Consider the following 56,181-nt stretch of genomic DNA (forward strand, 5'->3'; position numbering starts at 1 on the left):
AGGTCCGAAATCGGCATCATCGCCGAGCCAATGATCCCAAACGCATGCTCAATTCCATGCATCTGCAAAACCTTAACAAAGGCCTCTTCCGTCGTCATCTTCATAGGGGTGCTCTCCAAGCAAGAGTGAGGAAACCGGGCACCGGGGCCCGGGGGTTGATATGGTTTTGGCGTAAGGGTGCGACCTGCGTTAGGGCCAGACGCGTCTGCGGAATATGTCCAGTGCGATCTCAGGCAGACCGGATGGCTTCCGCGATAAGTTCAACGCCGGGGCCTATGCGGTTGGTCGAAATAGAAGAGTACCCGAGGCGGTAGAAATTCTGTGGCCTGTCGGACCCCGAGAAAAACGGAGCACCTGGTTCGATATGAACACTCTGGTTCTGTAGCTTTAGCGCAAGCTGCGTTGTGTTGACGTGCTCAGGGGCCGACATCCACATTGAAGAGCCGCCCATTACACCCCGCCCGGCCACTGTCAGCCCGCTTTCCTCGATGGCTTTGTCCATCGCATCGCGCCGCTCTTGCAGGGCTTTCGACATACGTCGGATCTGCGCGTCGTAATGGCCCAATGACAGAAAATACGCTGCCGTGCGCTGAATATGACCCGGTGGGTGGCGCAGAACCAACGAGCGAAGCGCACGTGCTTCGCGGATGAACGGCTCGGATCCGACCATATATCCAAGTCGCAATCCCGGGAACAGCGACTTGGAAAAACTGCCCACGTAAATCACGCGCCCATCCCGATCCATGGACTTGAGTGCAGGCGAAGGTGCGCTGCGAAAGGCCATCTCGAATTCGTAGTCGTCCTCGACAACCATTGCATCCAGATCGCGTGCCCGATCCAGTAGCTTGTTGCGGCGGTCGACCGGCATCGTCGCGGTTGTCGGGCTTTGATGGCTGGGGGTGGTAAAGATGACATCCGCTTCGTCGGGGATCGCCTCCGGTGGCAAGCCGTCGCGATCGACGCTCAGGGGCGTCACAGCGCAGTCCCAGTGGTTCAAAAGGCTTCGCAGCGCGTAGTAGCAGGGATCTTCGATTACGGCCGTGCGATTGTGGGTCAGCAAAATGCGAGAGGCCAGCCAAAGCGCGTTCTGCGCGCCCAGGGTGATCAAGATCTCTTCGGGGCGGGCAACGATACCACGGCGCGGCAGGGTGTGGCGCGCGATGAACTCGATCAACAACGGATCATCCTGATCCACGTAATCCCCTGTCAGCGAATCGAAGTCCTTATGCCCCAATGCGCGAACCGCACACAATCTCCAGTTGGCGTGATCAAACAGGGTCCGGTCGGCCTGACCGTAGATGAACGGATAGCGGTATTCGCGCCAGTTGCTGGGTTTCGGCAGGACGTCGCTGTCCAGAAAGCGGCGCGCCAGTGCCCTGTCCCAGTCGACAGATTCCGTGCCGCGCTGCACGGGCGAGTATTTGGGCGGAACCGGCGCGTTTTGCGAGACATAATATCCTGACCGGCCCTTTGCCGTCAGATAATCATTGGCCAGCAACTCGGTATAAGCCAGCGTCACCGTGATGCGGCTGACACCCAGATGTGCGGCCAGCTTTCGCGAGGATGGCAGTTTTTCCCCGACATGAAAGCGACCGGACAGAATGCCCTCTGCAATCATCTGCTGGATTTGGGCCTGCAACGTACCCTGACCGTTGAGCTCAAGAAAGAATGTTTCGACCGATATCCCCATGCCTGCTTATAGGTTGGACTTAAGGCGGGGGCAATCTGGACTTACAGTGCCATGGAAAATTTTCCCAAGGTGGGTTGACCAGGATCTTTTATAAAACTAAAAAACTAGAAATCTAGTTTAATGGAGGCGACTCATGTGGGAAACCGCTGCTGCCGGATTTTCCGCCATGGGCTCGGAAGCCCGGCTGAAAGTTCTCAAGACACTGGTGCGGGCTGGTGAGGCCGGTCTGACTGTTGGCGAAATCCAGAACCGGACGGGGATTGCCCCGTCGACTTTGGCGCACCACCTGCGGTTTCTTGCAGCCGGAGGTGTGGTTGAGCAGGAAAAGATCGGTCGCACCACGATCAACCGGGCCTGTTATGACGAATTGAAGACGCTGGCGCAGTTCATTCTCAGCGAATGCTGCGCTGACGCGTTTGGAAAGGCGGCCAACGATGGCTGAATTGACGCAATCCCCCCGACTGACCGCTAAAGGTGCGCTTGAGATAATCAAGACGCCCTGGGCATTGATCGTCGTCATTCTTGTGGTGGTGGCCGTTCTCGACCCCGGCAACCTGCGTGAGGTTGTGAGTTTTGCAGTCAGGGCTTTGGCGCATACTGGACAATACATCCTGTTTGCCGTGCTTCTGTTGTCATATCTCAAGGCGACAGGGGCCGAGGTGATGGTGGCGCGCGCTTTTGAAGGGCGCGAGACCCGGATGATCTTTCTGGCCGCCCTGTTCGGCGGCCTCGCACCATTTTGTTCTTGCGAAGTCATTCCCTTTATTGCGGGCTTGCTTGCACTCGGAGCGCCGCTGTCGGCCGTGATGGCGTTCTGGCTCAGCTCGCCATTGATCGACCCGCCGACGCTTTTGATTACGGCAGCCGCGCTGGGATGGCCCTTTGCGATCGGCAAGGCGGTTGCCGCCGTTGCGCTTGGCCTCTTCGGCGGGTTCGCGGTTCGGTTGCTGATGCGGCAGGGGGCGTTTGCACAGCCCTTGCGCGAATACAAGCCTGCAGGGTGCTGCGGATGTGGTCCGAAAGCGGATGACACGCCGGTCTGGAAGTTCTGGCAAGAGCCTGAACGCCGGGTTCGGTTCCGTTCGGAATTCGCACACAACGGGCTGTTCCTGCTCAAGTGGCTGGCACTGGCCTATGTGCTCGAGGCGCTTTTGGTCAACTATGTGCCTGCGGACCTCATCGCTGGCGTCGTTGGCGGAGAAGGCGTGCTGCCGATCATCGTTGCCGCACTGGTGGGGATGCCAGCCTATCTGAATTCCTATGTCGCGCCGCCGCTGCTGGCAGGTCTGATCGATCAGGGCATGACCGCGGGGGCTGCGATGTCGTTCATGGTTGCGGGTGCCGTCAGTTCCATTCCGGCGATGGCCGCAGTCTGGTCATTGGTCAAACCACGCGTGTTTGCCGCCTACCTGAGCCTTGGCGTGGGGGGCGCAATAATCGCAGGCATCATCTTTCAGGTCGTATGAACGAAAAAGCCGCCCGGCGTCATCATAGGCGGCTTTGTTTGGTCTGAATTCTTGATCAACCGGACTCGCAGAGACGGGGCAGTTTGAACCGATACCGGGCTTCACCGCTTTTCACGTAGATGCGTTTTTCCACGCAGGCCGTCGTTCCTACGGTTTTTGAAATCTGCGATTCGGTCGACGTGATCGACGTGGCCGATCCATCGGGCAGGCGAACCGAGGCTACGACGCCGTTCTTCAGGTCCCCGTTCACCGGCGTTGCGGACAGAACCGGTACGATCAGGAAAGCCTCGTGCTCATGTTCGCCTTCGTCCCCCAGCAGAAACAAGGTGGTGACGATGGCGATCATGACAACACCACCCGCCAGACCCAGCCCCCATGTCCTGAGAAAGGCATAGATCGTTACGGCGCGGTGCGGACCGAAAATCGCGGAAAGAATGCTCAGCATGACAAGTCCGTCAAAAAAGCCCCAGCCGTTCCGACCGGGGCTGATTGTCTGTTACAAACGAGGATCATCCTCGTCTTCATCATCCGCCCCGCCTTTGGGCAGGTTGAAGAAACTGTCGGCGTCGATGATAGGCTCGTCGTCTTTTTCATCCGACCGGTCATCGGACAGCGAGAAGGTTTCCAGACCTTCAATCGCAGTCGGGATTTTCGGCGCGGCGTCCATTTCCAGCGACTGCTCGGTCGAAACCAGCTTGCGGCGCTCGTCATCGCTCATCACGCCGCCTTCGGCCGCTTTCTTGGCTGCGGCCTTCTGCACGATCGCATCCAGTTCGGACTGTTTGCACAGGCCCAACGCAACCGGGTCGATCGGCTGCATGTTCGAGATGTTCCAGTGCGTGCGCTCGCGGATCGACTGGATGGTCGGCTTGGTGGTGCCAACCAGCTTGGCGATCTGGCCGTCGCTGAGTTCGGGGTGGAACTTGACCAGCCACAGGATCGAGTTCGGACGGTCCTGACGCTTGGACAGCGGGGTATAACGCGGGCCACGGCGCTTTTCTTCGCCGGATGCCGCCGGGTTGAACTTGAGCTTCAGCTTGTGCAGGTGGTTGTTCTGCGCGGCGTCGATCTCATCCTGGGTCAGCTGGTTGTTTGCGATTGGGTCAAAGCCCTTTACGCCTGCGGCCACATCACCATCGGCGATGCCCTGCACTTCCAGTTCGTGCATCCCTACGAAATCCGCGATCTGCTTGAAGCTGATCGTGGTGTTGTCCACCAGCCATACGGCGGTTGCCTTGGCCATAAGCGGTTTTGCCATCAGCCCGTCTCCTATACATACATCTTTCCCGTCGCCGGAATTCGGCGGCCCCTTGGTTTTGGGGCAGGTTTCCGTTGTCGGGGAACTTGGCCCGTATATAGTCGCCACGCAGCAAGAAGGGAAGAGGCGAATGCGCTGGGTCGTATTGTGGGTTTTCAGCGCGATGGTAGCGCTGGCCGATGGTGAAAAAGCGGGTGAGTTCGACTATTACGTCTTGTCGCTTAGCTGGTCGCCCAATTGGTGCGCCCGGGAAGGGGACGCGCGCGGGTCAGACCAATGTGACGACCGGCACGACCACGGATGGATCCTGCACGGGCTCTGGCCGCAATTTCATCAGGGCTGGCCATCCTTCTGCCGCTCACCCGAGGCGCCGCCATCGCGCCGCATGACGCGGGAAATGGAAGATATTCAGGGTAGTGCTGGCCTTGCATGGCATCAGTGGAAGAAACACGGCACCTGTTCGGGGCTATCTGCGCCCGACTATTTCGCCCTGTCCCGGCGTGCCTATGATGCGGTCGAACGCCCGCAGCTCTTCCGCAAGCTGGACGCATCCGTCAAACTGCCGGCTTCGGTGGTTGAGGATGCGTTTTTGAAGGCCAATCCGGGGCTTGAGCGCGATATGATCACGGTCACCTGCAAAAAGGGCTATATCGAAGAGGTCCGCCTGTGCCTGTCGCGCGATCTTGATCCGGTGCCATGCGGCCGCGATGTGATCCGCGACTGCACCGCCAAGGACGCGCTGTTCGATCCGATTCGTTAAAGTTTTTTGTTCTGGCAGTCCCGCGCATAGTCCAGCGCCTTGGCGGTGCCTTTCAGATCAATCGCCATCACCACCTCACCTGCGGGATTGTAAACCGTCATCGTCTTGTTCTGGGCAATCGCGGTGACGAAATTCCGGTCGGTGAAAAAAACCGTCGCACCGGGCACTTTGCGTTCATTGAACCCGATAGCGGTTGCATCAAAGCTCTTGCCGTCCAGTTCGAACCGGATGGGATAGCTTTTACCCTGTTCAATATTGCCCCAGGCCTTGTTGTAAACGGCGAAGTACCCGCGATTATCCAATGCGTCATAGCCCAGCCGCACGACCGAGAGGTCCTGATAGACCGTCTGGATCAGACACCCGTTTCCAAGCGCGGGGTCCATCATGATGTTCCAGCCTTCGACAAAGCCCTTGTCGACCAGTTCCTGCGACAGGGCAGCGGTTGCGGTGAAGGCGGCGAAGGTAAAGGCGAGAAGGCGGGTCATGGGCGGCTCCAAATAAATCGCTGAATTTACCCATCCTTAGAGTAGTTCGATGGTCATCCAAAGTCGCTTTTTTATCACCGTGACTGTTCTGGCAACGATGATGAGTGCAACATGAGTTCCGAACCCAAACCATTTGCTCAGGTCACTATGGTTTCAACTCCGTTTGAAAGATGAAACACGCAACCCTGAGTTCGCGGTAGCTGTAGCAAATTGTCCAGATCGAGACCCAACCAAAGCCCTCTTAGCACCAAAGACGTGACGCCGTGGGTTACTATGATCGAAGGCTCATCTTGTTCCTTCAGAAATGAGTGTACTCTATCGTAGATATCATCGAAGCTTTCCCCACCCGGGCTGCGGAAGAACCAATGATAGCTTTCATAGGAACAATCGATTTGCTCTCGGATGAAATCACGCGTTGCGCCTTCCCATTGCCCAAACGCGATTTCCATAAGCCGTTCATCATATATCAACTCATGATGAGGCGTCGTTGCTAAGCGGGCGGTATGCACTGCTCTCTCTTGCGGGCTGACGAAAACGCGCGAAGGTGCATTCGGTATTCGCCTGAGTATCTCATTTTGCTTACGGGCCTGAGACTTGCCAATTTCCGTCAACGGGGAATTCATGCGCCCTTGGAACTTCCCGAATGTGTTCCATTCCGTTTCGCCATGTCGCAGTACAATAAGATCTGGATATTTGTGCAATATATGTACCTGAATTGAATACCGTTGGAGACGCCGTTCTTGCTGACTCTTTTTTAGGGACGTTGATTTATAAATGCTGACCTAAATTTCCTTACGCGCCCTGAGCGCCGCCGTAATCGTCCCATCATCCAGATAATCCAACTCTCCGCCGATGGGCACGCCTTGCGCCAGTGAGGTCAGGCGCACCTGACCTTCCAGCTGGTCCGCGATGTAATGGGCGGTGGTCTGACCGTCGACAGTGGCGTTCAGGGCAAGGATCACTTCGGTGATCCCTTCGGCCAGAACCCGATCCCTGAGGCGGGGAATGCGCAGTTCGTCGGGGCCGATGCCGTCCAGTGCGGACAGCGTGCCACCCAGCACGTGATAGCGGCCTTTGAAGACCCCTGACCGCTCCATCGCCCAGAGGTCGGCGACGTCCTCGACCACGCAGAGTTCGCCGGTCGCTCGGGCCTCGCTATTGCAGATGTCACAGATATCCGTGGTGCCCACGTTGCCGCAATTCAGGCATTCGCGGGCGGTGATGGCCACTTGCTGCATGGCGTCTGACAGGGGCGTCAGAAGCAGAGCGCGTTTGCGGATCAGATGCAGCACTGCACGGCGGGCCGAGCGCGGGCCGAGCCCCGGCAGTTTGGCCATCAGGTCGATCAGATTGTCGATTTCGCTGTTCGTGCCCATGGCCTGCCCTGCTTTGCACCGGAGGGAGCCTCCGGCGGGAGTATTTGGGAAAAGATGAAGCTCAGAACGGTAGCTTGATGTCCTTCGGCAGGCCCATGCTTTCGGTCAGCTTGCCCATTTCTTCCTGTGAACGTTCGGCAGCTTTAGCCTGAGCGTCCTTGATGGCGGCCAGGATCAGGTCTTCGACCACTTCCTTGTCGTCGCCGTTGAATATCGACGGATCGATGTCCAGCCCCTTGAGTTCACCCTTGGCTGTGGCCGTTGCCTTGACCAGCCCCGCACCGGATTCGCCGACAACCATCATGTTGTTCAGCTCTTCCTGCATTTCGGTCATCTTGGTTTGCAGGTCTTGTGCGGATTTCATCATCTTGGCCATGTCGCCCAGTCCGCCAAGCCCGCCGAGTCCTTTCAGCATCAGTCGTCTCCTGTGTTTCTGTTTGGTTCTAAATACGGACCGCAGGCAGGCGGCACAAGAGGTCTCCCGCCTGTCCTGATCAGAGCGTCGCCGACCGATCAGTCATGCGCCTGCATTCCCACCCTCAGTTGTATCGTGGAGGGGCGTGAGTATGCCGGTTTCTTGAAACTTGGACCCACAAGCTTAGGGCTAATCCTCTTCGAAGGGGTCCCATTCATCTTCGACTTCGGGAAGGGCCTCAGTCTCAACCTTGGCGGCACGCTGTTCAGGTGTTTCGATCCTTATGATCCTCGCCTTGGGGAACTGCGTCAGCACGGCCTGAACCAGCGGGTGTTCTTCGGCCTCGGCTTTCAGGGCCAGTTCGGCCCGGTCCCGCACTTCCGCGATGGTCGCGGCATCCCCGTCCGAGACAATGGAGACGGCCCACCGATTGCCAGTCCAGCGTTGCAGGGCAGAGCCCAATCGCGACGCCAGATCCGACGGTGCCTGAGGCGTCGGGGTGAATTCGATCCGGCCGGGCTGGTACGACACAAGGCGCATGCCGCTTTCCACCTCGACAAGCAGTTTCACATCGCGGTTTGTGCGGATCAGTTCCACCACATGCCCGAAGGTTGGATAGCGGGCCAGGGCCGTCTGGGCATCCTGCGCCAGCGCGGCAACCGGTGCGCCACCCGCGCCGCGCGGGGGCGATGCATAGGCAGGCGGCGGGGTCGCGTTGGATTGCGTTGCCACCGGGGCCTGCCGGGACATTGACATGCCCCCGCCCGGCCCGCCGGGTGGCGAAGGTGGGGCGTCTTGCAGCCGTTTGATCAGCTCTTCGGGGCTGGGCAAATCGGCGACATGCGTCAGTCGGATAACAGCCATTTCGGCGGCCATCATCGCGTTGGGCGCGGCAGAGACTTCCTCCAGCGCCTGCAGCAGCATTTGCCACATCCGGGTCAGAACCCGCATCGGCAAGGCCTCGGCCATGTGCTGGCCCCGTGTGCGTTCGTCGGGGGAAACCGTCGGGTCCTGGGCCGCGTCAGGTGTGATCTTTACGACGGACACCCAATGCGTGATTTCGGCCAGATCGCGCAGCACGGCCAGAGGGTCCGCGCCTTCCGCATATTGTCCGCTCAGTTCAGTGAGCGCCCCTGCCGCGTCACCGCGCAGGATCATGTCCATCAGGTCCAGAACACGACCACGATCCGCCAGACCCAGCATCGCACGGACCTGATCGGCGGTCGTCTCGCCAGCCCCGTGTGAAATCGCCTGATCCAGCAGTGAGGTCGCGTCCCGGGCCGACCCTTCTGCAGCGCGGGTGATCAGCGCCAGCGCATCGTCGGCGATCTGCGCGCTCTCGGCCCCGGCGATCTTGCGCAGCAGGCCGATCATGTCTTCGGGCTCGATCCGGCGCAGGTCAAAGCGCTGACACCGCGACAGAACCGTGACCGGCACTTTGCGAATCTCGGTGGTCGCGAAGATGAATTTCACATGTGCGGGCGGTTCCTCGAGCGTCTTGAGCAGCGCGTTGAATGCGCTGGTCGAGAGCATGTGAACCTCGTCGACGATGTAGATCTTGTAGCGCGCGCTGGCTGCGCGATAGCGGACACTGTCGATGATCTCGCGGATATCGCTGACGCCGGTACGGCTGGCGGCATCCATTTCCATCACATCGACATGGCGGCCTTCCATGATCGCGATGCAATGCTCGCACTGACCGCAAGGCTCTGTTGTCGGCCCTCCGGTTCCATCCGGTCCGATACAGTTCATGCCCTTGGCGATGATCCGTGCCGTGGTGGTTTTACCCGTTCCGCGAATGCCGGTCATGACAAAGGCCTGCGCAATCCGGTCGGCTTCAAAAGCGTTTTTCAGGGTGCGCACCATGGCATCCTGACCCACCAGGTCGGCAAAGGTTTCCGGGCGGTATTTGCGGGCGAGAACCTGATAGGCGGGGCTGGGCGTGTCTGTCATGTCTACTCGCTCGGATTCGGTGCTTCGGCACAGCGTAGTGGCGGCGGCAGTCCGCGTCCACTGTGGGGCGTGATGATTTTTTGTTTCAGAAACGGGCTGGTTTCCAACTAAACTGGTCCAGCGGATTTAATGGCTCATTTCTTAAAGAGTACCTTGGGGGAGGACGCACTTCATGTCGCAGCTGGTCATTTTTGCTCTGCAGGTCGGAGGCGGAACGCTTGCCCTTACTTCAATGCCCGGGCGTGGCGGGGATTACGTCGGCGATCTGGATATGATTGCGGCGTGGAAACCGGGCCTTGTGATTTCAATGACGACGGATGTTGAAATGCTTCAGGATGGCGCGCAGCACTTTGGCAGCGACATCCAAAGCCGTGCCAGCCGGTGGGTTCACCTGCCGATCGAAGATTTTGGAGCACCGACGCAGGCGGTTCAGAAGGCCTGGCCAGAGGTCAGCGCCACGGCCCGACATGCGCTGTCGGGCGGTGGCCGGGTTCTTGTGCATTGCCGTGGGGGGTGCGGCAGATCCGGGATGATTGTTCTGCGACTGATGGTTGAATGCGGTGAACGCGCCAGCGACGCACTGGACCGCCTGCGGGCCGTGCGCCCCTGCGCTGTCGAAACCGATGCGCAGCTGGCCTGGGCGTCCCGGATCACCCCGGCACAGGTGGAAGTGGGATCAAGCTGACAGCTGCTGGGGTGCGTAGCCGGTTTTCCGAGGCCGGATCGTTGAAACCTCGATCATGGCGCAAGGCGGGTTCGCGACAATGCCCGAGGGCAGCGTGCTGAATGTAGGTCCGAAGATCAAATCGGCATAGGCATCAAGGTCCCGAATTGCCGTATCAGGGTGCGCCCCGCAGAAAACGCGAACGCTGTCGGATCGCGCTCGGATCGTTGCCATGCACCCTTCCGCGCAATGTGATAGCGCGCTGCTGCCTTCAAATTCGAAATCCTCGCTGGTGGCCGAAACCGCCTGCGCCATGGCTTCGGAAATCGAGCGGGCCAGTCGCGCCAAAGCCGGGCAGGTTTTGCCCGTCCGCTGGCACACTGTTGCGCTGTATTCGTGTGACTTTGTCTTCCAGATCATCCTGCGCCCTCCGCGCGTGGTGGGCTGGAATATTGGGGCAGGTGGGACAGCATTTCGCCGTCAGGACCTGCCCGGACACCCCGCCCGAGTTTCGGTTTCAGTTCCGATGGCAGGTCTCCTGACTTGCGGGTCATTGCTCTGCCGACCTTCCCAGCCCATAGGCCAGTGGTATTTCGGCATTGCTTAACGCTTACAGTTGCGGGGGCAGTCGCGGACTTGGTTGATGCCTGCGTGACCAGACAAACCGCACCGTGTTCCCTTTTCATCCCGACCTCTTGTGGGGGCCGGAAACCATCACACAACCGCTAGCGTCTGATCGCGTTCCGAGTCAAGCCGATCTTTAGGCCGGACGTTTGGTCATGCTGGATGCGGTTTACGTTCCGGCCTAGTGTCGTCAGCATCGAAGGCAGGCAAACCGATTGTTTCAGCGAAAGCCGGGAATCATGTTGGATACGGAACAGACGGTGTTGATCGAAGATTTCCGCTTTCCGTCAGGGTCCGTGACCTTGTCGGCGCGGTTGCATCGGCCAGTGGGTGAGCCGGAAACCGTTGTCGTGCTGAACAGTGCCACAGGCGTGCCGCGTGACTATTATCAACACTTCGCGCGATGGCTGGCTACCGAGCGGGGGATAGCTTGCCTGACCTATGACTATCGGGACTACGGGCTTTCTTTGGTCGGTCGCCTGAAAGACGCAACTGCAACAATGGCGGATTGGGCATTGATCGACATGCCAGCGGCACGGGCCGAATTGCGCAGGCGATTTCCTAAGGCGCAGCACTGGACCATTGGCCATTCGGTCGGTGCGATGCTGGGGCCGGTGCAGCCGGATATCAACCAGATCGACCGTATGATCTGTGTGTGTTCGGGGCTGGTGACTTTGAAAGATCACCCATGGCCCTATCGGGGGTTGGCGGGGCTGTTTTGGTATGGCCATGCACCGCTGATGGTGCGGGCGCTTGGCTATCTGCCTGGCAAAGCAATCGGGTTTGGCTCGGACCTGCCAGCCTCGGTATACTGGCAATGGCGCAAATGGTGCACAGCTCCTCTTAGCTACGTTCCCGAGATCGGGCAGAATTTGCCTGATGCGCATTGGGGCAGTTCTGGAACAGCTGTGGATCTGTTCACGTTCGAAGACGACCAGATGGTTCCGCCCGAGGCGGTTTGGCGCCTTGCCGATCTGTATGGCCCCGGGGCCAGACGCCACCTTCTGAAGCCTGCCGAATTTGGGCTGCCGGAGATTGGTCACATAGGCGCATTTGCCCGGCGCAATGCAGCGGTCTGGCCGCGCCTGATCGCCTGATCAGACGCGACGCAGGTTTTCCATAACACCTTGCAGCTATGGCCGTTTGCGAAGCTTCTTGTCCTGCATGACACCGCGGACCATCTTGCCGAACGCCTTGTCCCGCGCCCGCGATTGCGCAACGGTTTCCGAGTTTCGCTGATCTTCGCGCCGCAGCTTGCGCCAACGGTCCAGCCGCGCCGGATCAAGAACGCCCTTGCCTATTGCGTTCTGCACGGCACAGCCGGGCTCGGTCTCGTGCTGACAATCCGAAAAGCGGCAGCTTTGGCCAAGCTCTGTGATGTCCGAGAACACGTTGTCGATCCCGTCCTGAGCGTCCAACAAACGCAATGCGCGCATTCCCGGCGTGTCAATCAGCCAGCCACCGTTACCCATCCGGTGCAACGCGCGCACCGTTGTCGTGTGCCTGCCCCGTGCGTCGTCTTCGCGAATTCCAGAGGTGGCGAGGTTTTGATCCGTCATGGCGTTGCTGAGCGTCGTTTTACCCACGCCCGACGACCCGACCAGCGCGCCGGTCTGGCCTTTGGGGCACCATGCCAGAACCTTTTCGATATCTGCCGGGTCCAGCGCATTGATCGCCAGTACCGACAAAAAAGGGTCCAGAGATTGCACTTGTCCCGAGAAACTGCCGGGGTCATCCGACTGGTCAGCTTTCGTCAGGACAACGACAGGATAACATCCGGCCTGATGTGCCAGCGCCAGATAACGTTCCAGCCGGGGCAGGTTGAAATCGGCGTTGCACGAGCTGACGATGAACAACACATCGACATTGGCTGCTATCAGTTGTGTTGCGGCACCTGTACCGGCAGCCCTGCGTTGCAGCAGGCTGCGCCGGTCCAGAATGTGACGCACGCGGTTTTCGGCGTCGGCAAGGACCCAATCCCCAACGGCATATGAACCGGTCGGATTATCCGGTGTCAGCAAAGGGATATCACCATCCGGGCTCAGCCCGATCAGACGGTCCCGATGTACCGATGCGATACGAAAGGGCGTGTCAGAAGGAAAAACCGCATGCTGCGCGGCAAAGTAAGAGGACCATCCCAGGTCCGAAAGCGTATAAGACATTTATCTGCCTGTTTTCAGAAACAGCAATGCCAACGGATGGCAAGCGCGCATCCGCAGGTCGTGTGTTCAGGCAGTCCGGTGATTCCGGTGAATCAGAACCAGTCTGCCCGAAGGGTTTTCACTACAATCATAAAGCCCTCCTGTGGCTGTGGTTCACGAAGTGAGAGGTTGGACATCGACCCAAGCGGGGCTCGTTGTGGCTGCTTCCTTCCGGACCTGACCAGGTTGGCGAGGCGCTCGCCCGCGCCAACCTCTCGAGTCCGGATATAGGGAAGGCAACGGGAAAAGACAACCCGTCAGAGCGTCAGGCGGATGCGTTCAAATCCCCTGCCATCCGAGCCCAGCAACACGGGATCGAACCTGCGCAACTCATCCAAATATTTCGGGGCGCCCGGACCTGTTCGAAGAATTGTTGTCACGCCCCGCTGCGGCATCAGCGAGAACGGGTAGGGCTGCGTGACGATCGGATCGGGCGGAAGGTGCTGCGCCAGGTAATCCCGCACAAGGTCCTTGATGCTCAGCGGTGGCAGGCTGATGAACTCAGACGTTGTCGCATGCGGGAAATGCCCGCCTCCGCTGGCGCGGTAATTGTTCAGCGCCATAACGAACATCTGCTCCGGTCGTACGGGGCGGCCTGCATATGTCAGATCGCTGATCCGCCTGTGGTCTGGATGGATCATTTTCCCCTGCGCATCGTATCGAGGCGGCTGAGTGGGGTCGATCTGATAAGACAGTCCAAACACGATGTCGAAATTGTACCCGGCCCGTTCAGGGTTGATCAGTTCGGGCTCGGAACCGGGCTTTAACTGGTTGAATACGCTGGCCGACATCTCCAACCAGTCCAGCAGATGCGCGCCGCTGATCCGGATTGCGCGCAGCTCGTTGGGAAACACATGCAGATCCGCGACATGGCGCAAACATATTTCTCCGGCGGGTACCTCGGTATAATGGCGGGGGCCTGAGCGCCCGCCGGATTTGGCAGGCGAAACAACCGACAGAATCGGCAGATCCGCCAGGTCTGTTCCCTGCAAAAGCGGGCGCAGTGCGGCGGCTTGCGCCGCAGCTACAAGGTTCAGCCCGCGATCCGGCGCACAGCAACTGAAATAGCTGTGCAATGTATCCGGGATATGTGCCACCGGTGCCGCAACGGATTGACGGGTCATACGATGCGCCACCTCACACAAGCCCGCAATTTCACGGTCTTCCCCGACGGCTGTGCCGTTGCTGATAACCGGGCGCAGTTCGACGCGGCTATCCCGGATTCGCACTTTGCCGTCCAGCCCGGCGGTCACGGCCAAATCGATAACCCCCAGGTAAGAGCCCGCTGATCCCGGCATGACAATGGGCGTTCCATGTACCAGCCCCGTCAGGTGATCGACCATCGGGGTATTGGCGTGGCTCTCTCCTGGAAGTGTCAGGTGGGTGTGCCCGGCCACAATGGCATCGATGCCTTTGATCGCGGCCAGAGGGATCACGGCGTTTTCCATCCCGGCTACCGGCTCGCTGCCCCCAAGGCCGGAATGAGCAAGCACCACGATGATATCACACCCCTCGTCGCGCAATGTCTGCGTCAGGGATTTAGCCGCAAGCAGGATATCCTCGACGACGATATCGTCATCCAGATTATGCGCCTCCCAACAGGTCGTTTGCGGCGGAAGAACCGAGAAGATGCCGATGCGAACGGGAATGTCTTCTCCGTTCAAAGACACGGTGCGGTCCAGAACCATGTGCCGCTGCCAGGGCTGAGGTCCATGCGTGCGATACAGGTTGCTGCAAATAACTGGGCAGGGGGCTTGCGTCAGGATGTTGCCCAATGTCGCCAGCCCGAACCCGAAATCATGGTTGCCCAGCCCGATCGCGTCATAATCCAGGGCTTCGAACGCCGTCATCATCGGATGGGCAGTGCCACTTTTGGCGGCCCAATCGCCCATTGGGGTTCCCTGCAACGAATCCCCGTTGTCCAACATCAGCACCAGCGCGCGTTCGGCCTCTTGTCGGGCAGCGCGGATCAGGCTGGCGGTGCGCGTCAATCCAATCGTCTGGTCTGGCGTGTCGGTGTAATAGTCAAAACCGGTCAGGTTCATATGCAGGTCGGTTGTGGCCAGAATGCGAATTTTCCCACTGTCACCAATGGGCTGTACCTGCGTCGAGGAGGGGATCTTCACTTTGAGTATTCTGCTATTGAATGTGGGTATTGATTAAATCCATCAAAATTCACTCTAGATGATTTTTCCGAGGCCACCATGCGGCTTTTCAGCGGCAGGGTGGTGGATTTTCTGTCCCTGAATAGCCATTGCAACACAGGCCGAGACGTGGCAGCCCTGTGCGCAAGACCAAAAGGAAATCCAATGAAAAACGCAGAGCAGGTAACCTTCGGGGGGTCGGGCCTCGATCGGGCGGCGCAGTATCGCGGAGATGCGAACAAGCTGGCCGAGGCGATGCACAACCCGGCCGCGAAGTGTGTCTTGCTATGGCGCGGAAAACTGCTGGTACAGGGTGAGGGGCTGGACCAGCTTGCGATGATCCCGATGACGCACCCGCTGATTAGCAATGGTCCCGGCGGCGTCATTGAATCCCCGGTGTTTTTGGGTCTGAGCGCTGACAGCGCCCCCGTGTTTGCCGTTGATATTTCCGCATGGACAGCCGAGGGGCTGGATCTGACCAGTCTGGGTGCCTTCGTGGACAAGTCCGAACAACAACACCCTGATTTACCGCAAGGCCACGTGTTTGCCGAACTGCGCCGGATCATGACACGGCTGTCGGCGCGCGATGCGGAACTGGCGGCAACGTCAAAGGCAATAATCGGCTGGCATGAAACACATCGCTATTGCGCACGATGCGGTGCCGCCAGCGAGGTGTCGCAAGGGGGATGGCAGCGCAGTTGCCCGTCCTGTGGCGGGCAGCACTTTCCGCGCACCGATCCGGTTGTGATCATGTTGATCACGCATGGTGACAGCGTGCTGATGGGCCGGTCTCCGGGCTGGCCTGACGGGATGTTCTCCTTGCTGGCGGGATTTGTTGAGCCCGGCGAAACGCTTGAGGCAGCAGTGCGCCGCGAAGTGATGGAAGAGGCGGGCGTGCCGGTGGGTGCGGTTTCGTACCTGTCCAGCCAGCCCTGGCCGTTTCCGGCCTCATTGATGTTTGGGTGTGCAGGTGAGGCGTTGTCACGCGACATCGTGATCGATCCGGTCGAAATAGAAGAGGCGATGTGGGTCAGCAAATCCGAAATGATGCAGGCCTTTGCAGGCGATCATCCTAGGCTATTGCCAGCGCGCAAGGGGGCAGTCGCTCATTTTCTGCTTCAGAACTGGCTTGCAGATACTCTGGACTGAGGAAACATTGGCTCAGTAATTACGACAGCAAAGGTCAGTATGCAGTTTTCAGCGCGCGAAGATATCGAAGCCCCCATCCAATCGGTATTCGACATGGTGTCGGATTTCGAACGGTTCGAGCGTATGGCAATGCGCCGCGGCATCGATGTGCGCCGTTTGGGCGGTGGCGCAGCGGTGACTGCCGGAACCGAGTGGAATACGGAGTTCAAACTGCGCGGAAAGCCGCGTCAGATGTCAGTGGTTATGACAGATTTCGACAGGCCTTCGCAAATGCGATTTGACGCTGCCAGCAAGGGCATTACCGGGTTCACGACCGTGGATTTTCTGGCCCTGTCCCCGCGCCGGACACGCCTGAGCATCGAGATGTCCCTGGCCGCCAAGTCCCTGCCGGCACGGTTGCTGTTGCAATCCATGAAGCTGGGACAGTCGAGGTTTCGCAAACAGTTCCAGGTGCGTCTCAGTGAATTCGCACGCGAGTTGGAGCAGAGGCACCTGCATGGGGGGTAAGACACAAGATCGCGCAGCAGGTGTGAAGGGATCGGACCACCTGAGTTTCAAACCCGCATCCGAAACCGATGCCGAAGGGGTCGCTGGCGTCCTTCACGATCTGGTCCTGGCTGGCAAACGGCGCAAAGCCCACGATGTCGATTTTGCCCTAAGGCACTATATTCGCCATCCAGATCAATTACGATGTACAATCGCCACGGACCCGAATGGTCACGTGCTCGGGTTCCAATCCCTGAAAGATGCGGTCGAAAACAACCCCTACGGCGTGTCAGTGGGGTGGGGCGTGATTGGAACCCATATCCGACCATCAGCCGCCCTGCTTGGGATCGGGCGCGCACTTTTCGCGCACACTCTGGACGCGGCCCTTGCGCGCGGTCTCCCTGCTATCGATGCAACAATTGGCGCAGGCAATACTGAAGGTCTGGCCTATTACGAAGCCATGGGTTTCCGGACGTACCGCACACAAGATGGGTCTGTGTCAAAGGTCTACCGGATTAACCGCTAGAGAGCGACGATTCCAGGCGCAGCGGCACGAGACATGGGGGGCCACCGGCATTGCAAACAGCTTCGAAAAAATGGGCAACAACGAAACAAGCTCAAAGGAATGCCATGGCGAACCGTGATTATCCGCGCGGATGTGCTGCCGGATAGACGCCCAGAACCTCGACATTGGTCGTGAAATGCTCAAGCTCGTCCATGGCCAGCTGCACGTTGCGGTCTTCGGGATGCCCGACAATATCCGCGTAAAACTGCGTCGCGGTGAAGGAGCCGTCGACCATATAGCTTTCCAGCTTGGTCATGTTGATCCCATTGGTGGCAAACCCGCCCATCGCTTTGTAAAGCGCGGCGGGGATGTTGCGGACCTGAAACACAAAGCTGGTGATCATCCCATGATCGCCCCGGCGGGACAAATCCGTTTCGCGCGACATGACAAGAAAGCGGGTCGTGTTGTCGTCATTATCCTCGATATGGCGGGCCAGAACGTTCAGGTTATAGATCTCAGCGGCCAGCTCGCTGGCCAGCGCGGCTGAATGCGGATTGCCTTCCTCAGCCACTTCGCGGGCGGCGCGGGCGTTATCGGGGCTGACGCGGCCGCGAATGCCGTGTTCCTTCAGAAAGCCCGCGCATTGCGGCAGCAGTACCAGATGCGAATGCGCCTCGGTGATGTCTTCCAGTTTTGCACCCGGTACGGCAAGAAGGTTGATGTGCACACGGACAAAGGCCTCATCGATGATATGCAGCCCGCTGTGAGGTAACAGCCGGTGAATATCGGCCACCCGTCCATAGGTCGTGTTCTCGACCGGAAGCATTGCCAGATCCGCAGCACCCGAGCGGACCGATTCGATCACATCCTCGAAAGTGCGGCAGGGCAGGGCTTCCATATCTGGCCGAGCGTTGCGGCAAGCCTCGTGACTGTAGGCGCCGGGTTCCCCCTGAAAGGCAATGCGATTGGTCATTTGGTCGATTCCATGCAACAAGTTCGCGATTTGGTCGTTTCGTCGCGGTGTCTATACCTTGCCTCTCGCAAGGGGAAGCCTTAGACAGCTGCCCAGACAGCTGAAATGGACTCGCGATCAATGTTCGACACGATGACAGTAACCAAGGCCGCCGCAGGCCTGTTCGGCACATTCCTGGTGCTGCTTCTGGCCAAGTGGGGGGCAGATGTCCTCTATTCTTCCGGTGGCCATGGCTCGGCTGAGGCCGCCTACATTATCGAAACCGAAAGCTCGGGCGAAAGCGCCGACGGTGAAGAAGTGGTCTTCGAAGACCTGCTGGCCGCCGCAGACGTCGAGAGCGGCGCAAAAGTGTTCCGCAAATGCACCGCGTGCCACAAGCTGGAAGACGGCGCAAACGGCACCGGCCCCTACCTGTACGGTGTGGTTAATCGCCCGGTCGCCTCGGCCAACGGTTTCACCGGGTACTCGGCCAGTATGCAGGCGCATGGCGGCAACTGGACACCCGAAGCGCTGGATGCCTTCCTGACCAAGCCGGGCAATTATATCTCGGGCACTTCGATGAGCTTTGCCGGCCTGAAAAAGCCGCAGGATCGCGCCGACGTGATTGCCTATCTGCAGACAATCGGCAACTGATTGCCTGAGCGATCAGAACCATTCAAAGCCGCTGCCGCAACGCAGCGGCTTTTTTGTCTGAAGAAACCTTCACAAAGTGCTCACGCATTCTAAACTTGAATCTGCACGTGCTGGCACTTTAGCTAGCGGTTACGACATTGACGGTGACAATGACCGAGAGGATGAGCCACATGAAATCCCTGATGCCTGCTGCACGTGATCTCGAGGTAAGGCCATGGGTTGGCATTTTGGGGCTCTGTGCCGCGCTGATTGCTCCGCATACAGCCCAGGCGCTGGATGAGGGGGTCACCCGCAGCCACGGGTATTCGTATTTCGGAAATCTGGATTACCCGGCGGACTATGCGCATCTGAATTATGTGAATCCCGACGCCCCCAAAGGCGGCGAGCTTTCGCTGGCAGCTTCGGGAACGTTCGATTCCCTCAACCCCTATTCGCGAAAGGGGCGTGCCGGTGCGCTGACCACATTGCAATATGACCGTCTGTTTGAAAGTGCCGAAGACAGTGTCGGGCAGTATTACGGCGTAGTTGCGGAAAGTCTGGAATATGACGAAGGGCGCAATTACGTCATTTTCCATTTGCGCCCCGAAGCAACTTTTTGGGATGGCACGCCTGTCACGGCGGAAGATGTTGTCTACAGCCACCGTTTGTTCATCGAACAGGGCCTGCCATCTTACGCGCAGGCCGTTGGCCGTATGGTGACAGGAGCCGAGGCGTTGGATGACCATACCGTAAAATTTACATTCAATCCCGAAGTCACTCGCCGCAGCCTGATCGAAACCGTCGGCTCAACTCCTGTTTTCTCAAAAGCATGGTTTGAGGCAGATGAGACACGGCGCCTGGATGAACCACGGCTGGAAGTGGCGGTGGGCTCTGGCCCCTACAAGCTCGACAGCTACGACATCAATCGCCGCATCGTTTACAAACGCCGGGACGATTATTGGGGCAAGGACCTGCCTTTCAATGTCGGACGCAACAACTTCGATACAATTCGGGTCGAGTATTTCGCCGATCAGACGGCAGCGTTCGAAGGTTTCAAGGCGGGTGAATATACATTTCGGATTGAAAGTGATCCCAAGCTTTGGGCGACCGGGTATGATTTCCCGAAGCTGGATGAAGGCACCGTTATTCGGGATGAGATCGCAGATGGCAGCCCGCCGACACCTTCGGGCTTTGTCTTCAACCTTGGGAAACCGCAATTCGCCGACAAGAATGTCCGCAAGGCCCTGGCCTTGGCCTTCAATTTCGAATGGACGAACGAGTCATTGTTGTTCGGCCTGAACACGCCGCGGAATTCTTTCACGCAAGGAACCCCGATCGAGGCGCAAGGCCTGCCCGAAGGGGCTGAGCTGGCGTTCCTGCAGGCGTTGGGCGGCGTCGTTCCCGAAGATGTCCTGACGGAACCCGCTGTAGTGGCGCACGAATCAAACCCTGCACGCCTGAATGACCGACAAAACCTGCGCAAAGCTGCCAGGTTATTGGACGAGGCAGGCTGGTCCGTCGGCGAAGGCAATATTCGCCGCAATACCGAAGGGCAGACTTTGAAGGTGAATATTCCATATCCTTCAAACCTGCCGACCTCGACCGCAACGATGATCGAAACCTATGTCCAAAACCTACAATCCATCGGTGTGGATGCCTCGACCGAGAAAGTTGACCCGGCGCAATACACGTTGCGCAGCCGCGAGCGGGATTATGACATGGTCTATTCCACGCGCTACGGGTCGTTTTTGTCTACCGGGGGCGGTCTGAGCCAGATGTACGGATCGGAAGAAGCGGCTTTTAGCCTGTTCAATCCGGCAGGTCTGGCCAGCCCCTTGGTCGACGCGATCATCGAGGCGTCCTTTGAAACTGACAATCAGGCCGATCAGGACACGGCGTTAATGGCTTTGGATCGCGCCTTGAGGTACGAGTTTTTCGTAATCCCCGTGGGGTACATCGCAGAATACTGGACAGCATATTACGATATGTACGAATACCCGGAAAACCTGCCGCCCTATTCGCTGGGTTATCTGGATTTGTGGTGGATCAATCCGGAAAAACAGGCTGCGTTGAAAGCGAAAGGCGCGCTGCGATAACATGGGCGCCTATATTCTAAGACGCTTATTGCTGATCATTCCGACTCTTCTGGGTATCATGATCGTCAACTTCACGCTGGTCCAGTTCGTACCTGGTGGGCCGGTCGAACAGATCATCGCGCAAATCGAAGGTCAAGGTGACGTATTCGCCGGGTTTGCCGGGGGGGGCGACGCCGGAGCGGGTTCCGAACCGGCGGGCGGTGTCTTCGACGACAAATATGTCGGCGCACGCGGCCTTCCGCCCGAGTTTATTGCCGAGCTGGAAAAAGAATTCGGCTTCGACAAGCCCCCGCTGGAACGGTTCCTGAATATGATGGGCAACTATCTGACGTTTGATTTTGGCGAGAGTTATTTCCGCTCGATCAGCGTGATCGATCTGGTGCTTGAAAAGATGCCGGTCTCGATCTCGCTGGGGCTGTGGTCGACCCTGATTGCCTATCTGGTCTCGATCCCGCTGGGTATTCGAAAGGCGGTCAAGGATGGATCGCAATTCGATACCTGGACAAGCGGGGCGATTATTGTGGCCTATGCCATTCCGGGCTTTTTGTTTGCGATCCTGCTGCTGGTGCTCTTCGCTGGCGGATCATATTGGCAAATCTTCCCGCTGCGCGGTCTGACGTCGGACAATTGGGACAGCCTGAGTTTCTTTGGCAAGATCACGGATTATTTCTGGCACATAGCGCTGCCGACGATTGCGTTGACGATCTCGGCCTTTGCGACGCTGACCTTGCTGACCAAGAACTCGTTTCTGGACGAGATCAAGAAACAGTACGTCATGACTGCCCGCGCCAAAGGGTTGAGCGAGCGCAAGGTGCTCTATAATCATGTCTTCCGAAACGCGATGCTGATCGTGATCGCAGGGTTCCCGGCCGTGTTCATCGGTGTGTTCTTCGGGGGGTCGATCATTATCGAGACGATCTTTTCGCTGGATGGTCTGGGCCGATTAGGGTTCGAGGCTGCCGTTGCGCGCGATTATCCGGTGATCTTCGGCACGCTGTTCATCTTCGGTCTGATGGGGCTGGTCGTCGGCATCATCAGCGACCTGATGTATGTGCTGGTCGACCCGCGCATCGATTTCGAAAAGCGGGAGGGGTAAATGGCTTTGTCCCCGCTGAACCAGCGCCGCTGGAGCAACTTCCGCCGCAACAGACGGGCCTTCTGGTCGCTGATCATCTTCTCGATCCTGTTTGGCCTGTCGCTCTTTGCCGAGTTTATCGCCAACGACAAACCCATCCTTGTGAAATATCGGGGAGAGTACTTTACGCCGATCTTCAACTTCTACGCCGAAACCGAATTTGGCGGCGATTTCCAGACCGAAGCGATCTATCGAGACCCCGAAGTTCAGTGCCTGATCGACAGCGGTGGATTGGAAGACTGTTTCGATGATCCCGAAGGCATCATCGAACAGATCAACGCCGGAACGTTCCAGGCTGAGGGTTTTGAACGCGGCTGGTCGCTCTGGCCGTTGATCCCCTATTCCTTCAATACCTCGGTGGACCGCCCCGGCGCGGCGCCCCTGCCGCCCAACGGCCAGAATCTGCTGGGTACCGATGATACCAAGCGCGACGTGCTGGCCCGCGTGATTTACGGCTTTCGTTTGTCGATCCTGTTCACGCTGCTTGTGACGGGCGCGGCAAGCCTGATCGGGATTTTCGCCGGGGCCATACAAGGGTTCTTTGGTGGGTGGCTGGACCTGATCTTTCAGCGGATCATCGAAATCTGGTCCGCAACCCCGTCGCTTTACGTCATCATCATCATGTTTGCGGTGCTGGGGCGAAGTTTCTGGTTGCTGGTCGCGCTGATGATCCTGTTCAGTTGGACCGGGCTGGTTGGCGTGGTGCGCGCCGAGTTCCTGCGGGCGCGGAACCTTGAATATGTGCGCGCCGCGCGGGCGCTGGGTGTTGGCAACATGACGATCATGTTCCGTCATATGCTGCCCAATGCGATGGTGGCCACGCTGACCTTCATGCCGTTCATCGTCACCGGAACCATCGGCGGGCTGGCTTCGCTGGATTATCTGGGCTTTGGTCTGCCGTCCTCGGCCCCCTCGCTGGGAGAGCTGACCTTGCAGGCCAAGCAGAACCTTCAGGCCCCGTGGCTGGCCTTCACCGCCTTCTTCACCTTTGCCATTATGCTGTCGCTGCTGGTCTTCATCTTCGAAGGCGTTCGCGATGCGTTTGATCCCAGAAAGACCTTCTCATGAGCTTGCTGGATGTGAAAAACCTCAAGGTCTCGTTCCGTCAGGATGGGCAGGTCAACGCGGCGGTCAAAGGCGTGTCCTTCACTGTGGACCGGGGTGAAACCGTCGCGCTGGTGGGCGAATCCGGATCAGGAAAATCCGTGACGGCGTTATCGACCGTTTCCCTGCTGGGCGACAGCGCGTTGGTCGACGGCTCGGTCACCTATGACGGGCAAGAGATGATTGGCGCCTCGGAACAGCGTCTGATGGATGTGCGGGGCAACGACATCAGCTTTATCTTTCAGGAGCCGATGACCTCGCTGAACCCGTTGCACACGATCCAGAAACAGATGGCTGAATCGCTGGCCCTGCATCAGGGTGTGGCGGGCGATGTGGCGCGGGACAGGATTGTCGAGTTGCTGACCAAGGTCGGTATCCGCGATCCTCAAGACCGGCTGGACAGCTATCCGCATCAGTTGTCGGGCGGTCAGCGGCAACGGGTGATGATCGCAATGGCCCTTGCCAACAAACCGGACATCCTGATCGCGGATGAGCCGACAACGGCTCTGGATGTGACCATTCAGGCGCAGATCCTCGAACTGCTGGCTGAATTGCAGAAATCGGAAAACATGGGGATGCTGTTTATCACCCATGATCTGGGCATCGTGCGCCGCATCGCCGACCGGGTCTGTGTGATGAAAGACGGCGAGATTGTCGAAACCGGCGTGACGGCCGAGATATTCGAAAACCCGCAGCACCCCTATACCCGCAAACTTCTGGCGGCGGAGCCGTCGGGTCGGCCTGAACCCGTTGCCTCAGATGCGGAAGAGGTCGCACGCACCGACCACCTTAAGGTCTGGTTTCCGATCCAGCGCGGGTTTCTGAAGCGAACGGTTGGATATGTGAAAGCGGTGAACGACGCGACCCTTAGCGTGCGCGCGGGTGAGACGTTGGGGATTGTTGGCGAAAGCGGGTCAGGCAAGACCACGCTGGCGCTGGCCATGATGCGGCTGATCGCGTCCGAGGGTGGCATCACCTTTCGCGATCAGGACGTGCGCAAATGGTCCACGCGGGAACTGCGCCGGTTGCGCAAGGACATGCAGATCGTGTTTCAGGACCCGTTTGGCAGCCTCAGCCCGCGGATGACCTGCCAGCAGATCATTGCGGAAGGTCTGGCCATTCACAAAGTCGACCCGGACCGCGCGCCACGCGAACTTGTGGCCGAGGTGATGACCGAAGTGGGGCTTGATCCGGCGACGATGGATCGATACCCGCACGAGTTTTCTGGCGGTCAGCGTCAGCGCATCGCCATTGCGCGCGCGATGGTTCTGCGTCCCAAACTGCTGGTTCTGGACGAGCCGACCAGTGCGCTGGATATGACCGTTCAGGTTCAGATCGTCGATCTGCTTCGCAATCTGCAACAGAAATACGGGCTGGCCTATCTGTTCATCAGCCATGACCTGAAAGTGGTCCGTGCCATGTCGCACAACGTGATCGTCATGCGAAACGGCGATGTGGTCGAAATGGGCGCGGCAGAGGATTTGTTCGAAAACGCCCAGACCGACTATACCCGCGAATTGATCGCAGCGGCGGGCTGAGAACAGCCCGCCCGGTGTCGCGAGTCAGGCGCTGGCTTTTTCTCGCGCCGATAACTGGGGCACAGGCCCGCGCAGTTCTTCATAGTGATCAAAGCTCAGCTTGACCCACCCAGTTCCACGTGTGGCACTGGCAAGGGTGCGGTGCAGCTCGTCCTCGGCAACGGCGGGCAACTGGGCGTTGAATATCTCCCAGCCCGTTGCATTCGGGTTGCCCTCAAATCCCAGAACCTGCCCCTGAAGGGTGCTGATCGTTGGTACGAGATCGCCCACAAAGGCCGAGGGTAAGTGTATCTCGGCGCTCAGGATCGGTTGCAGGACCACAGGTTTGGCTTGCGGCAATGCCTCGCGCACGGCGTTCTTGCCTGCGGTCCGGAAGGCATAATCCGAACTGTCCACATTGTGGTGTTTGCCATCGCTCAGGGTCACTTTGACATCAACTACGGGAAAGCCTTCGGGGCCTTGTTCCAATGCGTCCTTGGCTCCGTGTTCCACAGACGGGATGTAGTTCTTGGGAACGGCGCCGCCCTTGACCACCTCATCGAACTGGAACCCCGATCCGCGCGGCAATGGCGCGACCGATATTACCACATCCGCGAATTGCCCCGCGCCGCCGGATTGCTTGCGATGGCGATGGCGATGCTCAACCGTTGCGCGGATGGTTTCGCGATAGGCGGTTTCCACCTGTTCCGCCTCGATCTCGATCCCGAAATCCTCTGCCAGCTTGGCGGTCACGCGGCGCATATGTTGCGGACCTTGCGAGCCCAGAATCGAATGGCCGCTCATCTCATCCTGTTGCAGATGCAGGCCCGGATCGATTTCGGCCAGACGGCTCAGGGCGTTTGACAGGCGCACATCGTCCCGCTCATGCGCGGGCGAGACGACTTGACGATGCGCAACCGGATGAGAAGACGCCCATTCCGGCAACTCTGTCGCGGAGGAACTGTCATAAATGTATCCGGGGTTGAGGTGATCGGATTTGACCGCCAGTCCGATCTGCCCGGCCTCCAGCGCGGCGATCTGGGTCTTGGCGTCCAGTGTTGTCAGGTTGCCGACCGTTTCACCGCCCAACGCCTCATGGGCTTTTACCCCGTCCCCAAGGCCGCGCAGAACGATGATCTTTCCGATATGCTTTTTGACATCCGCAAAGCCCGCGATGGCACGGGCGTTTTCGGCGGCCTCGTCTCGTCCGGCGGCGATATCAAACTCGGGGGCCTCATGACGCAGCGCTTTCATCAGGCGCGTCAGCCCGTTGCCGTGGCTTGCGGCGCCCAGACAGGCTGGGATCAACTGATGATTCTGCAAAACCTGCGCGGCCAGCTCATAAACCTCATCGCTTGGGGGCTGTTTGTCTTCAATCAACTGTTCCAGCAGGTGGTCATCGAAATCGGAAAGTGTCTCAAGCAACTCGGTCCGGGCTTCCTGCTCGCGATCCTCGACAGATTTGGGCAGCTCTATCAGGGCCGACGGCTGGCCCTCCTGATACTTCCACGCCCGTTCCGAGATCAGATCGACCGCGCCGATGATCGTGTCGCCCTCGCGGATCGGAACCTGACGCAGGGCGATGTGGTGCGTGCAGTAGGTTTGCAGCGCCGCGATGATGTCGCGGATGCGGCCATTGGGGTTGTCCATGCGGTTGATGAAAAGAAAACAGGGAATGCCTGCCTCTTCCACCAGCCGAAGATACGGCGCACACAGCACGGCGGCATTTGGATCGGGCGGTACCACGATAACGGCAGCATCCGAGATCGCCATGGCTGGGCCGACATACGCGAGGGAATCGCCACCCCCATCCACGTCGATCGCGCACCAGGGCTCGTCCAGGTAAGAAAAACCGTGCAAGTGCACGGTTCCGGAAACATCGAATGTGGTCGGGCGCCCGTCGAGGCGGCTGATGGCCTCGACCAGGGTAGATTTGCCCGACTGGCTGGGCCCGAGGACGGTGAATACGCGCATGAGTGTTGTCCCTCTTTCAGGTTGCAGAATGGCTGCACGAAAAGGGCCGTCCGACGCAGTCGCGTCAGCTAGGACTGTCTGTAATTTGCCCGCCTCAGGCCGCAGGGCGAAACATCACCCCACAGCTTGAGTGTGGAAAAAACCGCAGGCGTGCGTCAAGCCCCCGATGTGTTTTGTACTCAACGGGCTGAATGTTGCCCGAAAAAAAGGTCAGATCGCCGAGCTGTGCCCGGCTTTGCTGAGGTCGTATGCGTCGAAGCTGCGGGCAACCATCCGGGTCAGCGCCCTCGCCTCGGGGGGGATGAACAGCCCTTCCTCGCTGATTTGCAGCAGCCCGTCGAATGAGGCGTTGGCGGCACGATACATCTCATTCAGCGCTGCGGCCGAGATATCGTGATCGCGCAGGATTTCAGCCGAATCGATCCGGAAATCGCACATCAGCGCTTCGATCAGACGGGCGCGCAGAATATCCTGACCTTTGAACAGGTGCCCGCGGGATGTCGAAAACTGCCCGTTGCGGATGGCTTTTGTATGGGCGGATGTGGCCGGGGCATTCTGCGCATAGCCTTGTGGAAAGCGCGAGATCGAGCTGGCCCCGACACCGATCAACACATCGGCCTGATCGTCGGTATAACCCTGGAAGTTCCGCTTCAGACGACCCGCGCGCAGGGCCTGGGTCAGCCCGTCATCCTGCGTGGCAAAATGGTCGATGCCGATCTCGGCGTAGTTGTCCCACAGGAACAGGCGGCGGGCGGTGTCGAACAGTTCCAGCCGTTGTTCGGGCGTTGGCAGTGCGTCCGACGGGATCAGCTGCTGCCGTTTGGCCATCCACGGCACATGGGCGTACCCATAAAGCGCCACGCGGTCCGGGCTGAGCGACAAAAGCTTCTGCACGCTTTCCGTCATCCGGGCCTTGGTCTGATGGGGCAGCCCGTAAAGGATATCCGCGTTCAGGCTGGCAATGCCACGTGCGCGGATCATGTCGATCGCGTCGCGCGTTGTATCGTAGCTTTGAATGCGGCCAATGGTTTTCTGGATTTCATCGTCGAAATCCTGCACTCCAATCGAGGCGCGGTTCATGCCTGCCTCTGCCAGCGCATCCAGACGCGCCTCGTCAATCTCGTTCGGATCGATTTCAACCGAAAACTCGGCGTCCGGCCCCATGGGGACGATCCCCAGAATGTGCTGTGCCAGATCACGCATCAGCTGGGCGTTCAGCAACGTTGGCGTACCGCCGCCCCAGTGCAGGCGCGACAGCACCACATCCGCGGGCAGGCGCGCCGCCAGCAGGTCCAGCTCGGCTTTCAGAACATCCACATATGCAATCACCGGATTGTCGGTTTGTGTGCCTTGCGTCCTGCAGGCGCAGAACCAGCACAGCCTGCGGCAGAACGGGACGTGGATATAAAGGGATATGGCGCTGCCGGGCTCGATTCCCGAAATCCAGTCGCCAAACATGTCCGCCCCCACGTCATTGTTGAAATGGGGCGCTGTGGGATAGCTTGTGTAACGCGGTACTTTCGCGTCAAAAAGTCCAAGCTTTGCCAATTGTGGTTTCACTATCATGACGATACCCTTAGGGGGCAGGCGACTTAGGTGCTTTGACGGAGATCAAGTGGAAACGCAGATGACAATAAAAGCACAGTTCGATCATTCAAATTGCGCAGACTGCCCGATACGACATCGCGCGGTCTGCGCCCGCTGTGACGCTGACGAACTGGAAGCGCTTGATGCCATTAAGTATTACCGCAGTTTCGAAGCGGGTCAGACCATCATCTGGTCGGGCGACCAGATGAATTTCGTCGGTTCAGTCGTCGCGGGAATCGCGTCGCTGACACAAACGATGGAAGACGGGCGCACCCAGATGGTTGGTCTTCTCTTGCCCAGCGATTTCGTCGGTCGCCCGGGGCGCGACATTGCGCCTTACGATGTGCAGGCGACAACGGATGTCGTGATGTGCTGTTTCCGCAAGAAACCATTTGAAGAGCTGATGAACGAAACGCCACACATCGCGCATCGCCTGCTACAGATGACGTTGGACGAGCTTGATGCTGCCCGTGAATGGATGCTGGTTCTGGGTCGCAAGACAGCGCGCGAAAAAATCGCCAGCCTGATATCGATCATTGCCCGCCGGGATGCGTCGATTGGTCAAAAGGGCCTGTCGGGACCGATCGTGTTCGATCTGCCCCTGACCCGAGAGGCCATGGCGGATTATCTGGGACTTACGCTTGAGACGGTCAGCCGCCAGATCTCAGCTCTGAAGAAGGACGGTTTGATCTTGCTGGAAGGCAAACGTCACGTGACCATCCCCGATCTTGGCCGGCTCATGGAAGAAGCAGGCGACGATTCCGATGGCGGGTTTCTGGTATGACCGGTCTTTCGCTCGGCAGAACTCGCTTACCGCGACCATCCGGTCGGTTCACGAACTAACATAGGAGTGTGGCATGGGGTTCAGCAGTCTGTTGGCAATGCTGTTCATTGGCGCAATCGCCGGATGGCTGTCGGGAAAGATCATGGAGGGCCGTGGGTTCGGCCTGATCGGCAACATTATCGTCGGCATCGTAGGTGCGTTCCTGTCGGGCATGATCTTTCCGGCGCTAGGATTTTCTGTTGGCGGGGGCCTGTTGTCGTCGATCCTTTTCGCAACAATTGGGGCCGTGATCCTTTTGTTCCTGATCGGCCTCATTCGTCGGGGGTGAAAAAAAGCCGCCTGTCGAGGCGGCTTTTAGCTTGTTTAGGTCAGTGCGCCAGGAACACCGGAACCGAGGATTGTTCCAGCATGTTCCGGGTCGCCCCGCCCAGAATGGCTTCGCGAAAGCGGGAGTGGCCATAAGCGCCCATCACAATCATGTCCGATTCGGTATCCGTCGCGTGGCGATTAAGGATATCCGAGACGCGGGTCATGGTCTTGCTGAGCACATCGATCTCGCATTTGACACCATGACGGGCCAGCATCTGGGACAGCATCCCACCCGGGTCCGACCGGTCTGGCCCGTGCTGTGGTGGGTCAATAACCACAATACGGACGATCTCGGCCCGTTTGAGGAAGGGCAGGGCCCGCCGGATGGCGCACATGGCCTCGACGCTTTCGTTCCAGGCGATCATGATGTTGCCCGGCACTTTCAACGGCGCGCCGCTGTCGGGAACCACAAGAACAGGGCAATGTCCTTCGAACATGGCCGCTTCGATAATGGGCTCGGCCTCGGCCCCCCGACCTTCACCATACGGATGTGGCAGGATCACAAGGTCGGAAAACCGGGCCCGGTGCGCGACGTGGCGCCCGATATCGGCAATTTGTGCAACGCCGTGTTCGGCGGACCAACGCACGCCGGATTTGCCGAGATAGTCATTGGCAAAGGCCAGCAAATCCTGTGCCTCGGCATTGGCCCGGTTCAGCGTTTCCTGAACGATCAAAGCATTGGCACCCGCATAATAGTAACCTGTCTGACTGCGATCGACGCCCAGACACAGGACTTCGGCATGGGCATCCTGAGCCTCGGCCAGGGCCACAATCTGCGCCAAAGCAGCCTGTGCAGTCTGCGTTTCGGTCATGACTGTGAGAAGAGATTTGTACGCCATTTTGACCTCATTTTTCGGGCAATTGGTCTCATGTGACCTGTTAGCCCTTTTCTACTACCATGCGTGTCATAGAAAACGCTGGACTGTCTTGATACAGATCAAAGCAATGAAGGTGGCCGTGCTTCAGAACGGCAGCCAGTCAAATGGGTTTCGCGCGTCATAAGAATCAAAAGCGCGCGGAGCATGGCAAAGGGACGCAATATGTCGAATTACATCAAGCTGATCGTGCTTGGTCTGATCGCGCTGTTTGCAGCGATCGGAACCAATTATGCACGCGATTTGGCGTATCAGGTACATGCGCTGCTGGTGATGCTCATCGCCGGTGGCCTGTTCATCTGGACGCTTCGAAACACTGACGAGCCAGATATTCAGATCGACCGCTCGGGCGAATACATGGATGGCGTGATCCGCTATGGCGTGATCGCAACTGCCTTTTGGGGCGTGATCGGGTTCCTCGCCGGGACGTTTATCGCGTTTCAGCTGGCGTTTCCGGTACTGAACTTCGAATGGGCGCAGGGTTATTTGAATTTTGGTCGTCTGCGTCCGTTGCACACTTCGGCGGTCATTTTTGCATTTGGCGGTAACGCATTGATCGCAACCTCGTTCTATGTGGTTCAGCGTACCAGCGCGGCGCGGCTTTGGGGCGGCAACCTCGCGTGGTTCGTGTTCTGGGGCTATCAGCTGTTCATCGTTCTGGCCGCAACCGGCTATGTGCTGGGCGGAACGCAGTCCAAGGAATATGCCGAACCTGAATGGTATGTCGATCTGTGGCTGACCATTGTTTGGGTCGCCTATCTGGCGGTCTACCTGGGTACGATCATCAAGCGGAAAGAACCCCACATCTATGTGGCCAACTGGTTCTATCTGGCCTTTATCGTCACCGTCGCCATGCTGCATCTGGTCAACAACATGACCATCCCGGTCAGCATCTGGGGTTCGAAATCGGTCATCGTCTGGTCGGGTGTGCAGGATGCCATGATCCAGTGGTGGTATGGCCACAACGCTGTGGGCTTCTTCCTGACCGCGGGTTTCCTGGGCATGATGTACTATTTCATCCCGAAACAGGCCGAACGCCCGGTGTTTTCGTACAAGCTGTCGATCATCCACTTCTGGGCGCTGATCTTCCTGTATATCTGGGCCGGTCCACACCACCTGCACTATACCGCGCTGCCTGACTGGGCGTCGACGCTGGGTATGGTGTTCTCGGTGATCCTGTGGATGCCGTCCTGGGGCGGTATGATCAACGGTCTGATGACGCTGTCGGGTGCCTGGGACAAGCTGCGCACCGATCCGGTGATCCGCATGATGGTCATCTCGGTCGGCTTCTACGGCATGTCCACCTTTGAAGGTCCGATGATGTCGATCCGTGCTGTGAACAGCCTCAGCCACTACACCGACTGGACCATTGGTCACGTGCATTCGGGCGCGCTGGGCTGGAACGGCATGATTACCTTTGGCGCGCTGTACTTCCTGGTGCCCGTGCTTTGGAAGCGCGAGCGTCTGTACTCGCTGCAGATGGTCAGCTGGCACTTCTGGCTCGCCACGATCGGCATCGTGCTTTATGCCGCGTCGATGTGGGTCACCGGTATCATGGAAGGCCTGATGTGGCGTGAAGTGGATGCAAATGGCTTCCTGGTGAACTCGTTCGCTGACACCGTGGCCGCCAAGTTCCCGATGTATGTGGTGCGTGCTCTGGGTGGCGTTCTGTTCGTCGCTGGCGCCGTGATCATGTGCTACAACCTGTGGATGACTGTGCGGAAAGCGCCGGCCAAAGAGGCCAGCCTGACCGTCGCGGTCCCTGCTGAATAGAGGGAGGGCCGGAGCAATGGCAATTCTCGACAAACATAAGATCCTCGAGACCAACGCGACCCTCCTGCTGATCTTCAGCTTTCTGGTCGTGACCATCGGTGGCCTGGTGCAGATCACCCCGCTGTTCTATCTTGAGAACACCATCGAGAAGGTGGAGGGCATGCGCCCTTACACCCCTCTCGAAATGGCAGGGCGTGAAATTTACATCCGCGAAGGTTGCTATGTCTGCCACAGCCAGATGATCCGCCCGATGCGGGACGAGGTCGAACGTTATGGCCACTACTCGCTGGCGGCTGAATCGATGTATGACCACCCGTTCCAGTGGGGATCAAAGCGTACCGGACCTGATCTGGCGCGTGTCGGTGGCCGCTATTCGGATCAGTGGCAGATGGACCACCTGCGCGACCCTCAGTCTGTGGTGCCTGAATCGGTGATGCCCAAATACGGCTTCCTCGAACATCGCAAGATCGACGGCAAGTATATCGGTGACATCATGGCGACCAATGCGGTTGTCGGCACCCCTTATACCGACGAGATGCTGGAAAACGCGGTTGCCGATTTCAGCGCGCAGGCCGACCCGGACAGTGACTACGACGGTCTGCTGGAGCGGTACGGTGACAAGGTCAACGTACGCAACTTCGATGGTCAGCCTGAACTGACCGAAGCCGACGCGCTGATCGCCTATCTGCAAATGCTGGGTACGCTGGTCGATTTCTCGACCTTTACCCCGGATGCAAGCCGTTAACAGGAGGGTGGGATGGAAGAATACACACTTCTTCGACAGTTCGCGGATAGCTGGATGCTGCTTGTGTTGTTTGCCTTCTTCGTTGGCATCGTGATCTGGGTTTTCCGCCCCGGTGCCAGCAAGGAATACAAGGACACTGCCAACATCCCCTTCCGGCATCAAGACAAACCCGCCACACCCAAGGAGGCGCGGCAATGAGCAAGACACCTGATAAACAGCCGGGCGATCCAAATACAACCGGGCACAGCTGGGACGGGATTGAGGAATTCGACAATCCTATGCCGCGCTGGTGGCTATGGACCTTCTACGCCACCATCTTCTGGGGCGTGATCTATACGATCATGTTTCCGGCCTGGCCCTTGGTCCACGGCGCGACAGCCGGTGTGCTGGGATGGTCAACCCGAGAAAACGTTCAGCAGGACATGGTTGCCTTCGAAGAGGCAAACGCGCCCTGGAACGCCAAGCTGGTGGAAACTTCGCTGGAAGACATCGCCAAGGATGCAGAACTGCAGCAATATGCCGTGAACTCGGGAGGTGCGGTGTTCCGGACCTGGTGCGCACAATGCCATGGTTCGGGTGCGCAGGGTGCGCCGGGTTTCCCGAACCTGTTGGATGATGCCTGGCTGTGGGGCGGAACGCTGGACGATATCGTTTACACCGTCAGCTACGGTATCCGGAACGAAGAAAGCGCCGATGCGCGCTATTCCGAGATGCCGGCATTTGGCGAAATCCTCGAACATGAGGAAATCACGCAGGTGGTCCAGTACGTCATGTCGCTGAGCAATGCCCAGACCGACGATGCGGCAGCGCAGGCAGGTAAAGTTGTCTTCGAAGACAACTGTGCGGCCTGCCACGGCGAGGATGGCACAGGCGATATCTTCCAGGGTGCGCCGAACCTGACTGACGCGATCTGGCTTTACGGTGGCAGTGAAGAAATGCTGACGGAAACCGTAACTTACAGCCGCTTTGGTGTCATGCCGAACTGGGATACCCGCCTGACCGAGGCGCAGATTCGCGCCGTATCTGCCTATGTCCACCAGTTGGGCGGCGGTCAGTAAGATCTAAAGAACACCTTCGGGCGGTTCGCCGCCCGAAGGCTGGGGCACCGGCTGTTCCATCTGTTCGCGCGTTTCCTGAACAGCCGGTGCTTTTTTCCCACAATAAGGCCACTTAAACCTGTGGTCCAGATTCAGGTTTACTGTTACCTGCGTCAAAAGTTGTTCGGATCCACCTCGCGCGGGTTTTTAATCCACCAATGACCTTCCGGCAGCCAACGGCGTTTGTGGCGACCCGGTTTTGGCACATCGCGAATATGCGGCGCATTGATCCGGGTTGCGGTCATGAAAGATCTGGCAAAAACGGTCAGCATGGTTGGTCTCCTCTGCAAGGGTATCTCTGCAATAAAGATTGACCTTTGAAGTGCTGAATGCGACTCAAATACCATTCCATAGTGTAAGTCAGGGTTACATATGAATTGGTTGTCGCTTCCCCCATTGGCCGCGCTGAGGGCGTTTGCGGCATTTGCTGAAAAACGCAATGTCGTCGAAGCTGGTGCTGCGTTGAACGTAAGCCATGCGGCGATTAGCCAGCAGTTGCGCGTACTTGAGAACCATCTGGGTGCTGCCTTGCTTGATCGAACAGGCAAGGCCCTGACCCTAACCGCCGATGGTGAACATCTGGCCCGAGCCCTGCAACTTGGGTTTGGCGCGATCGAGGCGGCAGTGGGGGATTTGGTGCGGTCTGGTCAGGACCGCCCGGTCCACGTGTCGCTGACATCCTCTTTTGCGGCCTCTTGGCTGATGCCGCGTCTACCGGCTTTTCGCGAAACCCATCCCGAGGTGAACCTGATCCTCGATCCCACTGCCGAAGTTGTTGAACTGCGACCGGGTGGGATCGACATTGCCATTCGGTACGGCCCCGGCGGTTGGACCGGTGTGCAATCAGAGATGCTGTTGCAGTCGCCGGTGGTCATCGTCGCCGCTCCGAAACTGCTGGGTGAAAAGACGTCATGGACGCCGACCGAGTTGGCCCAACTGCCCTGGCTCGAGGAAATCGGCACCACCGAGGCGACGACCTGGCTGGCCGAACATGGTGCCGGTCCTGAACGCGGTGCGGGCCGGACCGAGCTGCCGGGAAACCTGGTACTGGACGGTCTGCGGGCCGGGCAGGGGGTCACTGTCACGGTGCGACATTTCGTCGAGCCTGACATCAAGGCCGGTCGCATCGTTGAGCTTTATGCAGAGCCGGATACGCGCGGATACCATATTGTGACGCCAAATTCAGCACTTAGACCAGCTGTCAGAACTTTTGTGACGTGGTTGAGGCGTCAGGCACGGGAAATGTGATAAAAGGTGTCTGTACGATGCGCGTTTTGACCCATGTCAAAGTTGCTATGCACGTGATCTGGAAGAACACACACTCAGAAGAGCCAGTACCGGAGCCAGCCTGTGAGCGATTCCAACCCCACCCCCAGCCTATACGCCGCACGAGAACCGATCTTTCCAAGGCGCGTTTCTGGGCCATTTCGGAACCTGAAATGGATCATCCTTATCGTGACACTGGGCATTTACTATGTAACGCCCTGGATCAGATGGGATCGCGGCCCCAGCTTGCCGGATCAGGCCGTCCTGCTGGATTTGGCAAACCGACGCTTCTATTTCTTCTGGATCGAAATCTGGCCGCACGAGTTCTATTTCGTGGCGGGCCTGCTGATCATGGCGGGGCTGGGTCTGTTTCTATTCACATCTGCGCTGGGGCGGGTCTGGTGCGGGTATGCCTGCCCGCAAACGGTCTGGACTGACCTTTTCATTCTGGTCGAGCGCTGGATCGAAGGCGACAGAAACGCCCGTTTGCGCCTGCATCGTCAGGAAAAGCTGGATTTCCGCAAGGCTCGGCTCCGGTTGACGAAATGGGTGACCTGGTTCCTGATCGGCCTGGCCACCGGCGGTGCCTGGGTGTTTTATTTTGCGGATGCGCCGACGTTGCTCCGCGATCTTGTGACGGGCAACGCGCATCCCGTCGCTTACACGACGATGCTGGTTCTGACTGGCACGACCTTCTTTTTCGGCGGGTTCGCCCGCGAACAGATTTGTATCTACGCGTGTCCTTGGCCGCGCATTCAGGCCGCGATGATGGATGAAGACACGCTGGTCGTGGGATACCGCGAATGGCGTGGTGAGCCGCGCGGCAAAGGCAAGCGGACAGCTGATTCCGAGTTGGGGGATTGCATCGACTGCATGGCCTGCGTGAATGTCTGCCCTGTTGGGATCGATATCCGGGATGGTCAGCAGCTTGAATGTATCACCTGTGCCCTGTGCATCGACGCGTGTGATGACATGATGGCCAAGATCGGCAAACCGCGCGGGCTGATCGACTATATGGCGCTCAGCGACGAGCCACGTGAACGCTCAGGCCAACCGCCCAAGAATGTCTGGAAACACATCTTCCGACCCCGCACGATCCTGTACACCTCGTTGTGGTCACTGGTGGGGTTTGCGCTGTTGTTCGCCCTGTTCATTCGCTCTGACATCGATCTGACCGTAGCGCCCGTGCGCAACCCGACCTTTGTCACCCTGTCAGACGGCACCATTCGGAACACCTATGATGTCAGACTGCGCAACAAGCACGGCGAGGACCGCCTGTTCAAATTGTCTCTGGCGGGCGATCCGTCGATGCGACTGGAAATTGAGGGAACCAAGATCGATACTGTGAATGTCACGGCGGATACGGCACAATTGACCCGTGTATATATCGTGGCATCCCGTGACAGCGGTCCGGCGGCAGCAGAAGCGACACCAGTTCGGATCTGGGTCGAAGACCTCAGCAGCGGCGAACGCGCTTACAAAGACACCACGTTCAACGGACGGGGGAACTGATCATGGCCGAACGTAAATTCACCGGAAAGCACGCTCTGGCGGTGTTTGTCGGTGCCTTTGGCGTGATCATCGCGGTGAACCTCGTGCTGGCTTATAATGCGGTGAAAACGTTTCCCGGGCTGGAGGTCAAGAATTCCTATGTTGCCAGCCAGGAGTTCAACGATCGCCTGAAAGAGCAGCAGGCATTGGGCTGGACGGTTCGGGCAGAAACCAAAGGTGGCCTTCTGATCCTGCATATTACGGACGCGACCGGTGCACCGGTTCAGGTCAGCGAATTGCAGGCGGTGGTTGGCCGCGCAACCCATGTGCGGGACGATTTTGCACCGGATTTCACCTTTGACGGCGCGGCCTATGCCACGCCTGCCACGCTGGGCAAGGGCAACTGGAATATCCGGTTGGTCGCGCGTGATGGCAGTGGCGCCGAGTTTTCGCAGCGCGTTCCGCTGTACGTGAAAGGGTAGCCGATGACGGCGCAGCTTTCATCCGGTACGGCGGCCTGTCCGGGGTGTCTGGCAGCACCAGCAGAACCCGCGCGCCCGATTCCGGAAGATGTGCAGATTGCCCTGTCGCTGCCGGGCATCCACTGCTCGGCCTGTATCGCGACGGTCGAACGTGAACTGAACGCCCATCCCGGTGTTGAAGACGCGCGGGTCAACCTGACTCTGAAACGGGCGATGATCAAAGCCGCGCCGGATACCCGCGCGGCCGATTTGATCCCGGTGCTTGAACAGGCAGGTTTCGAAGCCCACGAGCTGGACCCCGGCGCTTTGTCGGCAACACAGGCGGACAAGGCGGGGCGTGACCTGCTGATGCGACTGGCCGTCGCCGGGTTCGCATCCATGAACGTGATGCTGTTGTCGGTGTCGGTCTGGTCCGGCGCAACAGACGCGACGCGCGACATGTTCCACTGGATTTCCGCTGCAATCGCGCTGCCTGCCATTGCCTTCTCGGCTCAACCGTTCTTTGCCAACGCCTGGAGCGCCCTGCGGGTGCGGCGGCTGAATATGGATGTGCCGATCACGCTGGCGATCCTGCTGGCGCTGGTCACCTCCCTGTGGGAGACCGCACTGAGCGGAGAGCACGCCTATTTCGATGCCGCGCTGACCCTGACTTTCTTCCTGCTGGCGGGCCGGTATCTGGATTACCGCACCCGCGCCGCAGCCCGATCCGCCGCAGAAGAGCTCACCGCTCTGGAAGTGCCGCGCGCGATCCGCATCTTGGATGGGGTGGAGGCCGAAGTTGCGGTGGCCGATCTGACGGTCGGTGATCTGATCCTTGTGCGCCCCGGTGGCCGAATGCCGGTGGACGGTCAGATCGTGTCTGGTCAGTCCGAACTGGACCGTTCGCTGTTGACGGGGGAAACCCTGCCGGTGTTTGCCGAAGCCGGCCAGTTGGTCAGCGCGGGCGAGGTCAACCTGACAGGTCCGCTGACCCTGCGCGCCACAGCAGTGGGGCAGGATACGTCGCTGCACCGGATGGCGGATCTGGTGGCCATCGCTGAATCGGGGCGGTCCCGCTATACCTCGCTGGCCGACAAGGCCGCCAAGCTTTATGCGCCCGGTGTCCACATCCTTTCGGCGCTCAGCTTTGTGGGGTGGTACATCTATTCGGGCGATTTGCGCACCGCTCTGAACATCGCCGCGGCGGTTCTGATCATCACCTGTCCCTGCGCCTTGGGTTTGGCTGTTCCGGCAGTGACCACCGCTGCCTCGGGCCGGTTGTTCCGCAAGGGTATGCTGATCAAGCACGCAACCGCGCTCGAACGGTTGTCCGAGACCGACACCGTGGTGTTCGACAAGACGGGCACGCTGACCTCGGGTGCGCCGGAACTGGTCAATCTTGGCGATCACGCCCGCGCGCAGGTCGAGGTTGCGCTGGCCCTGACCGAGGCCTCTGCGCATCCCTTGTCCGTGTCATTGGCCAAAGCCGCGCGACAGGCCGGGATCAAGCCTGCAAATGTTCGGGACATAACCGAAGTGCCGGGATACGGCACCCAAGGGGAATACCGCGGTCAACGCGTTCGTTTGGGCCGGGCCGCATGGCTCGGCGCACAGCAGGGCGCGGAAACGTCTGCCTGGCTTGCAATTGGCGACGATGCGCCCTTGGCGTTCCGCTTCTCGGACGCGTTGCGCCCAGGCGCGGCCGAGGCGGTGGAAGCGTTGCGGGCGTCAGGCAAGCATGTGCTATTGATCTCGGGGGATTCGAAGGGCGCCGTGCAATCTTTGGCCGAGAAGCTGGGAATAACGGATTGGGTCGCCGAGGCTTTGCCGCAGGACAAGGCACAGCGCATTCAGGACCTCAGGGATCAGGGCCGCAAAGTTCTGATGGTGGGGGACGGCCTGAACGACACGGCTGCATTGGCGGCGGCACATGTGTCGATCTCTCCGGCCTCGGCGTTGGATGCGGCGCGGGTTGCCTCGGACATCGTTCTTCTGGGCAATGACCTTCTGCCCATTGCGGATGCCTGCGATACGGCCATCAAGGCCACCCGTCGCATCCGCGAGAACTTCCAGATCGCAACCGTTTACAACGTGATTGCCGTTCCGCTGGCCGTGATCGGACTGGCAACACCGCTGATCGCGGCCTTGGCGATGTCGACCTCGTCAATTACCGTATCGCTGAACGCATTGCGGCTGAGGTAACCCTGATGGAAGTGCTTGCCTATCTGATCCCGATATCCCTGTTTCTGGGGGGCGTTGGTCTGGTCGCCTTTATCTATACCGTTCGTTCCAATCAGTACGAAGACCCCGATGGCGACGCGCGCCGCATCCTGAGTGACGAGTGGGACGACAAACCCAAACCCTGACCAATCGCCCGATATGCGCAGAGTTCATCCAAGCGCCCTTGAAATTGCCGCAATGCCCGGCTATGTCCGGCCCATCCGCAAGCAGAGAGAACACGCCAAATGGCCACCACCAACCCGATCCAGTTCATTCAGCAAGTCCGTGCCGAAGTTTCCAAGGTCGTCTGGCCGACCCGGCGCGAAGTGCTGTTGACCACGGTCATGGTCTTCATCATGGCGGCGCTGACAGCTGTGTTTTTTGCTTTGGTCGATCTGGGTATCCGGGGCGGCCTTCAGCTGGTTCTGGGCGCTTTCGGCTAAGCCGGTTCAGGCGGGGGCAAATACGACTGCCCCTTGCACCTCGCGCGATGTCAGAGTAGGTGACGCATATTCGGAATGGGCGTGTGGCGATTCGGGTCACGCGCCGCTTTTTATTCCGGATGACGTGACAGGATTTAAATGACGGGTGTGTCCGCAAGATGTGATGCCCCGAAGACAAACAAGGACGACAGGTTCATGGCGAAACGGTGGTACTCGGTCAGCGTTCTTTCGAATTTCGAAAAGAAGATCGCAGAGCAGATCCGCACGTCGGTGGCTGAACAGGGCCTTGAGAACGATATCGACGAAGTTCTGGTGCCCACCGAAGAGGTGATCGAAGTGCGCCGGGGCAAGAAGGTCACCACCGAACGCCGCTTTATGCCGGGTTACGTGCTGGTGCATATGGAAATGTCGGATCAGGGCTATCATCTGATCAACTCGATCAACCGCGTCACCGGTTTTCTGGGTCCGCAGGGTCGCCCGATGCCGATGCGCGACGCCGAGGTGAACCAGATCCTCAACCGCGTTCAGGAAGGCGAAGAAGCGCCCAAGCTGATGATCACCTTCGAGATCGGCGAAAAGGTCAAGGTCAACGACGGCCCGTTCGAGGATTTCGACGGCATGGTCGAAGGCGTGGACGACGAAGCGCAAAAGCTGAAGGTTTCGGTGTCGATTTTTGGCCGCGAAACCCCGGTCGAGCTGGACTTCACGCAGGTCACCAAGCAAAGCTAAGCGTTCTGCCAGAGAAATTCGAAACGCCGCGATGTCAAAGCATCGCGGCGTTTTCAGTTTCAGCCCTACACGGGCCGATACAGTTTTCAAATGGGCTTACTGCGACTGAACCATGGCTGCGCGCAAAAGCTGCGGGCGGTCGGTCTGGGATGGCAGGAAAACCGCCTGCGACCCGGAATCCAGCGCCGAAAGGCTTGCATCATACCACTGCATCGCAAGGTCGCGGCGCGCCTGGACACCAAAGCCTTCGCGCAGGTGGTGACCGACCAGTTCTCCGTATGCGGGTTCACCCATGGCAACCAGCATCAGCGCGGAGCCAACCGCGGTATCCATGTTGTCCTGACGATATCCCATCGCAAGGCAGACCTTGCTGGTCGCGGCAAGATCAGCAGGGCTTAGACCCGAATCCAAGGCAAGCTTGCGCACCTGGGTTTCAGCCTCTGATTTCGAGTTGATAGACAGCGCGTCAACTTGCGGTGCCAGCATGTCGCCATAGGCGGCGCACTGGGCTGCGACCTGATCGGGTGTAAGGCCCTGGATGTCCTGCATCAGTTCTTCACCCTGTGCCATCGCATAGCTGCGGGCAAGGCAGAATTGCTCGCTGAGCGCAAAGTCAGGATCGGACATGTTCGACAGGGTCGTATAGCCGCCATTGGTCGACGTTTGCAGCATGACCCCGCTGCACCGATTGGCTAACGATGGGCCTCCGGTACCGCCGGAAAACAGGCTCGGCAGGCTGGCTGTCGTAGCTTCAGCGGCGCTTGTTGCGGGTTCGGCCTGTTGAGGCGTGATAACCGGGATGGCCGGGGCCTGGGTCTGAGGCGCCGCCGCCAAGGCAGAGCCGGTTTGCACCTGTTGCCGATAGGCCATCAAAAGCGGTTGACCCGAAAGCTGGGTTGCCGCCTGCCCACCGCTTGTCGCCCAGTAATAGGCCTGCATCAGAAAGTCATACTGATAGGGCTGGAAGTCATAGCCATTCACAGGATAGCCCATGGACACCTGATAGCGTTCGATCGCCGACCGGGTCCCATGCCCGACCTGCCCATCGACACGCCCGGCATTATAGCCGAAATAGTTGAGCGCGGTCTGTGTCTGCGCCCCTTGCGAGGTGGACGGAATGCCTGACCGGTAGGTCTGGCTTGAAGACCGGGACTTTTTCTTTTGCTGGTCCTTGCCGATCGCGTATCCGACGACCCCGCCAACGACAGCGCCGCCGATGAAGTCGCCCGCATCGGCCCGTGCGGTCTGGGGAACGGACGCCGCAAAAGACAGTGCGGCGACAAGCATAGTTAATAAACGAATAATCATGACGAACCTCCGAACAAATTTGTTTTCCCCGATTATAGCACAGCCACAGCATGGCGCGGTTATTTATGCGGCGCAAGGAACGAAGCCACAGCAGTCTGTCGGTCGGGCGCCGGGTTCGCTCCGGTTTTTTCAAGCAAAATAAACCCTTAATATAGCGCGAAACCTCGTTTTACAGGCCACCTGGGATTTCCTGGGTTTGACCGGAATGACCAGCAATTTCCCGCCATGGCGCGTCGACTCCGGTGTTTATCGATTTGAAACTCGATTCGGTGATCCCGAATTGAATGGCGGGCCACTTGCCAACCCCCATGATCCCCTGTAAACGCCGCCCCATCGTCTTCGGGCGAGATTCTCTCGTGGGAGGTTACCGGGATCGCGATCCCGGGCCGGACCACGCAACATAATCTGGGTGAGACGCGTTTCACCTTAGTTGAAAGGAAAACCAAATGGCCAAGAAGCTTGCTGGTACAATGAAACTGCAGGTTCCTGCAGGTCAGGCGAACCCGTCGCCGCCGGTTGGTCCGGCGCTGGGTCAGCGCGGCATCAACATCATGGAATTCTGCAAGGCGTTCAACGCCAAGACCGCAGATATGGAGCCCGGCGCGCCGTGCCCGACCGTGATCACATACTATCAGGACAAGTCCTTCACCATGGACATCAAGACGCCGCCGGCGTCTTATTACCTGAAAAAAGCAGCTGGTCTGAAGCCGGTTGGCAAGCGGAACCGCCCTCGTGGAGCGGAGAATCCCGGTCGTGAAACGATCGCAACCGTGACCTCGAAGCAGGTTCGTGAAATCGCCGAAGCCAAAATGAAAGATCTGAACGCCAACGACATCGAAGGCGCAATGCAGATCATCCTGGGCTCGGCCCGCTCCATGGGCATCGAGGTGAAGTAAGATGGCAAAACTCGGTAAACGTACCCGCGCTGCGCGCGAAGCCGTCGCTGGCAAGGAAAACCTGTCGGTGGACGAAGCTGTTGCTCTGGTCAAAGCCAATGCAACTTCGAAATTCGACGAGACCATCGAAATCGCAATGAACCTGGGCGTTGACACCCGTCACGCAGACCAGATGGTGCGCGGCGTTGTCGGCCTGCCGAACGGCACAGGCAAAGACATGCGCGTTGCTGTGTTCGCACGTGGCGCGAAGGCTGACGAAGCGAAAGAAGCAGGCGCGGATATCGTTGGCGCAGAAGACCTGATGGAAACCATTCAGGGCGGCACCATCGAATTCGATCGTTGCATTGCAACCCCGGACATGATGCCGATCGTCGGTCGTCTGGGTAAGGTTCTGGGCCCCCGTAACCTGATGCCGAACCCCAAGGTTGGCACCGTGACCATGGATGTGAAAGCAGCCGTGGAAGCAGCCAAAGGCGGTGAAGTTCAGTTCAAGGCGGAAAAAGGCGGCGTTGTGCACGCAGGCGTTGGCAAAGCATCGTTCGATGACGCCAAGCTGGCCGAAAACATTCGCGCCTTCGTCTCGGCTGTTGCCCGGGCCAAGCCGTCGGGCGCCAAAGGCACCTACATGAAGAAAATCGCGCTGAGCTCGACCATGGGCCCCGGTGTGACCGTTGATGTGGCAGAAGCTTCGGGCGAATAAGCCTGATCCACGCCAAAGCAATGTTGCGGGCGGTCCAATCGGACCGCCCGTTTTCGATTAGCTGAACGGCAACGCGGTATGGCTGGCTGTTTCGCCGGTCAGGGTAAAGAAACTCCGGTCTTCAATGGGCGTCCATTTTCCTGTGCCCTTGTCCAGAGGTTCGGATGCAATGACCTTGCCGCCGTGGTCCAGCCCTTCCCCGAAATACAGGGACGGGCTGCGCTGGTCGCTGGAATATCGAAACGCATACAGGCTCTGTCCATCCGAAAAGGCGACGGCCATGCGATCCGGTTGCGTCCGATGACTGTCAAGCGCATCGATCTGACGCAGAGTTGCGACAACAGCGTCCTGCGGCGCATCATCCAGCCCGTTGGCCAGCAGCAGCAGAAACAGAAGCTCTGAATCCGTCGACCCGCGCCGCGCCGCATAAAGCTCGTCCGGCAGTGAGGATTCTAGCCGTCTGCGCAAACGCCCGAACTCTCCGATCTGACCATTGTGCATGAAGGACCATTTGCCAAATGTAAAAGGGTGGCAGTTTGCGCGCGACACTTCGCCGAATGTCGACGCGCGGACATGGGCCAAAAACAGCGAGGATTTTATCATCCTGCAAAGATCGACCAGGTTACCATCCGACCACGCGGGCAGGACATCCCTGTACAGGCCGGGACGATCCTGATCCGCGTACCATGCCATACCGAAGCCATCGCCATTGACGGCAAGCTTTGCCTCGGCCGCGTGCTGGCTTTGCTCCAGCAATGAATGCTGGGGCCGGATGACGATGTTTTCAAGCGGAATACTTGGTCCGCAATAGGCGGCAATTCTACACATTTTTTCTGCTTCGTCTTGTTTCTGAGAAAAATTGTCGGGTTATAGTCTTGAAGTTGGAACAATGTCACGAACTATTTTGCGCTCAACCCTGTAATTCGACCTAATCAATTGCTCGTCAGCGCACTTTATCTTGTTGTCTTGGTCATCCCTTGTTGCGTTTGATTTATCACAATTTACCTCTTGGAAACCCCGGCCATCTGTCCTAAGTAGACCTGCGGAATAAAGCGTGCGATTCGTCGTGCGCTTTATTTTGTTTCGTCCAAGACGGTGGGTGGTGCCATATGGCCCCTTAATTCCCTGCCTGAGACGGGTAAGACCAAAGAATTCTGAGGGTCCCACCCTCGGGCGAATTTTGGCCAATCCCGTAACAACGGACCTGAACGCCGGGGCGCAAGCCGCGGCAAATATGAGCCGGGGTGAGATCTCACCCCTAACTTGGAGAGAACTGTGGATAGAGCCCAGAAAGAGAAAGTGGTCGAGGAACTCGGCCAAATCTTCGAAAGCTCTGGCGTCGTAGTGGTTGCTCACTACGCCGGTCTGACAGTTGCCGAGATGCAGGACCTTCGCGCACGTGCCCGTGACGCGGGTGGCTCCGTGCGTGTTGCCAAGAACAGGCTCGCCAAAATCGCCCTCGAGGGTAAGCCGTGTGCAAGCATGGCCGACCTGCTGACAGGGATGACCGTTCTGACCTATTCCGAGGACCCCGTGGCAGCAGCCAAGGTGGCCGAGGACTTCGCCAAGGATAACAAGAAATTTGAAATCCTCGGCGGTGCTATGGGCGAGAACGCTCTGGACCGCAAAGGCGTTGAAGCCGTTTCGAAAATGCCGTCTCGCGAGGAGCTTATTGCTTCGATCGTGGGCTGCATTGGCGCACCTGCTTCGAACATCGCCGGCGCGATTGGCGCACCTGCAAGCAATATCGCAAGCATCCTTTCCACCATCGAAGAGAAGGCGGAAGCTGCGTAAGCGGTTGGCACTGAATGATCTGCGTAGGGTACCTACCCTGACGTTGGAACACACATTGTAAACGGAAAGAGCTGATAAAATGGCTGATCTGAAAGCACTCGCAGAAAGCATCGTGGGTCTGACCCTGCTGGAAGCACAAGAACTGAAAACCATCCTCAAAGACGAATACGGCATCGAGCCTGCAGCTGGCGGCGCCGTAATGGTCGCAGCAGCTGGTGGCGACGCCGGTGGCGCAGCTGAGGAAGAAAAAACCGAATTCGACGTCGTTCTGAAGAACGCCGGCGCTTCGAAAATCAACGTGATCAAAGAAGTTCGCGGCATCACCGGTCTGGGCCTGAAAGAAGCCAAGGAACTGGTCGAAGCTGGCGGCAAGATCAAAGAAGGCGTGTCGAAAGACGAAGCCGAAGACGTCAAAGCCAAGCTGGAAGCAGCTGGCGCCGAAGTCGAGCTGGCCTAAGCCTGGTCTCAGGCGCATCGCTGATGCGCCGAAAATTTTGGCTGGATCCGGAGAAATCCGGGTCCAGCCGAACCTGTCTTAGAAAGGGCCTCACAGAATGGGGAGTTTTCTAAGACACGGTTTTCGGATCGGGAGGCCGCCTTCGGGACGGTGGCCACGAATTGATCCGGACGTGTTGTCTCGATTGTGCAAGATGCCGGGGCCCGACGGTGTCTTTGCCCGCTGAGAACATCGAAAGGTGACATCTGACATGGCTCAAACGTTCCTTGGCCAGAAACGTCTTCGTAAATATTACGGCAAAATCCGCGAAGTGCTGGAGATGCCGAACCTCATTGAGGTACAGAAATCTTCTTATGATCTTTTCCTGCGCTCCGGCGATGCAGAACAGCCCACAGACGGCGAAGGCATCAAAGGCGTGTTCCAGTCGGTTTTCCCGATCAAGGATTTCAACGAAACCTCCGTTCTGGAGTTCGTGAAATACGATCTGGAAAAACCCAAATACGATGTCGAAGAGTGCATGCAGCGCGACATGACCTACAGCGCACCGCTGAAGGTTACACTGCGCCTGATCGTGTTCGATGTTGATGAGGACACCGGCGCGAAATCGGTAAAAGACATCAAAGAACAGGATGTCTTCATGGGCGACATGCCCCTGATGACCCCGAACGGCACCTTTGTCGTCAACGGCACCGAGCGTGTAATCGTCTCCCAGATGCACCGTTCGCCCGGCGTGTTCTTTGATCACGACAAGGGTAAAACCCATTCCTCGGGCAAGCTGCTGTTTGCCTGCCGCATCATCCCGTATCGCGGAAGCTGGCTGGACTTCGAGTTCGACGCCAAGGATATCGTGTTCGCCCGTATCGACCGCCGCCGCAAACTGCCTGTGACAACCCTGCTTTATGCGCTGGGTATGGATCAGGAAGCGATAATGGACGCGTATTACAACACCGTTTCCTACAAGCTGGAAAAGAAGAAGGGCTGGGTCACGCCGTTCTTCCCCGAGCGTGTTCGCGGCACCCGTCCGACCTATGACCTGATCGACGCAAAATCAGGTGAGGTGATTGCCGAGGCAGGCAAGAAAGTCACCCCGCGCGCGGTCAAGAAGCTGATCGACGAGGGCACCGTCACCGAACTGCTGGTTCCGTTCGATCACATCGTTGGCAAGTTTGTCGCCAAAGACATCATCAACGAAGAAAACGGCGCGATCTATGTCGAAGCCGGTGACGAACTGACGCTGGAATATGACAAGGATGGCGACCTGATCGGCGGTACCGCGAAGGAACTGATCGACGCGGGCATCACCGATATCCCGGTTCTCGACATCGACAACGTCAATGTTGGTCCCTACATGCGCAACACCATGGCCGCAGATAAGAATATGGGCCGTGAAACCGCGCTCATGGATATCTACCGCGTCATGCGTCCAGGTGAGCCGCCCACCGTCGAAGCGGCGTCGGCCCTGTTCGACACCCTGTTCTTCGACAGCGAGCGCTATGACCTGTCCGCTGTTGGCCGCGTGAAGATGAACATGCGCCTGGCTCTGGACGCACCGGATACCCTGCGCACCCTGCGCCGCGAAGACATCGTGGCCTGCGTCAAGGCTCTGGTCGAACTGCGCGATGGCAAGGGCGACGTGGACGACATCGACCACCTCGGCAACCGTCGTGTGCGTTCGGTCGGCGAACTAATGGAAAACCAGTACCGCGTCGGTCTGCTGCGTATGGAGCGCGCGATCAAAGAGCGTATGTCGTCGGTCGAGATCGACACCGTCATGCCGCAGGACCTGATCAACGCGAAACCGGCTGCTGCTGCTGTGCGCGAATTCTTCGGCTCGTCGCAGCTGTCGCAGTTCATGGACCAGACCAACCCGCTGTCGGAAGTCACCCACAAACGCCGTCTCTCGGCGCTTGGCCCCGGTGGTCTGACGCGTGAACGTGCGGGCTTTGAGGTACGCGACGTGCACCCGACCCACTATGGACGGATGTGCCCGATTGAAACGCCGGAAGGCCCGAATATTGGTCTGATCAACTCGCTGGCCACCTTTGCCCGCGTGAACAAGTATGGCTTCATCGAAACACCTTACCGCGTTGTCAAGAACGCCGAGGTGACTGATGAGGTTCACTACATGTCCGCGACCGAGGAAATGCGTCATACCGTGGCGCAGGCGAACGCGACACTGGACAAGAACGGCAAGTTCATCAACGATCTGGTTTCGACCCGTCAGGCAGGCGACTACACCCTTGCCCCGCGCGAGAATGTGGACCTGATCGACGTGTCGCCGAAGCAGCTGGTCTCGGTTGCTGCATCGCTGATCCCGTTCCTTGAAAATGACGACGCCAACCGCGCTCTGATGGGCTCGAACATGCAACGTCAGGCGGTTCCGCTGCTGCGGGCCGAGGCACCGCTGGTCGGGACGGGCATCGAGGAAAAGGTTGCGATCGACTCGGGCGCTGCGATCCAGGCGAAACGCGCCGGTATCATCGACCAGGTCGATGCCCAGCGTATCGTTATCCGCGCCACCGAGGATCTGGAACTGGGCGACGCTGGCGTTGACATCTATCGTCTGCGCAAATTCCAGCGTTCGAACCAGAACACCTGCATCAACCAGCGTCCGCTGATAAAGGTGGGTGACACCGTCCAGAAGGGCGAGGTCATTGCCGACGGTCCGTCGACCGATATGGGTGAACTGGCCCTTGGCAAGAACGTGGTCGTCGCGTTCATGCCGTGGAACGGCTACAACTACGAAGACTCGATCCTGATCTCAGAACGTATCGCGCGTGATGACGTCTTTACCTCGGTCCATATCGAGGAATTCGAAGTCGCCGCCCGTGACACCAAGCTGGGCCCGGAAGAGATCACCCGCGACATTCCGAACGTCGGTGAAGAAGCGCTGCGCAACCTCGACGAGGCGGGCATCGTTTACATCGGTGCGGATGTCGAGCCGGGCGATATTCTGGTCGGCAAGATCACTCCGAAGGGCGAAAGCCCGATGACCCCGGAAGAAAAGCTGCTGCGCGCCATCTTTGGCGAAAAAGCATCTGACGTGCGCGACACCTCGCTGCGCGTGAAGCCGGGCGATTACGGTACGGTCGTCGAGGTGCGCGTCTTCAACCGTCACGGCGTCGAGAAAGATGAGCGTGCGCTGCAGATCGAGCGTGAGGAAGTCGAACGTCTGGCCCGTGACCGGGACGACGAGCTGGCGATCCTTGACCGCAACATCTATGCGCGTCTGCAAGGTCTGATCCTGGGTAAAACTGCGGTCAAAGGCCCGAAAGGTGTCAAGGCAGGGTCGGTGATCACCGAGGATCTGCTGGACACCCTGACCCGTGGTCAATGGTGGCAGCTGGCGCTGGAAGACGAGCAGGACGCCCAGATCGTCGAGGCCCTGAACGAGCAATACGAAGTGCAAAAGCGCGCTCTGGACGCCCGTTTCGAGGATAAGGTCGAGAAGGTCCGCCGTGGCGACGACCTGCCGCCGGGTGTGATGAAGATGGTCAAAGTCTTCATCGCCGTGAAGCGCAAGCTGCAGCCGGGCGACAAGATGGCCGGTCGTCACGGGAACAAGGGTGTGATTTCCAAGGTTGTTCCGATGGAAGACATGCCGTTCCTGGCCGATGGTACGCCGGTCGACTTCTGTCTGAACCCGCTGGGTGTGCCTTCGCGTATGAACGTTGGTCAGATCCTTGAAACCCACATGGGTTGGGCCGCGCGCGGTCTGGGTCTGAACATCGATGAGGCACTGGGTGAGTACCGCCGGTCCGGCGACCTGACCCCGGTGCGCGAGGCGATGAAGCTGGCCTATGGCGAAGATGTCTACGAAGAAGGCATCACCGGCATGGACGAGGAGACGCTGGTCGAAGCAGCGGGCAACGTGACCCGCGGTGTTCCGATCGCAACCCCGGTCTTTGACGGTGCCAAAGAGGCTGACGTCAACGACGCGCTGGTGCGTGCGGGCTTCTCGCAAAGTGGTCAGTCGATCCTGTTCGACGGTCGTACGGGTGAGCAATTTGCGCGTCCGGTCACCGTGGGCATCAAGTACCTGCTCAAACTGCACCACCTTGTGGACGACAAGATCCACGCGCGTTCGACCGGGCCCTATAGCCTGGTGACCCAGCAGCCGCTGGGTGGTAAGGCGCAGTTCGGTGGTCAGCGCTTTGGTGAGATGGAAGTCTGGGCTCTGGAAGCTTATGGCGCCGCCTACACCCTACAAGAGATGCTGACGGTGAAATCGGATGACGTCGCCGGTCGGACCAAGGTCTATGAGTCGATTGTCAAGGGCGAGGATAACTTTGAAGCGGGCGTACCGGAATCGTTCAACGTTCTGGTGAAAGAAGTCCGCGGCCTCGGCCTGAATATGGAACTCCTGGATGCGGAGGTTGAGGAGTAAGGGCCTCAGCCCTTCCTCCCGTCCCCCCTTCCGCAAAATTTGAGGTATCAAAATGAACCAGGAAATCACCAACAACCCGTTCAACCCGCTGACGCCCCCGAAGGTCTTTGACGAAATCAAAGTCTCGCTGGCGTCGCCCGAACGGATCCTGTCTTGGTCCTATGGTGAGATCAAGAAACCCGAAACCATCAACTACCGGACGTTCAAGCCTGAACGTGACGGTCTGTTCTGTGCACGTATCTTTGGCCCGATCAAAGATTACGAATGTCTGTGCGGCAAATATAAACGGATGAAGTATCGCGGCGTTGTCTGCGAAAAATGCGGCGTGGAAGTCACCCTGCAAAAAGTCCGCCGCGAGCGTATGGGCCACATCGAACTGGCCGCGCCCGTTGCACACATCTGGTTCCTGAAATCGCTGCCGTCCCGCATCGGTCTGATGCTGGACATGACGCTGCGCGATCTGGAACGCGTTCTGTACTTTGAAAACTACGTCGTTATCGAGCCCGGTCTGACCGACCTGACCTACGGCCAGATGCTGACCGAAGAAGAGTACATGGACGCGCAGGATGCCTTTGGCATGGACGCGTTCACCGCCAATATCGGTGCCGAAGCCATCCGTGAGATGCTGGCCCAGATCGATCTGGAAGCCGAAGCCGAGCAGCTGCGCGCTGATCTGGCCGAAGCCACAGGCGAACTGAAGCCCAAGAAGATCATCAAGCGTCTGAAGGTTGTTGAATCCTTCCTCGAGTCGGGCAACCGACCTGAATGGATGGTCATGACCGTGATCCCGGTCATCCCGCCGGAACTGCGCCCACTGGTTCCGCTGGATGGTGGCCGCTTTGCGACCTCGGATCTGAACGATCTGTATCGTCGCGTGATCAACCGGAACAACCGCCTCAAGCGTCTGATCGAACTGCGTGCGCCTGACATCATCGTCCGCAACGAAAAGCGGATGTTGCAGGAATCCGTGGACGCTCTGTTTGACAACGGCCGTCGTGGCCGCGTGATCACCGGCGCCAACAAGCGCCCGCTGAAATCGCTGTCGGACATGCTGAAAGGCAAGCAGGGCCGCTTCCGTCAGAACCTTCTGGGGAAACGCGTCGACTTCTCGGGCCGTTCGGTCATCGTGACTGGTCCGGAGCTTAAGCTGCACCAGTGTGGCCTGCCCAAGAAGATGGCGCTGGAACTGTTCAAGCCGTTCATCTACTCGCGCCTTGAAGCCAAGGGTCTGTCTTCGACCGTGAAACAGGCGAAGAAGCTGGTCGAGAAAGAGCGTCCCGAAGTGTGGGATATTCTCGACGAGGTGATCCGCGAACACCCTGTCATGCTGAACCGTGCGCCGACGCTGCACCGTCTTGGCATTCAGGCGTTCGAACCGGTTCTGATCGAAGGCAAAGCCATTCAGCTGCACCCGCTGGTCTGTTCGGCCTTCAACGCCGACTTCGACGGCGACCAGATGGCTGTTCACGTCCCGCTGAGCCTTGAGGCACAGCTGGAAGCCCGCGTTCTGATGATGTCGACGAACAACGTTCTGTCGCCTGCAAACGGCGCGCCGATTATCGTTCCGTCGCAGGACATGATCCTGGGCCTGTACTATGTGTCGCTGGAACGTGCCGGCATGCCGGGCGAAGGCAAGGTCTTTGGTTCGATCGACGAAGTTCAGCACGCGCTGGACGCGGGTGAGGTGCATCTGCACACCAAAATCACAGCGCGGATCACGCAGATCGACGAAGAAGGCAACGAAGTTCAGAAGCGCTATGAAACCACTCCGGGCCGTCTGCGTCTGGGGGCCCTGCTGCCGATGAACAACAAGGCGCCGTTCGATCTGGTCAACCGCCTGCTGCGGAAGAAAGAAGTGCAGCAGGTGATCGACACCGTCTACCGCTACTGCGGTCAGAAAGAGTCGGTTATCTTCTGTGACCAGATCATGTCGATGGGCTTCAAAGAAGCGTTCAGGGCGGGCATCTCGTTCGGCAAGGACGACATGGTCATTCCTGATGACAAGTGGGGCATCGTTGATGACACCCGCGATCAGGTGAAAGATTTCGAACAGCAGTACATGGACGGCCTGATCACTCAGGGCGAAAAGTACAACAAGGTTGTCGATGCCTGGTCGAAGTGTAACGACCGCGTGACCGAGGCGATGATGAGCACCATCTCGAACGTCGCCAAGGCCGAAGACGGGTCGGACATGGAGCCGAACTCGGTTTACATGATGGCTCACTCCGGTGCGCGGGGCTCGGTCACTCAGATGAAACAGCTGGGCGGTATGCGGGGCCTGATGGCCAAGCCGAACGGTGACATCATCGAGACGCCGATCATCTCGAACTTCAAGGAAGGTCTGACCGTTCTTGAATACTTCAACTCGACCCACGGTGCCCGTAAAGGTCTGTCGGATACCGCTCTGAAAACCGCGAACTCGGGTTACCTGACCCGTCGTCTGGTGGACGTGGCACAGGACTGCATCGTTCGCGAGATCGACTGCGGCACTGAACGCGCGATCACGGCCGAAGCTGCGGTCAACGACGGTGAAGTTGTCGCCTCTCTGGCCGAGCGTATTCTGGGCCGCGTGGCTGCCGATGACATCCTGCGTCCGGGCACGGAAGAGGTGCTCGTGGCCGCGGGTCAGCTGATCGACGAACGGATGGCGGACATCATCGATGAGGCTGGCGTTCAGTCGACCCGTATCCGCTCGCCTCTGACCTGCGAGTCCGAGGAAGGCGTCTGTGCCACCTGTTACGGTCGTGACCTTGCTCGCGGTACCATGGTGAACACGGGTGAGGCTGTCGGCATCATCGCCGCCCAGTCCATCGGTGAACCCGGTACACAGCTGACGATGCGGACTTTCCACATCGGCGGTGTTGCGCAAGGTGGTCAGCAGTCGTTCCAGGAAGCAAGCCAAGCCGGCAACGTATCCTTCGAGAACCCGCAGATCCTGGTGAATGCCGCAGGCGAAAGTCTCGTCATGGGCCGGAACATGAAGCTGGTGATCAAGGACGATCACGGCGAAGAGCGTGCCAACCACAAGCTGGGCTACGGCTCCAAGCTGTTCGTCAAGGAAGGCGCGAAAGTGTCCCGTGGCGACAAGCTGTTCGAATGGGATCCCTACACCCTGCCGATCATCGCCGAGAAAGCCGGTACCACCAAATACGTCGACCTGGTTTCGGGCCTTGCCGTCCGTGACGAGACCGACGAAGCAACAGGCATGACCCAGAAGATCGTGATTGACTGGCGCGCGGCCCCCCGTGGCAGCGACCTGAAGCCCGAGATCATTCTGGTCGGTGACGATGGCGAACCGGTCCGCAACGATGCGGGCAACCCGGTTCACTATCCGATGTCGGTGGATGCGATCCTGTCGGTCGAAGATGGCCAGAAGATCGAAGCCGGTGACGTTGTTGCGCGTATTCCGCGTGAAGGTGCCAAGACCAAGGACATCACCGGTGGTCTGCCGCGTGTGGCCGAACTGTTCGAAGCCCGCCGTCCGAAAGATCACGCGATCATCGCAGAAGCCGATGGTTACGTGCGCTTTGGCCGCGACTACAAGAACAAGCGCCGCATCACCATCGAACCGGCTGACGAGTCACTGGAGCCCATCGAGTACATGGTACCCAAGGGCAAGCACATCCCTGTTGTCGAAGGCGACTTCGTACAGAAGGGCGACTACATCATGGACGGTAACCCGGCTCCGCATGACATCCTGTCCATCATGGGTGTCGAGGCGCTGGCGAACTACATGATCGACGAAGTGCAGGATGTGTATCGTCTGCAAGGCGTGAAGATCAACGACAAGCACATCGAAGTCATCGTGCGGCAGATGCTGCAGAAGTGGGAGATCCTGGATTCAGGCGACACCACCCTGCTGAAAGGCGAACATGTCGACAAGCAGGAGTTCGACGCAGCCAACGAAAAGACCATCGCTCGCGGTGGTCGTCCGGCACAGGGCGAGCCGATCCTTCTGGGGATCACCAAGGCCTCGCTGCAAACGCGTTCGTTCATCTCGGCCGCGTCGTTCCAGGAAACCACCCGCGTACTGACCGAAGCGTCCGTGCAGGGCAAAAAGGACAAGCTGGTCGGCCTGAAAGAGAACGTCATCGTTGGTCGCTTGATCCCCGCCGGTACCGGTGGGGCAACTCAGGCCGTCCGCCACATCGCGCAGTCGCGCGACAATGTGGTGATCGAAGCCCGCCGGGAAGAGGCCGAAGCGGCCGCTGCCCTGGCTGCGCCGATCATGGATGATGATCTGGTCGGGGATGAGCTGGATGTTCTGGTGGAAACACCCGAAAGCCGCGAGTAATCGCCCGATTGACAAGTTAAGGAAGGCCCCGCGATTTCGCGGGGCCTTTTGTTTTTGCAGGGTTGAAACGCGCGCCACACTTAGGGCAGTTCCAGACCACTGGCATATCGCGCTTGCTGTATGAGACCTGCAATAACAGCAGGGTTTTTCTGATTTAGGCTAAACTGTGCTACCATCCGTCTCGAATTCACACAGGTGACGGGGGTGGATGATGAGAGCTGTCACAAAGCTGTCGCGCGTATTTTCGGTTTTCGGTCTCGGCCTGATGGCCGCCTGCACGGATTATGCCTATGTGGGGATGCCGCCGGGCCAGCCATCGCGTGAGATCGTGATCCCGAACGGCACGACGCGCTTGATCCCGATATCCGGCTCGATCGTCGGGCTGGCTTATGATGAGCCGAGAAGGCGGATCTTTCTGCGCAATCTTCCCGGTACCCAGCTACAGGAGCTTGACCGAAATGGCCGTGTCCTGCGTACCTTTGCGGCACAGCGGGTTCCGGCCGGATGCGGTGGCATCACACCTGACGAGTTCCCCATAAAAGAATGCGGGCTGGCCATTCGGGGCGGCGACGGCCATCTTTTCCTCGACCATCCGAACGGGGTGATGATCGCGGAACTGACCCGCGACGGGCAATTCGTGCGCAACATAACCCTCAGCCAGCCACAGGGGCCGATTGGCGGGCTGGCCTTTGATGAAACGACCGGCACGCTTTATGTGCTGTTCATCCGCAATCGCCTGATCTCCGAGGTGGATTTGAACGGCACGGTTCTAAGGACGATCCGCGCGACCAATCCATCGGTCGGCGCAGCGGTGCAGATCGAACGCTTTGGCCTTGGCATCAACTCCAAACGCCGCGAGCTTTATGTCGCCCTTCAGAACGGCAACCAGCTTGGCGTTCTGGACATGTCCGGTGGGTTGATTGCAACGCACACGCTCAGCGCCGGGGTGGCTGTGGAAGGTATCGGAGGCGGCCGGGTATCCGGCCTCTGATAGGGGATCAGTCGGCGTTTTCGAAACGCTCCGCACGCGTCGGAGGGCAATTCTCGCGCTGATCTGATTTGATGCGTTGACAGGCGGCTGTCCGATTGGGCCAATGGCCCGATCACTCTGCGCAGGGCCATATCTGACATGAACCCAAACACCAAAGGTGCCTTGCTGATGATGGGCAGCATGGCGGCCTTCACCCTGAACGACACTTTGGTCAAGGTCGCGCTTCGGGAACTGCCTTTGTTCCAACTGGTGGCCATGCGGGGCGTACTGGCCGTTTTCCTTGTCTACGGTCTTGCCCGCTATCTGGGGGCGCTGCACCTCAATTTCTCAAACCACGACCGGTGGCTGGTTGCGCTGCGCAGCCTGGCCGAACTGTCGGCCACCTTCTTTTTCCTGACAGCGCTCAAGAACATGCCGCTTGCCAATGTGACGGCCATTCTGCAGGCGCTGCCCCTGACCGTGACGCTGGGCGCGGCGCTGGTCTTTTCCGAACAGGTCGGCTGGCGGCGCATATTGGCGATTGCCATTGGTTTTGGCGGCATGGTTCTGATCGTCAGACCCGGTCCTGACGGCTTCAGCCTGTATTCCATCTACGCGCTGATCGCAGTGGCTTCGATCACGGTTCGCGATCTGGTGACGCGACGCATGTCGCCCCAAGTTCCTTCAATGGTGGTGACACTGGCGACGTCTCTTTCCATCACGGTGGCCGCCGCGATTGCTTCGGTGTTCGAAGGATGGGTTCCGGTTTCCGGCGCTGCGGGTTCTTTGGTTGCAGCGGCGGCCGTGTTCGTCCTGATGGGCTATCTGTTCAGCGTCATGGTCATGCGTCAGGGCGATGTCGGGTTCATCGCGCCGTTTCGCTATTCCAGCCTGATCTGGGCCCTGGGGTTGGGCTGGGCCGTATTCGATGAATGGCCCGACGGCCTG

The 56,181-nt window shown here is 58.7% G+C and carries 52 protein-coding genes, 1 other RNA gene and 1 riboswitch (1 of these 54 only partly in view); of the genes, 34 read left to right on the forward strand and 19 right to left on the reverse strand.

Annotated elements, in window-relative coordinates; all coding sequences use genetic code 11:
* Positions 1-229: 229 nt before the first annotated feature.
* Positions 230-1,690, reverse strand: a complete 1,461-nt coding sequence (gene pdxR, locus AC2FLZ_RS10605) for a MocR-like pyridoxine biosynthesis transcription factor PdxR (protein WP_496882170.1) — start codon at positions 1,688-1,690, stop codon at positions 230-232.
* 133 nt (positions 1,691-1,823) lie between these two features.
* Between pdxR and AC2FLZ_RS10610 the strand changes: the two genes are divergently transcribed.
* Together AC2FLZ_RS10610 and AC2FLZ_RS10615 are read left to right on the forward strand one after the other, a co-directional pair.
* A complete protein-coding gene (locus tag AC2FLZ_RS10610; protein WP_480624228.1) occupies positions 1,824-2,132 on the forward strand; it encodes an ArsR/SmtB family transcription factor in 309 nt (102 codons plus the stop codon).
* Positions 2,125-3,156, forward strand: a complete 1,032-nt coding sequence (locus AC2FLZ_RS10615; RefSeq protein WP_496882171.1) for a permease — start codon at positions 2,125-2,127, stop codon at positions 3,154-3,156. Before AC2FLZ_RS10610 ends, AC2FLZ_RS10615 begins: the two co-directional genes overlap by 8 nt.
* Before the next feature lie 55 nt (positions 3,157-3,211).
* Here AC2FLZ_RS10615 and AC2FLZ_RS10620 read toward each other — a convergent pair whose 3' ends face one another.
* Positions 3,212-3,601 carry a hypothetical protein gene (locus AC2FLZ_RS10620; protein ID WP_480474103.1) on the reverse strand — a complete coding sequence of 130 codons (390 nt, stop codon included), beginning with the start codon at positions 3,599-3,601 and terminating at the stop codon, positions 3,212-3,214.
* Positions 3,602-3,652: 51 nt separating this feature from the next.
* Entirely contained in the window at positions 3,653-4,414 is a 762-nt protein-coding gene (locus AC2FLZ_RS10625) for a DUF1013 domain-containing protein (RefSeq protein ID WP_480520957.1), read from the reverse strand.
* 130 nt (positions 4,415-4,544) lie between these two features.
* On the opposite strand from AC2FLZ_RS10625, the gene AC2FLZ_RS10630 reads away from it, so the two are divergent.
* Entirely contained in the window at positions 4,545-5,174 is a 630-nt protein-coding gene (locus tag AC2FLZ_RS10630) for a ribonuclease T2 family protein (RefSeq protein ID WP_480555815.1), read from the forward strand.
* Here the strand turns inward: AC2FLZ_RS10630 and AC2FLZ_RS10635 are convergent.
* The 5 genes from AC2FLZ_RS10635 to AC2FLZ_RS10655 form a co-directional block, all read right to left on the reverse strand.
* Entirely contained in the window at positions 5,171-5,659 is a 489-nt protein-coding gene (locus tag AC2FLZ_RS10635) for a hypothetical protein (protein ID WP_480555816.1), read from the reverse strand. The genes AC2FLZ_RS10630 and AC2FLZ_RS10635 overlap by 4 nt on opposite strands.
* 137 nt (positions 5,660-5,796) lie before the next feature.
* Entirely contained in the window at positions 5,797-6,360 is a 564-nt protein-coding gene (locus AC2FLZ_RS10640) for a histidine phosphatase family protein (RefSeq protein ID WP_480555817.1), read from the reverse strand.
* 81 nt (positions 6,361-6,441) lie between these two features.
* On the reverse strand, positions 6,442-7,035 hold the full coding sequence (gene recR / locus AC2FLZ_RS10645; RefSeq protein WP_480555818.1) for a recombination mediator RecR: 594 nt from the start codon (positions 7,033-7,035) through the stop codon (positions 6,442-6,444).
* A 61-nt stretch (positions 7,036-7,096) separates the two neighbouring features.
* Positions 7,097-7,450, reverse strand: a complete 354-nt coding sequence (locus AC2FLZ_RS10650; RefSeq protein WP_209507712.1) for a YbaB/EbfC family nucleoid-associated protein — start codon at positions 7,448-7,450, stop codon at positions 7,097-7,099.
* A gap of 189 nt (positions 7,451-7,639) precedes the next feature.
* A complete protein-coding gene (locus tag AC2FLZ_RS10655) occupies positions 7,640-9,403 on the reverse strand; it encodes a DNA polymerase III subunit gamma/tau (protein ID WP_496882172.1) in 1,764 nt (587 codons plus the stop codon).
* A gap of 172 nt (positions 9,404-9,575) precedes the next feature.
* On the opposite strand from AC2FLZ_RS10655, the gene AC2FLZ_RS10660 reads away from it, so the two are divergent.
* Positions 9,576-10,088: a protein-tyrosine phosphatase family protein gene (locus AC2FLZ_RS10660; RefSeq protein ID WP_480488864.1), complete on the forward strand. Its 513-nt coding sequence runs from the start codon at positions 9,576-9,578 to the stop codon at positions 10,086-10,088.
* Here AC2FLZ_RS10660 and AC2FLZ_RS10665 read toward each other — a convergent pair.
* Positions 10,080-10,487 carry a hypothetical protein gene (locus AC2FLZ_RS10665; protein ID WP_480520948.1) on the reverse strand — a complete coding sequence of 136 codons (408 nt, stop codon included), beginning with the start codon at positions 10,485-10,487 and terminating at the stop codon, positions 10,080-10,082. The two genes, AC2FLZ_RS10660 and AC2FLZ_RS10665, sit on opposite strands and share 9 nt — an antisense overlap.
* Positions 10,488-10,578: 91 nt before the next feature.
* Positions 10,579-10,797: riboswitch (cobalamin riboswitch) on the reverse strand.
* Between the two features lie 133 nt (positions 10,798-10,930).
* Here AC2FLZ_RS10665 and AC2FLZ_RS10670 point away from each other — a divergent pair.
* Positions 10,931-11,788 carry an alpha/beta hydrolase family protein gene (locus AC2FLZ_RS10670; protein ID WP_496811999.1) on the forward strand — a complete coding sequence of 286 codons (858 nt, stop codon included), beginning with the start codon at positions 10,931-10,933 and terminating at the stop codon, positions 11,786-11,788.
* A gap of 36 nt (positions 11,789-11,824) precedes the next feature.
* Here AC2FLZ_RS10670 and rsgA read toward each other — a convergent pair whose 3' ends face one another.
* The 3 genes from rsgA to AC2FLZ_RS10685 all read right to left on the reverse strand — a co-directional run bounded on the left by rsgA (position 11,825) and on the right by AC2FLZ_RS10685 (position 15,018).
* Positions 11,825-12,853: a ribosome small subunit-dependent GTPase A gene (rsgA, locus tag AC2FLZ_RS10675; RefSeq protein ID WP_480520944.1), complete on the reverse strand. Its 1,029-nt coding sequence runs from the start codon at positions 12,851-12,853 to the stop codon at positions 11,825-11,827.
* 158 nt (positions 12,854-13,011) lie between these two features.
* An RNA gene (gene ffs, locus AC2FLZ_RS10680) (signal recognition particle sRNA small type) lies at positions 13,012-13,110 on the reverse strand.
* 39 nt (positions 13,111-13,149) lie between these two features.
* A complete protein-coding gene (locus tag AC2FLZ_RS10685) occupies positions 13,150-15,018 on the reverse strand; it encodes a bifunctional 2',3'-cyclic-nucleotide 2'-phosphodiesterase/3'-nucleotidase (RefSeq protein ID WP_496882173.1) in 1,869 nt (622 codons plus the stop codon).
* Positions 15,019-15,201: 183 nt separating this feature from the next.
* On the opposite strand from AC2FLZ_RS10685, the gene nudC reads away from it, so the two are divergent.
* Genes nudC through AC2FLZ_RS10700 form a run of 3 tightly spaced genes read left to right on the forward strand, consistent with a single transcriptional unit; the run spans position 15,202 to position 17,197 of the window.
* Complete coding sequence (gene nudC / locus AC2FLZ_RS10690; RefSeq protein ID WP_480555823.1) at positions 15,202-16,185, forward strand: NAD(+) diphosphatase; 984 nt, start codon at positions 15,202-15,204, stop codon at positions 16,183-16,185.
* A 39-nt stretch (positions 16,186-16,224) separates the two neighbouring features.
* Positions 16,225-16,692 (forward strand): SRPBCC family protein, encoded by a 468-nt coding sequence (locus AC2FLZ_RS10695; protein WP_480474091.1) that lies wholly within the window; start codon positions 16,225-16,227, stop codon positions 16,690-16,692.
* Positions 16,682-17,197 carry a GNAT family N-acetyltransferase gene (locus tag AC2FLZ_RS10700; RefSeq protein ID WP_480624219.1) on the forward strand — a complete coding sequence of 172 codons (516 nt, stop codon included), beginning with the start codon at positions 16,682-16,684 and terminating at the stop codon, positions 17,195-17,197. Before AC2FLZ_RS10695 ends, AC2FLZ_RS10700 begins: the two co-directional genes overlap by 11 nt.
* A 118-nt stretch (positions 17,198-17,315) precedes the next feature.
* Here AC2FLZ_RS10700 and AC2FLZ_RS10705 read toward each other — a convergent pair whose 3' ends face one another.
* Positions 17,316-18,149: a prephenate dehydratase gene (locus AC2FLZ_RS10705; RefSeq protein WP_480495966.1), complete on the reverse strand. Its 834-nt coding sequence runs from the start codon at positions 18,147-18,149 to the stop codon at positions 17,316-17,318.
* Between the two features lie 120 nt (positions 18,150-18,269).
* Here AC2FLZ_RS10705 and AC2FLZ_RS10710 point away from each other — a divergent pair, with 120 nt between their 5' ends.
* The 5 genes from AC2FLZ_RS10710 to AC2FLZ_RS10730 all read left to right on the forward strand — a co-directional run bounded on the left by AC2FLZ_RS10710 (position 18,270) and on the right by AC2FLZ_RS10730 (position 24,634).
* Positions 18,270-18,782 carry a c-type cytochrome gene (locus tag AC2FLZ_RS10710; RefSeq protein WP_480555832.1) on the forward strand — a complete coding sequence of 171 codons (513 nt, stop codon included), beginning with the start codon at positions 18,270-18,272 and terminating at the stop codon, positions 18,780-18,782.
* Between the two features lie 170 nt (positions 18,783-18,952).
* Complete coding sequence (locus AC2FLZ_RS10715) at positions 18,953-20,857, forward strand: extracellular solute-binding protein (protein ID WP_480555825.1); 1,905 nt, start codon at positions 18,953-18,955, stop codon at positions 20,855-20,857.
* Between the two features lies 1 nt (position 20,858).
* Entirely contained in the window at positions 20,859-21,953 is a 1,095-nt protein-coding gene (locus AC2FLZ_RS10720) for a microcin C ABC transporter permease YejB (protein WP_480495962.1), read from the forward strand.
* Complete coding sequence (locus AC2FLZ_RS10725; protein ID WP_496822609.1) at positions 21,954-23,060, forward strand: ABC transporter permease; 1,107 nt, start codon at positions 21,954-21,956, stop codon at positions 23,058-23,060.
* The gene (locus tag AC2FLZ_RS10730) at positions 23,057-24,634 is read left to right on the forward strand and encodes an ABC transporter ATP-binding protein (RefSeq protein ID WP_480474085.1); all 1,578 of its coding nucleotides are present in this window, start codon (positions 23,057-23,059) and stop codon (positions 24,632-24,634) included. Before AC2FLZ_RS10725 ends, AC2FLZ_RS10730 begins: the two co-directional genes overlap by 4 nt.
* Positions 24,635-24,658: 24 nt before the next feature.
* On the opposite strand, the gene AC2FLZ_RS10735 is transcribed toward AC2FLZ_RS10730, so the two are convergent.
* Together AC2FLZ_RS10735 and hemN are read right to left on the reverse strand one after the other, a co-directional pair.
* A complete protein-coding gene (locus AC2FLZ_RS10735; protein ID WP_496882174.1) occupies positions 24,659-26,587 on the reverse strand; it encodes an elongation factor G in 1,929 nt (642 codons plus the stop codon).
* Positions 26,588-26,797: 210 nt separating this feature from the next.
* Positions 26,798-28,153 (reverse strand): oxygen-independent coproporphyrinogen III oxidase, encoded by a 1,356-nt coding sequence (gene hemN, locus AC2FLZ_RS10740; RefSeq protein ID WP_480555826.1) that lies wholly within the window; start codon positions 28,151-28,153, stop codon positions 26,798-26,800.
* A gap of 61 nt (positions 28,154-28,214) precedes the next feature.
* Between hemN and fnrL the strand changes: the two genes are divergently transcribed.
* Both fnrL and AC2FLZ_RS10750 read left to right on the forward strand, forming a co-directional pair.
* Entirely contained in the window at positions 28,215-28,958 is a 744-nt protein-coding gene (gene fnrL / locus AC2FLZ_RS10745) for a transcriptional regulator FnrL (protein WP_480474082.1), read from the forward strand.
* A 73-nt stretch (positions 28,959-29,031) separates the two neighbouring features.
* Positions 29,032-29,286: a GlsB/YeaQ/YmgE family stress response membrane protein gene (locus tag AC2FLZ_RS10750; RefSeq protein ID WP_209507747.1), complete on the forward strand. Its 255-nt coding sequence runs from the start codon at positions 29,032-29,034 to the stop codon at positions 29,284-29,286.
* Positions 29,287-29,326: 40 nt separating this feature from the next.
* Here AC2FLZ_RS10750 and AC2FLZ_RS10755 read toward each other — a convergent pair whose 3' ends face one another.
* Positions 29,327-30,166: a universal stress protein gene (locus tag AC2FLZ_RS10755; RefSeq protein WP_480607071.1), complete on the reverse strand. Its 840-nt coding sequence runs from the start codon at positions 30,164-30,166 to the stop codon at positions 29,327-29,329.
* 201 nt (positions 30,167-30,367) lie between these two features.
* Here AC2FLZ_RS10755 and ccoN point away from each other — a divergent pair, with 201 nt between their 5' ends.
* From ccoN to ccoP, 4 genes are read left to right on the forward strand one after another with little or no spacing between them, the layout of a single operon-like run.
* The gene (gene ccoN, locus AC2FLZ_RS10760) at positions 30,368-31,975 is read left to right on the forward strand and encodes a cytochrome-c oxidase, cbb3-type subunit I (protein WP_480520922.1); all 1,608 of its coding nucleotides are present in this window, start codon (positions 30,368-30,370) and stop codon (positions 31,973-31,975) included.
* 16 nt (positions 31,976-31,991) lie between these two features.
* A complete protein-coding gene (gene ccoO / locus AC2FLZ_RS10765) occupies positions 31,992-32,720 on the forward strand; it encodes a cytochrome-c oxidase, cbb3-type subunit II (protein ID WP_480474079.1) in 729 nt (242 codons plus the stop codon).
* A 12-nt stretch (positions 32,721-32,732) separates the two neighbouring features.
* The gene (locus tag AC2FLZ_RS10770) at positions 32,733-32,918 is read left to right on the forward strand and encodes a cbb3-type cytochrome c oxidase subunit 3 (RefSeq protein ID WP_209507756.1); all 186 of its coding nucleotides are present in this window, start codon (positions 32,733-32,735) and stop codon (positions 32,916-32,918) included.
* On the forward strand, positions 32,915-33,778 hold the full coding sequence (gene ccoP, locus AC2FLZ_RS10775) for a cytochrome-c oxidase, cbb3-type subunit III (RefSeq protein WP_480474078.1): 864 nt from the start codon (positions 32,915-32,917) through the stop codon (positions 33,776-33,778). Before AC2FLZ_RS10770 ends, ccoP begins: the two co-directional genes overlap by 4 nt.
* 152 nt (positions 33,779-33,930) lie before the next feature.
* On the opposite strand, the gene AC2FLZ_RS10780 is transcribed toward ccoP, so the two are convergent.
* Positions 33,931-34,089, reverse strand: coding sequence for a hypothetical protein (locus tag AC2FLZ_RS10780; protein ID WP_480474077.1), 159 nt, complete (start codon positions 34,087-34,089; stop codon positions 33,931-33,933).
* Positions 34,090-34,189: 100 nt separating this feature from the next.
* On the opposite strand from AC2FLZ_RS10780, the gene AC2FLZ_RS10785 reads away from it, so the two are divergent.
* From AC2FLZ_RS10785 to nusG, 7 genes are all read left to right on the forward strand, one after another.
* Positions 34,190-35,065 carry a LysR family transcriptional regulator gene (locus AC2FLZ_RS10785; RefSeq protein ID WP_496882175.1) on the forward strand — a complete coding sequence of 292 codons (876 nt, stop codon included), beginning with the start codon at positions 34,190-34,192 and terminating at the stop codon, positions 35,063-35,065.
* Between the two features lie 102 nt (positions 35,066-35,167).
* On the forward strand, positions 35,168-36,595 hold the full coding sequence (gene ccoG, locus AC2FLZ_RS10790; protein WP_480624213.1) for a cytochrome c oxidase accessory protein CcoG: 1,428 nt from the start codon (positions 35,168-35,170) through the stop codon (positions 36,593-36,595).
* A 2-nt stretch (positions 36,596-36,597) separates the two neighbouring features.
* The gene (locus AC2FLZ_RS10795; RefSeq protein ID WP_209507766.1) at positions 36,598-37,056 is read left to right on the forward strand and encodes a FixH family protein; all 459 of its coding nucleotides are present in this window, start codon (positions 36,598-36,600) and stop codon (positions 37,054-37,056) included.
* 3 nt (positions 37,057-37,059) lie between these two features.
* The gene (locus tag AC2FLZ_RS10800) at positions 37,060-39,237 is read left to right on the forward strand and encodes a heavy metal translocating P-type ATPase (RefSeq protein ID WP_496882176.1); all 2,178 of its coding nucleotides are present in this window, start codon (positions 37,060-37,062) and stop codon (positions 39,235-39,237) included.
* 5 nt (positions 39,238-39,242) lie between these two features.
* On the forward strand, positions 39,243-39,401 hold the full coding sequence (gene ccoS, locus AC2FLZ_RS10805) for a cbb3-type cytochrome oxidase assembly protein CcoS (protein WP_209507770.1): 159 nt from the start codon (positions 39,243-39,245) through the stop codon (positions 39,399-39,401).
* A 99-nt stretch (positions 39,402-39,500) separates the two neighbouring features.
* Positions 39,501-39,698 carry a preprotein translocase subunit SecE gene (gene secE / locus AC2FLZ_RS10810; protein ID WP_480474071.1) on the forward strand — a complete coding sequence of 66 codons (198 nt, stop codon included), beginning with the start codon at positions 39,501-39,503 and terminating at the stop codon, positions 39,696-39,698.
* 195 nt (positions 39,699-39,893) lie between these two features.
* On the forward strand, positions 39,894-40,427 hold the full coding sequence (gene nusG / locus AC2FLZ_RS10815; RefSeq protein WP_209507773.1) for a transcription termination/antitermination protein NusG: 534 nt from the start codon (positions 39,894-39,896) through the stop codon (positions 40,425-40,427).
* A gap of 96 nt (positions 40,428-40,523) precedes the next feature.
* Here the strand turns inward: nusG and AC2FLZ_RS10820 are convergent, their stop codons facing one another.
* Positions 40,524-41,735, reverse strand: coding sequence for a peptidoglycan-binding domain-containing protein (locus AC2FLZ_RS10820; protein WP_480474070.1), 1,212 nt, complete (start codon positions 41,733-41,735; stop codon positions 40,524-40,526).
* 446 nt (positions 41,736-42,181) lie between these two features.
* Between AC2FLZ_RS10820 and rplK the strand changes: the two genes are divergently transcribed.
* Complete coding sequence (gene rplK / locus AC2FLZ_RS10825) at positions 42,182-42,631, forward strand: 50S ribosomal protein L11 (RefSeq protein ID WP_480474069.1); 450 nt, start codon at positions 42,182-42,184, stop codon at positions 42,629-42,631.
* Between the two features lies 1 nt (position 42,632).
* Positions 42,633-43,331 carry a 50S ribosomal protein L1 gene (gene rplA, locus AC2FLZ_RS10830; RefSeq protein ID WP_480474068.1) on the forward strand — a complete coding sequence of 233 codons (699 nt, stop codon included), beginning with the start codon at positions 42,633-42,635 and terminating at the stop codon, positions 43,329-43,331.
* 57 nt (positions 43,332-43,388) lie between these two features.
* On the opposite strand, the gene AC2FLZ_RS10835 is transcribed toward rplA, so the two are convergent.
* Complete coding sequence (locus AC2FLZ_RS10835; RefSeq protein WP_480520914.1) at positions 43,389-44,159, reverse strand: class II glutamine amidotransferase; 771 nt, start codon at positions 44,157-44,159, stop codon at positions 43,389-43,391.
* Positions 44,160-44,606: 447 nt separating this feature from the next.
* On the opposite strand from AC2FLZ_RS10835, the gene rplJ reads away from it, so the two are divergent.
* From rplJ to AC2FLZ_RS10865, 6 genes are all read left to right on the forward strand, one after another.
* The gene (rplJ, locus tag AC2FLZ_RS10840) at positions 44,607-45,125 is read left to right on the forward strand and encodes a 50S ribosomal protein L10 (RefSeq protein WP_209507785.1); all 519 of its coding nucleotides are present in this window, start codon (positions 44,607-44,609) and stop codon (positions 45,123-45,125) included.
* Positions 45,126-45,204: 79 nt separating this feature from the next.
* Positions 45,205-45,582 carry a 50S ribosomal protein L7/L12 gene (rplL, locus tag AC2FLZ_RS10845; protein ID WP_209507787.1) on the forward strand — a complete coding sequence of 126 codons (378 nt, stop codon included), beginning with the start codon at positions 45,205-45,207 and terminating at the stop codon, positions 45,580-45,582.
* 250 nt (positions 45,583-45,832) lie between these two features.
* Complete coding sequence (gene rpoB, locus AC2FLZ_RS10850) at positions 45,833-49,969, forward strand: DNA-directed RNA polymerase subunit beta (protein ID WP_496882177.1); 4,137 nt, start codon at positions 45,833-45,835, stop codon at positions 49,967-49,969.
* 52 nt (positions 49,970-50,021) lie between these two features.
* Positions 50,022-54,263 (forward strand): DNA-directed RNA polymerase subunit beta', encoded by a 4,242-nt coding sequence (rpoC, locus tag AC2FLZ_RS10855; protein WP_480474064.1) that lies wholly within the window; start codon positions 50,022-50,024, stop codon positions 54,261-54,263.
* A 211-nt stretch (positions 54,264-54,474) separates the two neighbouring features.
* Positions 54,475-55,254, forward strand: a complete 780-nt coding sequence (locus AC2FLZ_RS10860; RefSeq protein ID WP_480607052.1) for a hypothetical protein — start codon at positions 54,475-54,477, stop codon at positions 55,252-55,254.
* 138 nt (positions 55,255-55,392) lie between these two features.
* Positions 55,393-56,181, forward strand: partial view of a DMT family transporter gene (locus AC2FLZ_RS10865; protein ID WP_480624209.1) — the 5' portion only. Its footprint extends 81 nt past the window's final position; 789 of the gene's 870 nt are visible here — the first part of the coding sequence; its start codon is at positions 55,393-55,395; its stop codon lies off the right edge, out of view.

Source organism: Ruegeria sp. YKSF131 (assembly GCF_059612645.1).

What these genes read in the sequence shown, in the direction of transcription:
- AC2FLZ_RS10670 (WP_496811999.1), top strand. Translation starts at nt 10,931, where the DNA reads ATGTTGGATACGGAACAGACGGTGTTGATCGAAGATTTCCGCTTTCCG.
- AC2FLZ_RS10800 (WP_496882176.1), top strand. Translation starts at nt 37,060, where the DNA reads ATGACGGCGCAGCTTTCATCCGGTACGGCGGCCTGTCCGGGGTGTCTG.
- rpoB (WP_496882177.1), top strand. Translation starts at nt 45,833, where the DNA reads ATGGCTCAAACGTTCCTTGGCCAGAAACGTCTTCGTAAATATTACGGC.
- rplK (WP_480474069.1), top strand. Translation starts at nt 42,182, where the DNA reads ATGGCCAAGAAGCTTGCTGGTACAATGAAACTGCAGGTTCCTGCAGGT.
- AC2FLZ_RS10705 (WP_480495966.1), bottom strand. Translation starts at nt 18,149, where the DNA reads ATGACCAATCGCATTGCCTTTCAGGGGGAACCCGGCGCCTACAGTCAC.
- AC2FLZ_RS10750 (WP_209507747.1), top strand. Translation starts at nt 29,032, where the DNA reads ATGGGGTTCAGCAGTCTGTTGGCAATGCTGTTCATTGGCGCAATCGCC.
- ccoP (WP_480474078.1), top strand. Translation starts at nt 32,915, where the DNA reads ATGAGCAAGACACCTGATAAACAGCCGGGCGATCCAAATACAACCGGG.
- AC2FLZ_RS10715 (WP_480555825.1), top strand. Translation starts at nt 18,953, where the DNA reads ATGAAATCCCTGATGCCTGCTGCACGTGATCTCGAGGTAAGGCCATGG.
- AC2FLZ_RS10820 (WP_480474070.1), bottom strand. Translation starts at nt 41,735, where the DNA reads ATGATTATTCGTTTATTAACTATGCTTGTCGCCGCACTGTCTTTTGCG.
- AC2FLZ_RS10755 (WP_480607071.1), bottom strand. Translation starts at nt 30,166, where the DNA reads ATGGCGTACAAATCTCTTCTCACAGTCATGACCGAAACGCAGACTGCA.
- AC2FLZ_RS10610 (WP_480624228.1), top strand. Translation starts at nt 1,824, where the DNA reads ATGTGGGAAACCGCTGCTGCCGGATTTTCCGCCATGGGCTCGGAAGCC.
- hemN (WP_480555826.1), bottom strand. Translation starts at nt 28,153, where the DNA reads ATGATAGTGAAACCACAATTGGCAAAGCTTGGACTTTTTGACGCGAAA.
- rsgA (WP_480520944.1), bottom strand. Translation starts at nt 12,853, where the DNA reads ATGTCTTATACGCTTTCGGACCTGGGATGGTCCTCTTACTTTGCCGCG.
- fnrL (WP_480474082.1), top strand. Translation starts at nt 28,215, where the DNA reads ATGACAATAAAAGCACAGTTCGATCATTCAAATTGCGCAGACTGCCCG.
- AC2FLZ_RS10660 (WP_480488864.1), top strand. Translation starts at nt 9,576, where the DNA reads ATGTCGCAGCTGGTCATTTTTGCTCTGCAGGTCGGAGGCGGAACGCTT.
- ccoO (WP_480474079.1), top strand. Translation starts at nt 31,992, where the DNA reads ATGGCAATTCTCGACAAACATAAGATCCTCGAGACCAACGCGACCCTC.
- AC2FLZ_RS10710 (WP_480555832.1), top strand. Translation starts at nt 18,270, where the DNA reads ATGTTCGACACGATGACAGTAACCAAGGCCGCCGCAGGCCTGTTCGGC.
- AC2FLZ_RS10650 (WP_209507712.1), bottom strand. Translation starts at nt 7,450, where the DNA reads ATGCTGAAAGGACTCGGCGGGCTTGGCGGACTGGGCGACATGGCCAAG.
- AC2FLZ_RS10770 (WP_209507756.1), top strand. Translation starts at nt 32,733, where the DNA reads ATGGAAGAATACACACTTCTTCGACAGTTCGCGGATAGCTGGATGCTG.
- rplA (WP_480474068.1), top strand. Translation starts at nt 42,633, where the DNA reads ATGGCAAAACTCGGTAAACGTACCCGCGCTGCGCGCGAAGCCGTCGCT.
- AC2FLZ_RS10835 (WP_480520914.1), bottom strand. Translation starts at nt 44,159, where the DNA reads ATGTGTAGAATTGCCGCCTATTGCGGACCAAGTATTCCGCTTGAAAAC.
- AC2FLZ_RS10700 (WP_480624219.1), top strand. Translation starts at nt 16,682, where the DNA reads ATGGGGGGTAAGACACAAGATCGCGCAGCAGGTGTGAAGGGATCGGAC.
- AC2FLZ_RS10780 (WP_480474077.1), bottom strand. Translation starts at nt 34,089, where the DNA reads ATGCTGACCGTTTTTGCCAGATCTTTCATGACCGCAACCCGGATCAAT.
- AC2FLZ_RS10730 (WP_480474085.1), top strand. Translation starts at nt 23,057, where the DNA reads ATGAGCTTGCTGGATGTGAAAAACCTCAAGGTCTCGTTCCGTCAGGAT.
- rpoC (WP_480474064.1), top strand. Translation starts at nt 50,022, where the DNA reads ATGAACCAGGAAATCACCAACAACCCGTTCAACCCGCTGACGCCCCCG.
- AC2FLZ_RS10785 (WP_496882175.1), top strand. Translation starts at nt 34,190, where the DNA reads ATGAATTGGTTGTCGCTTCCCCCATTGGCCGCGCTGAGGGCGTTTGCG.
- recR (WP_480555818.1), bottom strand. Translation starts at nt 7,035, where the DNA reads ATGGGCACGAACAGCGAAATCGACAATCTGATCGACCTGATGGCCAAA.
- nudC (WP_480555823.1), top strand. Translation starts at nt 15,202, where the DNA reads ATGAAAAACGCAGAGCAGGTAACCTTCGGGGGGTCGGGCCTCGATCGG.
- nusG (WP_209507773.1), top strand. Translation starts at nt 39,894, where the DNA reads ATGGCGAAACGGTGGTACTCGGTCAGCGTTCTTTCGAATTTCGAAAAG.
- AC2FLZ_RS10795 (WP_209507766.1), top strand. Translation starts at nt 36,598, where the DNA reads ATGGCCGAACGTAAATTCACCGGAAAGCACGCTCTGGCGGTGTTTGTC.
- ccoN (WP_480520922.1), top strand. Translation starts at nt 30,368, where the DNA reads ATGTCGAATTACATCAAGCTGATCGTGCTTGGTCTGATCGCGCTGTTT.
- AC2FLZ_RS10860 (WP_480607052.1), top strand. Translation starts at nt 54,475, where the DNA reads ATGAGAGCTGTCACAAAGCTGTCGCGCGTATTTTCGGTTTTCGGTCTC.
- rplL (WP_209507787.1), top strand. Translation starts at nt 45,205, where the DNA reads ATGGCTGATCTGAAAGCACTCGCAGAAAGCATCGTGGGTCTGACCCTG.
- AC2FLZ_RS10615 (WP_496882171.1), top strand. Translation starts at nt 2,125, where the DNA reads ATGGCTGAATTGACGCAATCCCCCCGACTGACCGCTAAAGGTGCGCTT.
- AC2FLZ_RS10695 (WP_480474091.1), top strand. Translation starts at nt 16,225, where the DNA reads ATGCAGTTTTCAGCGCGCGAAGATATCGAAGCCCCCATCCAATCGGTA.
- AC2FLZ_RS10655 (WP_496882172.1), bottom strand. Translation starts at nt 9,403, where the DNA reads ATGACAGACACGCCCAGCCCCGCCTATCAGGTTCTCGCCCGCAAATAC.
- AC2FLZ_RS10630 (WP_480555815.1), top strand. Translation starts at nt 4,545, where the DNA reads ATGCGCTGGGTCGTATTGTGGGTTTTCAGCGCGATGGTAGCGCTGGCC.
- AC2FLZ_RS10620 (WP_480474103.1), bottom strand. Translation starts at nt 3,601, where the DNA reads ATGCTGAGCATTCTTTCCGCGATTTTCGGTCCGCACCGCGCCGTAACG.
- AC2FLZ_RS10625 (WP_480520957.1), bottom strand. Translation starts at nt 4,414, where the DNA reads ATGGCAAAACCGCTTATGGCCAAGGCAACCGCCGTATGGCTGGTGGAC.
- AC2FLZ_RS10635 (WP_480555816.1), bottom strand. Translation starts at nt 5,659, where the DNA reads ATGACCCGCCTTCTCGCCTTTACCTTCGCCGCCTTCACCGCAACCGCT.
- AC2FLZ_RS10735 (WP_496882174.1), bottom strand. Translation starts at nt 26,587, where the DNA reads ATGCGCGTATTCACCGTCCTCGGGCCCAGCCAGTCGGGCAAATCTACC.
- AC2FLZ_RS10665 (WP_480520948.1), bottom strand. Translation starts at nt 10,487, where the DNA reads ATGATCTGGAAGACAAAGTCACACGAATACAGCGCAACAGTGTGCCAG.
- pdxR (WP_496882170.1), bottom strand. Translation starts at nt 1,690, where the DNA reads ATGGGGATATCGGTCGAAACATTCTTTCTTGAGCTCAACGGTCAGGGT.
- AC2FLZ_RS10725 (WP_496822609.1), top strand. Translation starts at nt 21,954, where the DNA reads ATGGCTTTGTCCCCGCTGAACCAGCGCCGCTGGAGCAACTTCCGCCGC.
- AC2FLZ_RS10720 (WP_480495962.1), top strand. Translation starts at nt 20,859, where the DNA reads ATGGGCGCCTATATTCTAAGACGCTTATTGCTGATCATTCCGACTCTT.
- secE (WP_480474071.1), top strand. Translation starts at nt 39,501, where the DNA reads ATGGCCACCACCAACCCGATCCAGTTCATTCAGCAAGTCCGTGCCGAA.
- ccoS (WP_209507770.1), top strand. Translation starts at nt 39,243, where the DNA reads ATGGAAGTGCTTGCCTATCTGATCCCGATATCCCTGTTTCTGGGGGGC.